The 54,897-nt window shown below is 49.4% G+C and carries 57 protein-coding genes; 16 read left to right on the top strand and 41 right to left on the bottom strand.

Features of this window, described 5'->3' with window-relative positions; translation table 11 throughout:
* On the top strand, nucleotides 1–229 hold a 229-nt coding region (locus GOM71_RS24065; RefSeq protein ID WP_216651721.1), incomplete at its 5' end, for a hypothetical protein.
* 139 nt (nucleotides 230–368) lie between these two features.
* On the opposite strand, the gene GOM71_RS07385 is transcribed toward GOM71_RS24065, so the two are convergent.
* From GOM71_RS07385 to GOM71_RS07375, 3 genes are read right to left on the bottom strand one after another with little or no spacing between them, the layout of a single operon-like run.
* Nucleotides 369–1,034 (bottom strand): DNA alkylation repair protein, encoded by a 666-nt coding sequence (locus tag GOM71_RS07385; RefSeq protein ID WP_156279338.1) that lies wholly within the window; start codon nucleotides 1,032–1,034, stop codon nucleotides 369–371.
* Between the two features lie 33 nt (nucleotides 1,035–1,067).
* A complete protein-coding gene (locus tag GOM71_RS07380) occupies nucleotides 1,068–1,664 on the bottom strand; it encodes a P-loop nucleotide/nucleoside kinase family protein (protein WP_156279336.1) in 597 nt (198 codons plus the stop codon).
* A gap of 30 nt (nucleotides 1,665–1,694) precedes the next feature.
* Nucleotides 1,695–2,192 carry a CYTH domain-containing protein gene (locus GOM71_RS07375; RefSeq protein WP_156279334.1) on the bottom strand — a complete coding sequence of 166 codons (498 nt, stop codon included), beginning with the start codon at nucleotides 2,190–2,192 and terminating at the stop codon, nucleotides 1,695–1,697.
* A 130-nt stretch (nucleotides 2,193–2,322) separates the two neighbouring features.
* On the opposite strand from GOM71_RS07375, the gene GOM71_RS07370 reads away from it, so the two are divergent.
* Together GOM71_RS07370 and GOM71_RS07365 are read left to right on the top strand one after the other, a co-directional pair.
* Nucleotides 2,323–3,183, top strand: coding sequence for an SDR family oxidoreductase (locus tag GOM71_RS07370; RefSeq protein ID WP_156279332.1), 861 nt, complete (start codon nucleotides 2,323–2,325; stop codon nucleotides 3,181–3,183).
* Between the two features lie 97 nt (nucleotides 3,184–3,280).
* Complete coding sequence (locus GOM71_RS07365; protein ID WP_156279330.1) at nucleotides 3,281–3,490, top strand: hypothetical protein; 210 nt, start codon at nucleotides 3,281–3,283, stop codon at nucleotides 3,488–3,490.
* A 70-nt stretch (nucleotides 3,491–3,560) separates the two neighbouring features.
* Here GOM71_RS07365 and GOM71_RS07360 read toward each other — a convergent pair whose 3' ends face one another.
* The 17 genes from GOM71_RS07360 to GOM71_RS07280 all read right to left on the bottom strand — a co-directional run bounded on the left by GOM71_RS07360 (nucleotide 3,561) and on the right by GOM71_RS07280 (nucleotide 19,966).
* The gene (locus GOM71_RS07360) at nucleotides 3,561–4,076 is read right to left on the bottom strand and encodes a hypothetical protein (protein WP_156279328.1); all 516 of its coding nucleotides are present in this window, start codon (nucleotides 4,074–4,076) and stop codon (nucleotides 3,561–3,563) included.
* Between the two features lie 54 nt (nucleotides 4,077–4,130).
* Nucleotides 4,131–6,554: an FtsX-like permease family protein gene (locus GOM71_RS07355; protein ID WP_156279326.1), complete on the bottom strand. Its 2,424-nt coding sequence runs from the start codon at nucleotides 6,552–6,554 to the stop codon at nucleotides 4,131–4,133.
* A gap of 1 nt (nucleotide 6,555) precedes the next feature.
* The gene (locus GOM71_RS07350; RefSeq protein WP_156279324.1) at nucleotides 6,556–7,314 is read right to left on the bottom strand and encodes an ABC transporter ATP-binding protein; all 759 of its coding nucleotides are present in this window, start codon (nucleotides 7,312–7,314) and stop codon (nucleotides 6,556–6,558) included.
* A 101-nt stretch (nucleotides 7,315–7,415) separates the two neighbouring features.
* Nucleotides 7,416–8,834: a sensor histidine kinase gene (locus GOM71_RS07345; RefSeq protein WP_216651720.1), complete on the bottom strand. Its 1,419-nt coding sequence runs from the start codon at nucleotides 8,832–8,834 to the stop codon at nucleotides 7,416–7,418.
* Between the two features lie 2 nt (nucleotides 8,835–8,836).
* On the bottom strand, nucleotides 8,837–9,553 hold the full coding sequence (locus tag GOM71_RS07340) for a response regulator transcription factor (protein ID WP_156279360.1): 717 nt from the start codon (nucleotides 9,551–9,553) through the stop codon (nucleotides 8,837–8,839).
* A 161-nt stretch (nucleotides 9,554–9,714) separates the two neighbouring features.
* A complete protein-coding gene (locus GOM71_RS07335) occupies nucleotides 9,715–10,665 on the bottom strand; it encodes a stalk domain-containing protein (protein WP_216651719.1) in 951 nt (316 codons plus the stop codon).
* A 169-nt stretch (nucleotides 10,666–10,834) separates the two neighbouring features.
* Complete coding sequence (gene thiD, locus GOM71_RS07330) at nucleotides 10,835–11,659, bottom strand: bifunctional hydroxymethylpyrimidine kinase/phosphomethylpyrimidine kinase (protein WP_156279318.1); 825 nt, start codon at nucleotides 11,657–11,659, stop codon at nucleotides 10,835–10,837.
* 113 nt (nucleotides 11,660–11,772) lie between these two features.
* Nucleotides 11,773–12,885 (bottom strand): glycine oxidase ThiO, encoded by a 1,113-nt coding sequence (gene thiO, locus GOM71_RS07325; protein WP_156279316.1) that lies wholly within the window; start codon nucleotides 12,883–12,885, stop codon nucleotides 11,773–11,775.
* 280 nt (nucleotides 12,886–13,165) lie between these two features.
* Nucleotides 13,166–13,945, bottom strand: coding sequence for a thiazole synthase (locus GOM71_RS07320; RefSeq protein ID WP_156279314.1), 780 nt, complete (start codon nucleotides 13,943–13,945; stop codon nucleotides 13,166–13,168).
* Between the two features lie 4 nt (nucleotides 13,946–13,949).
* A complete protein-coding gene (gene thiS, locus GOM71_RS07315) occupies nucleotides 13,950–14,147 on the bottom strand; it encodes a sulfur carrier protein ThiS (RefSeq protein ID WP_156279312.1) in 198 nt (65 codons plus the stop codon).
* 3 nt (nucleotides 14,148–14,150) lie between these two features.
* On the bottom strand, nucleotides 14,151–14,774 hold the full coding sequence (thiE, locus tag GOM71_RS07310) for a thiamine phosphate synthase (RefSeq protein ID WP_156279310.1): 624 nt from the start codon (nucleotides 14,772–14,774) through the stop codon (nucleotides 14,151–14,153).
* 27 nt (nucleotides 14,775–14,801) lie between these two features.
* On the bottom strand, nucleotides 14,802–15,824 hold the full coding sequence (locus GOM71_RS07305; protein ID WP_156279308.1) for a ThiF family adenylyltransferase: 1,023 nt from the start codon (nucleotides 15,822–15,824) through the stop codon (nucleotides 14,802–14,804).
* An 18-nt stretch (nucleotides 15,825–15,842) separates the two neighbouring features.
* Nucleotides 15,843–16,868 carry an ABC transporter substrate-binding protein gene (locus GOM71_RS07300; RefSeq protein WP_156279306.1) on the bottom strand — a complete coding sequence of 342 codons (1,026 nt, stop codon included), beginning with the start codon at nucleotides 16,866–16,868 and terminating at the stop codon, nucleotides 15,843–15,845.
* A gap of 20 nt (nucleotides 16,869–16,888) precedes the next feature.
* Complete coding sequence (locus GOM71_RS07295; protein ID WP_156279304.1) at nucleotides 16,889–17,668, bottom strand: ABC transporter permease; 780 nt, start codon at nucleotides 17,666–17,668, stop codon at nucleotides 16,889–16,891.
* Nucleotides 17,665–18,498, bottom strand: a complete 834-nt coding sequence (locus GOM71_RS07290; protein ID WP_156279302.1) for an ABC transporter ATP-binding protein — start codon at nucleotides 18,496–18,498, stop codon at nucleotides 17,665–17,667. Before GOM71_RS07290 ends, GOM71_RS07295 begins: the two co-directional genes overlap by 4 nt.
* A complete protein-coding gene (tenA, locus tag GOM71_RS07285) occupies nucleotides 18,486–19,178 on the bottom strand; it encodes a thiaminase II (RefSeq protein WP_156279300.1) in 693 nt (230 codons plus the stop codon). Before tenA ends, GOM71_RS07290 begins: the two co-directional genes overlap by 13 nt.
* Nucleotides 19,179–19,777: 599 nt before the next feature.
* Nucleotides 19,778–19,966: a DUF3934 family protein gene (locus tag GOM71_RS07280; protein ID WP_156279298.1), complete on the bottom strand. Its 189-nt coding sequence runs from the start codon at nucleotides 19,964–19,966 to the stop codon at nucleotides 19,778–19,780.
* A gap of 157 nt (nucleotides 19,967–20,123) precedes the next feature.
* On the opposite strand from GOM71_RS07280, the gene GOM71_RS07275 reads away from it, so the two are divergent.
* From GOM71_RS07275 to htpG, 3 genes are all read left to right on the top strand, one after another.
* The gene (locus tag GOM71_RS07275; RefSeq protein ID WP_367649506.1) at nucleotides 20,124–20,378 is read left to right on the top strand and encodes a hypothetical protein; all 255 of its coding nucleotides are present in this window, start codon (nucleotides 20,124–20,126) and stop codon (nucleotides 20,376–20,378) included.
* Nucleotides 20,375–21,010, top strand: coding sequence for a cyclodeaminase/cyclohydrolase family protein (locus GOM71_RS07270; protein ID WP_156279294.1), 636 nt, complete (start codon nucleotides 20,375–20,377; stop codon nucleotides 21,008–21,010). Before GOM71_RS07275 ends, GOM71_RS07270 begins: the two co-directional genes overlap by 4 nt.
* Before the next feature lie 110 nt (nucleotides 21,011–21,120).
* Nucleotides 21,121–23,001 (top strand): molecular chaperone HtpG, encoded by a 1,881-nt coding sequence (gene htpG / locus GOM71_RS07265; protein WP_156279292.1) that lies wholly within the window; start codon nucleotides 21,121–21,123, stop codon nucleotides 22,999–23,001.
* A 251-nt stretch (nucleotides 23,002–23,252) separates the two neighbouring features.
* Here htpG and GOM71_RS07260 read toward each other — a convergent pair whose 3' ends face one another.
* The 5 genes from GOM71_RS07260 to GOM71_RS07240 form a co-directional block, all read right to left on the bottom strand.
* Nucleotides 23,253–24,419 (bottom strand): purple acid phosphatase family protein, encoded by a 1,167-nt coding sequence (locus tag GOM71_RS07260; RefSeq protein WP_367649501.1) that lies wholly within the window; start codon nucleotides 24,417–24,419, stop codon nucleotides 23,253–23,255.
* 182 nt (nucleotides 24,420–24,601) lie between these two features.
* The gene (locus GOM71_RS07255; protein ID WP_156279290.1) at nucleotides 24,602–25,516 is read right to left on the bottom strand and encodes a cation diffusion facilitator family transporter; all 915 of its coding nucleotides are present in this window, start codon (nucleotides 25,514–25,516) and stop codon (nucleotides 24,602–24,604) included.
* A gap of 222 nt (nucleotides 25,517–25,738) precedes the next feature.
* The gene (locus GOM71_RS07250) at nucleotides 25,739–26,560 is read right to left on the bottom strand and encodes an SPL family radical SAM protein (RefSeq protein ID WP_156279289.1); all 822 of its coding nucleotides are present in this window, start codon (nucleotides 26,558–26,560) and stop codon (nucleotides 25,739–25,741) included.
* Nucleotides 26,547–27,119 (bottom strand): methylated-DNA--[protein]-cysteine S-methyltransferase, encoded by a 573-nt coding sequence (locus tag GOM71_RS07245; protein ID WP_156279287.1) that lies wholly within the window; start codon nucleotides 27,117–27,119, stop codon nucleotides 26,547–26,549. Before GOM71_RS07245 ends, GOM71_RS07250 begins: the two co-directional genes overlap by 14 nt.
* Nucleotides 27,116–27,718, bottom strand: a complete 603-nt coding sequence (locus tag GOM71_RS07240; RefSeq protein WP_156279285.1) for a bifunctional transcriptional activator/DNA repair enzyme AdaA — start codon at nucleotides 27,716–27,718, stop codon at nucleotides 27,116–27,118. The genes GOM71_RS07245 and GOM71_RS07240 overlap by 4 nt, the downstream gene beginning before the upstream one ends.
* A gap of 153 nt (nucleotides 27,719–27,871) precedes the next feature.
* On the opposite strand from GOM71_RS07240, the gene GOM71_RS07235 reads away from it, so the two are divergent.
* The gene (locus GOM71_RS07235; RefSeq protein ID WP_156279283.1) at nucleotides 27,872–28,816 is read left to right on the top strand and encodes a DNA-3-methyladenine glycosylase family protein; all 945 of its coding nucleotides are present in this window, start codon (nucleotides 27,872–27,874) and stop codon (nucleotides 28,814–28,816) included.
* 9 nt (nucleotides 28,817–28,825) lie between these two features.
* Here GOM71_RS07235 and mutT read toward each other — a convergent pair whose 3' ends face one another.
* From mutT to GOM71_RS07210, 5 genes are all read right to left on the bottom strand, one after another.
* Nucleotides 28,826–29,209 (bottom strand): 8-oxo-dGTP diphosphatase MutT, encoded by a 384-nt coding sequence (gene mutT / locus GOM71_RS07230; protein ID WP_156279281.1) that lies wholly within the window; start codon nucleotides 29,207–29,209, stop codon nucleotides 28,826–28,828.
* A gap of 13 nt (nucleotides 29,210–29,222) precedes the next feature.
* Nucleotides 29,223–32,378 (bottom strand): DEAD/DEAH box helicase, encoded by a 3,156-nt coding sequence (locus GOM71_RS07225; RefSeq protein WP_156279279.1) that lies wholly within the window; start codon nucleotides 32,376–32,378, stop codon nucleotides 29,223–29,225.
* Nucleotides 32,359–34,815, bottom strand: a complete 2,457-nt coding sequence (locus GOM71_RS07220) for a DEAD/DEAH box helicase family protein (RefSeq protein ID WP_156279277.1) — start codon at nucleotides 34,813–34,815, stop codon at nucleotides 32,359–32,361. The genes GOM71_RS07225 and GOM71_RS07220 overlap by 20 nt, the downstream gene beginning before the upstream one ends.
* Nucleotides 34,808–35,134 carry a nucleoside triphosphate pyrophosphohydrolase gene (locus GOM71_RS07215; RefSeq protein WP_156279275.1) on the bottom strand — a complete coding sequence of 109 codons (327 nt, stop codon included), beginning with the start codon at nucleotides 35,132–35,134 and terminating at the stop codon, nucleotides 34,808–34,810. The genes GOM71_RS07220 and GOM71_RS07215 overlap by 8 nt, the downstream gene beginning before the upstream one ends.
* A 425-nt stretch (nucleotides 35,135–35,559) precedes the next feature.
* Nucleotides 35,560–35,907 (bottom strand): hypothetical protein, encoded by a 348-nt coding sequence (locus GOM71_RS07210; protein ID WP_367649500.1) that lies wholly within the window; start codon nucleotides 35,905–35,907, stop codon nucleotides 35,560–35,562.
* Between the two features lie 207 nt (nucleotides 35,908–36,114).
* On the opposite strand from GOM71_RS07210, the gene GOM71_RS07205 reads away from it, so the two are divergent.
* The 3 genes from GOM71_RS07205 (at nucleotide 36,115) to GOM71_RS07195 (ending at nucleotide 39,310) form a co-directional block, all read left to right on the top strand.
* A complete protein-coding gene (locus GOM71_RS07205; protein WP_156279273.1) occupies nucleotides 36,115–36,639 on the top strand; it encodes a PadR family transcriptional regulator in 525 nt (174 codons plus the stop codon).
* Nucleotides 36,640–36,641: 2 nt separating this feature from the next.
* On the top strand, nucleotides 36,642–37,391 hold the full coding sequence (locus GOM71_RS07200; RefSeq protein ID WP_156279271.1) for a CPBP family intramembrane glutamic endopeptidase: 750 nt from the start codon (nucleotides 36,642–36,644) through the stop codon (nucleotides 37,389–37,391).
* Nucleotides 37,392–37,519: 128 nt separating this feature from the next.
* Nucleotides 37,520–39,310 carry an ABC transporter substrate-binding protein gene (locus GOM71_RS07195; RefSeq protein WP_156279269.1) on the top strand — a complete coding sequence of 597 codons (1,791 nt, stop codon included), beginning with the start codon at nucleotides 37,520–37,522 and terminating at the stop codon, nucleotides 39,308–39,310.
* Nucleotides 39,311–39,361: 51 nt separating this feature from the next.
* Here GOM71_RS07195 and GOM71_RS07190 read toward each other — a convergent pair whose 3' ends face one another.
* The 3 genes from GOM71_RS07190 to GOM71_RS07180 form a co-directional block, all read right to left on the bottom strand.
* On the bottom strand, nucleotides 39,362–39,592 hold the full coding sequence (locus GOM71_RS07190) for a hypothetical protein (protein ID WP_156279267.1): 231 nt from the start codon (nucleotides 39,590–39,592) through the stop codon (nucleotides 39,362–39,364).
* Nucleotides 39,593–39,742: 150 nt separating this feature from the next.
* Complete coding sequence (locus GOM71_RS07185) at nucleotides 39,743–41,200, bottom strand: methyl-accepting chemotaxis protein (protein ID WP_156279265.1); 1,458 nt, start codon at nucleotides 41,198–41,200, stop codon at nucleotides 39,743–39,745.
* Between the two features lie 281 nt (nucleotides 41,201–41,481).
* A complete protein-coding gene (locus tag GOM71_RS07180; protein WP_156279263.1) occupies nucleotides 41,482–42,477 on the bottom strand; it encodes a cell wall hydrolase in 996 nt (331 codons plus the stop codon).
* A 190-nt stretch (nucleotides 42,478–42,667) separates the two neighbouring features.
* Between GOM71_RS07180 and GOM71_RS07175 the strand changes: the two genes are divergently transcribed.
* Entirely contained in the window at nucleotides 42,668–43,312 is a 645-nt protein-coding gene (locus GOM71_RS07175) for a polysaccharide deacetylase family protein (RefSeq protein WP_156279261.1), read from the top strand.
* Between the two features lie 53 nt (nucleotides 43,313–43,365).
* Here the strand turns inward: GOM71_RS07175 and GOM71_RS07170 are convergent, their stop codons facing one another.
* From GOM71_RS07170 to GOM71_RS07160, 3 genes are all read right to left on the bottom strand, one after another.
* Nucleotides 43,366–43,581 carry a hypothetical protein gene (locus GOM71_RS07170; protein WP_216651718.1) on the bottom strand — a complete coding sequence of 72 codons (216 nt, stop codon included), beginning with the start codon at nucleotides 43,579–43,581 and terminating at the stop codon, nucleotides 43,366–43,368.
* Nucleotides 43,582–44,118: 537 nt separating this feature from the next.
* Nucleotides 44,119–45,453 carry an LLM class flavin-dependent oxidoreductase gene (locus GOM71_RS07165; RefSeq protein ID WP_156279257.1) on the bottom strand — a complete coding sequence of 445 codons (1,335 nt, stop codon included), beginning with the start codon at nucleotides 45,451–45,453 and terminating at the stop codon, nucleotides 44,119–44,121.
* A gap of 30 nt (nucleotides 45,454–45,483) precedes the next feature.
* Entirely contained in the window at nucleotides 45,484–46,749 is a 1,266-nt protein-coding gene (locus GOM71_RS07160) for an MFS transporter (RefSeq protein WP_156279255.1), read from the bottom strand.
* A gap of 274 nt (nucleotides 46,750–47,023) precedes the next feature.
* Between GOM71_RS07160 and GOM71_RS07155 the strand changes: the two genes are divergently transcribed.
* On the top strand, nucleotides 47,024–47,398 hold the full coding sequence (locus tag GOM71_RS07155; protein WP_156279253.1) for a PH domain-containing protein: 375 nt from the start codon (nucleotides 47,024–47,026) through the stop codon (nucleotides 47,396–47,398).
* Complete coding sequence (locus tag GOM71_RS07150; protein WP_156279251.1) at nucleotides 47,398–48,018, top strand: cyclase family protein; 621 nt, start codon at nucleotides 47,398–47,400, stop codon at nucleotides 48,016–48,018. The genes GOM71_RS07155 and GOM71_RS07150 overlap by 1 nt, the downstream gene beginning before the upstream one ends.
* A 120-nt stretch (nucleotides 48,019–48,138) precedes the next feature.
* On the opposite strand, the gene GOM71_RS07145 is transcribed toward GOM71_RS07150, so the two are convergent.
* From GOM71_RS07145 to cysD, 5 genes are all read right to left on the bottom strand, one after another.
* Complete coding sequence (locus GOM71_RS07145; protein WP_156279249.1) at nucleotides 48,139–48,699, bottom strand: type 1 periplasmic-binding domain-containing protein; 561 nt, start codon at nucleotides 48,697–48,699, stop codon at nucleotides 48,139–48,141.
* A gap of 163 nt (nucleotides 48,700–48,862) precedes the next feature.
* On the bottom strand, nucleotides 48,863–49,207 hold the full coding sequence (locus tag GOM71_RS07140; RefSeq protein WP_156279247.1) for a hypothetical protein: 345 nt from the start codon (nucleotides 49,205–49,207) through the stop codon (nucleotides 48,863–48,865).
* Between the two features lie 42 nt (nucleotides 49,208–49,249).
* Nucleotides 49,250–49,669, bottom strand: coding sequence for a hypothetical protein (locus GOM71_RS07135; protein ID WP_156279245.1), 420 nt, complete (start codon nucleotides 49,667–49,669; stop codon nucleotides 49,250–49,252).
* 218 nt (nucleotides 49,670–49,887) lie between these two features.
* Nucleotides 49,888–51,573, bottom strand: coding sequence for a GTP-binding protein (locus tag GOM71_RS07130; RefSeq protein WP_156279243.1), 1,686 nt, complete (start codon nucleotides 51,571–51,573; stop codon nucleotides 49,888–49,890).
* 1 nt (nucleotide 51,574) lies between these two features.
* Entirely contained in the window at nucleotides 51,575–52,498 is a 924-nt protein-coding gene (gene cysD / locus GOM71_RS07125; protein ID WP_156279241.1) for a sulfate adenylyltransferase subunit CysD, read from the bottom strand.
* Between the two features lie 265 nt (nucleotides 52,499–52,763).
* Here cysD and GOM71_RS07120 point away from each other — a divergent pair, with 265 nt between their 5' ends.
* From GOM71_RS07120 to GOM71_RS07110, 3 genes are all read left to right on the top strand, one after another.
* Complete coding sequence (locus GOM71_RS07120) at nucleotides 52,764–53,759, top strand: NAD-dependent epimerase/dehydratase family protein (protein ID WP_367649505.1); 996 nt, start codon at nucleotides 52,764–52,766, stop codon at nucleotides 53,757–53,759.
* A gap of 135 nt (nucleotides 53,760–53,894) precedes the next feature.
* Nucleotides 53,895–54,311, top strand: a complete 417-nt coding sequence (locus tag GOM71_RS07115; RefSeq protein ID WP_156279237.1) for a MerR family transcriptional regulator — start codon at nucleotides 53,895–53,897, stop codon at nucleotides 54,309–54,311.
* Nucleotides 54,311–54,811 carry a hypothetical protein gene (locus tag GOM71_RS07110; protein WP_156279235.1) on the top strand — a complete coding sequence of 167 codons (501 nt, stop codon included), beginning with the start codon at nucleotides 54,311–54,313 and terminating at the stop codon, nucleotides 54,809–54,811. Before GOM71_RS07115 ends, GOM71_RS07110 begins: the two co-directional genes overlap by 1 nt.
* Nucleotides 54,812–54,897: the final 86 nt, after the last annotated feature.

Genomic DNA, 54,897 nt, shown 5'->3' with positions numbered 1-54,897 from the left:
GATCAAACTCTCCATAGAAAGGGTTTTCCGATTGTCCAGCCGAAGGCTGATCGGAAAATCCCGGTCAGAATTTGACTTGCTCATTACTTTGTTTTATCGCTTTTCTCACGAATGGCGAGCCATTCGTAAGGGCAGTTTCGCTCGTTGTTCAGTTTTCAAAGAACAATTTCTTTTTCGACAACGCATGTTATCTTACCACAAGCGCCATCTCGATGCAAGCTTTTTTTAAAATTTGTTTTGAACTCTCGTTCGCAACAAGCTTGTCCTTCTTGCCTCGCCAACCGCATCTCTCTCGGCCGGAATTAGAATATATCATAGATCAGAAGCATAATGCAACCCTTTTTTTTCAAAAATAATTGATCTTTTTCTTAAACGTTCTTTAAAGCCTCTCTTACGCTTAATGGAGACAATTCGGTCGAAGCTACAAAACGCTTTACCGCTTCGGCATCCGTCTTCGCGTATTCCCGTAACGCCCACCCAATTGCCTTGCGGATAAAAAAGTCCTTCTCTTCTTTGCATCGTTCGATATAACCGAAAAGCCTTAACGTGTCGGTCCGCCCTTTATATTTCAACTGGAACAGAATGGCGGTGCGTCTAAGCCACATATGATCGGACTCAATCCAGCGATCAGGGTAATCTGTAATTAGCTCCGGATACTTTGAAAGATGCCGTCCAATTAAATGAGCGGCAATGTAATCGACAGTATCCCACCAAGATTTGCTCAGCACCAGCTGTTCCAACAAGTCGATATGCAACTTGTCCGCACGCTTGACATGCTTGTCCAGATGAGCCATCGCTACATTTTGAAACTCCCGTTCAGGCAGCAGCCAAAGCTCACGCACAGCTTGAAGCAGTTCCTCGCCTTGAGGCACGCCGTTTGTCTGCCAAAAATCGTGCAAAAGCTTCGTCCTCTCCGGCGTTTTAATGCCGAGGAAAGGAAACTGTCCCCGCATATACGCTTCCATCGCCTCGGCTTTATTCCGATCGGCATTCGCTCGAAAACACGCCGCTATCTTTTCAATATAATCAGACATATCCGGTCTCCCGTTCACAATCGATCTGTAGAGCTAGTCCATACTATCGCTATAAACAAATCGCTCCAAGCTCGCAAACGCTTGTTCATCCAACGGCTTTGAGTTGTCGAAATAAAGCACGGAATCGCCTTGCAGCTTCCATTTCAGCTCTCGCCTTGCGAGTGACCGGCTGAACTCGCTCCAGTGCTGGAGCTTGTACAGGTCAAGCTCGGAGCCCCTCTGCTTTATTCGATTATAGTAATGCTGCTCATCCTGCAAGTACACCATAACGACCTTTACACTTACATCTTCCAAAGAAGCGCCGATAGACGCAAGCTCTTGTCCGATCCAATCCGGCTCCTCCGTTTCTTTGCTGAACGGACCGATCACATAAGCATCATTGCCGATCTCGACATTCTCAAGCGCAGCATCCATTGTAATCCGGTAACCCAAATCCCGGCACAGCCTCTTATACTCGGCGGAGTCACGGTCGTTCGGATCAAGGCCGGCAACCGTCATAATCGAGACAGCAGCCGGACGCAGCAGCGTATCCATGTCGAGTACGGCCGCTCCTCTTTTACGCGCCAGCATTTTGGCCAAAGTCGTCTTCCCCGCTCCTGCCCCGCCTACAAAAAATACGAGCTTTCTCATCTGTCAGTCCACCTTTTTCCCCAAGCTTATCTAGCCTAATTGCCGTTCCTGCAGCTGCCGCCATACGGTCTTGTTGCTGTACTTCCGCTCGTCGCTAATGTCCGGTCCAAACCATTCCGGTGCGACGAAAGCATGCGCCTGCTCCTCCGATTCAAATTCGACCTCCACTACAGTCAGCTGAATTTGGTCGTAAATATCAATTTCGATCGTCGTCCCGTCCCACTGAGCAGTGATGCGGTCTTTCGTCAGCGGTATGGCTCCAAAGGCATCCATGACTTGCGTATAGATTCCTTCCGAAATCGAGTATTCAATTTCCTCGCGGGAAAGGCCGTTCCCTTTTTTAAACGTATGCGTATACTCCACTTCGCCCGTCGAAAGGTCGGTAATCCGCCTTACTCGCAGTTCCTGATTCGTATCCAGCGCTAAGTAGGTTTGTTCGATTCGCTGCTCCGACTTTTTTGTAAAATGTCCCGCAACCGTCTCCAGCGGCTGCGTGAGCAAAAACTTCCGTTCAATTTCGAGTGACATTAGGCATTCGATCTCCTTCGCGTCTAAACTTGCAACTATTGCTCCAATCATACCATATTCCAGCAATTGCAGTCGTACCTTGCGCCAGTATTCCATATAAATAGAGGAAAGCAAGGAAGGAGAGTGGACAATGGGGCCGTTCGCCGATGATTTATTGCATAACAAGGCAGTTCTCATAACCGGTGGAGCTACCGGTCTGGGCAGAGCGATGGGAGAAATGTTTCTGAAGCTGGGCGCTCGTCTCGCCATTGCAAGCCGCCGCGAGGAAGCGCTCAAGCAAGCTGCGCAACAAATGAGCTCTGAAAATAATGTCGTATTCTACAAAAGCTGCGATGTTCGCGACCCTGCTCAAGTTCTTGATCTTATTCAAGCGGTAGAGCAGCATTTTGGAAAAATCGACGTGCTGGTCAACAATGCCGCAGGCAATTTCATCAGCCCGACAGAAAAGCTGTCTCCGCGCGCAGTGGATGCCGTCTTGAATATTGTGCTGCACGGCACCTTTTACACAACGCTTGAAGTCGGGAAACGCTGGATCGATAACGGTCAACGCGGCGTTATGCTCAATATCGTGACGTCTTACGCCTCTTCCGGCTCTGGATCCGGCTTCGTCGTGCCCTCGGCTGCAGCAAAAGCGGGAGTGCTTGCTCTCACACGGTCGCTTGCTGTGGAATGGGCAAAATACGGCATACGTCAGGTGGCAATAGCGCCCGGCCCTTTCCCGACCGAAGGCGCGTGGTCCAGACTGTCTCCTACACCAGAACTGGAGCAGCGAATGATCGAGCGAATCCCGCTTCGCCGTACAGGCAATCAAGAAGAGTTAGCGCATCTGGCCGCCTATTTAATATCCGATTACGCTTCTTACATTAATGGTGAAGTTGTTACGATAGACGGAGGGGAATGGCTGCAAGGCGCCGGACAGTTCAACGATTTATTAGAAGTGACGCCGCAGCAGTGGGAGTCGCTGTCTGCCATGACGCGAAACGGCAAGTAATGTCCTCGCAACAAACTTTTCGGCAAACGGACGCCAGTCATCTCATATGGTATACTGTCGGAATAACCATTCAACAATGTGTGCAGGAGGGATTCCATTGAAAACGTATGTCATCCTCTCGTTTAATGAGGACGGACTCGAGAATGTATATGTGGGCCAAGACGAGGAAAAAGCGCTTGGCTTTAAGCCGGAGGATTTCGAAAATTGCGATGCGCTGTTCGTAGAAATCTGGGAGGACGGCGAGAAGATCGACGATTTCCGGCTCGAGCAGCCTTCCGAGGAAATAGCCGAGGACACTGCCGACTAGCCTTTCGACTGAAAAAAGAGACGAACGCCGAGCCTCAAGCTGGCATTCGTCTCTTTTTGCTTCGCTGCACCTACACCTTTACAAGCTCCGTTAGCGTCTTTACCGCATGCTCGAGCAGCTCCGACAGATCTCCCATTTGATCCTCGTTAATTTTCCGGTTAAAGGCCAATTCAATCGTATTTGAATATACTCGCGGCTCCTGACCGTACATAAAGGTCAAGGTTTGCGCTGGAGGATGCTCCGGCTGCCAGATGCTATTCAAAATCTGATTAATCTGCTTGCACTGCCGCTCGATGTCCGTAATCGGCATATCGAAAAATAGGCGCAGCGTACAGGCTGGGTTCTCGCCTTCAACGGCGAGCAGCTCCGACGCCAAATCCTTAAGCGAAGCCTCCAGCTGCAGCTCGGCGCTAATCTCGCTATAATCGGCCAATGTAAACCTGATCGCGAACAGCCTTGACATAACCGCCATTTCCAAACGGTCCATTCGATTTGTAATTCGGATCACGCCATCAATATTGTCCATGTCATAGGCGCAATTCTCAATGGCTACTTTTAAATTGTCGAAAACGGTGGGATCAAACAACGCACCTTCCTCCTTGCTTGCTGCTACTGCTCCTCTCTAGATTTTGCAAAACATTTACTCGATCGTCAACGTCCGAGGCGATTGTTTGGTCAACCATCTGGAAGAAAGCCATGCAGCAAGCGCGGTCGCAACGATGCTCACAATAGCCAATAGCGCTACGGCCGGACCATTCACAACAATCGGCAGCTTGACGAGGCCGTATTCGATAAGCAGCGACTTCAACACATTCGGCAAGCCGTAAACACCGGCAATCGCCCCCAATACAGCTCCAAGTATCGAAAGAACTGTAATTCCAAGCGTAATCGAGCCTCTTATGGTGCGGTTGGCCATTCCCAGCGATTTATAAATGCCGTACGTCCGATATTCCTTCCATACCGCAATTCGGCTGAGGCTGTAAATAATCATAAAAGTTACGCCTGTAAAAAGCAGCATCAGAAAGCCCATCGGCACAATCAAAATCGACACTGCCTCTTTATAAACAGCTTCCAGCAACGCCTTCTGGGTAACAGCGTCAATCGCTTTTCCGTATTTGGCGTTCAAATCGGATACGGTCTTATCCGCATCGTGAATATCCCATAGATTGATGAATAATATGTCATCGTCTTGCATTTGCACGCTGTCTTTGCCTGAGCTTTCGCTTCGAACGGCATCCGCTTTTATTCTTGCCGAATAGGACATATTCGCTATCGCTTGGTAGATTCCCGACACCGTCATCGTATGTTTTTGGCCTTCTAGAAATACGTCTAGCGTGTCGCCAACCTCTTTGCCCAACTTGCGAGACACATTGACTCCGATTGCAATTTCATGCTCATTGTCTGGATTTTTACCTTTTATCGTTTCAAACCCAAGTTCCTCGTAGCTTCCGTCCAGCGCGCTGACTGAAATGTTCATAGACTGGCTAGCCGATCTGTCTGCCGCGCCAGGCTCTGAAGGAAACACCCCATTCAGATCGCTTATCCGACCGAAATTTTTCACCCGTTTATCAGTGGATACCGCATTCTGAAAATCTTTGCTGGAAAAAGCGTCATTATTATAAACCGAAACGGCGATATGGGAGGAATCATATCCCCATAGCCCGGCCGTTTGCTGAATCTGCATGATGCTGTACAACAGTACGAAACCAAATACGATTACCGCCGTCGTGAGTGCCGCCATTGCAGCCGTGAGGACGGAGCTTTTCCGATTTTTAGCGACATACTTTAAAGCAATAACCGCAGCGATTGGCCAACGTCCGAATGTAACTATCCCGCTTCCGGCATTCGCAAGCTTGCCCGCCACTTTCCCGTTATCCGCTTCCGACATGCCGTAACGGATCGCTTGCGCAGGCTGAACCGAACGGATTTTGCCGGCAAACACCAATACACAAAGCAATACAAGCACAATGATGAATAGCCCTGCTGCCAGCGAAAAGCCGCTGCCGGTAAGCGCCATCTGCGACTGCGGCGTTTCCAAGTTGGTTGAAGACAGCTTAATTATAATTGCCGATAATAGTTTGCTGGCTGCAATCCCTGGCACGACGGCAATGAATGCAAGGAGCGCATATTGCAGCACATAAATGGACATGATGCGATTCGACCGCAGACCTACTGACTTAAACACGCCTATCGTTCGGTAGCTTGACAATATCGCATCCGAAATCGTGTACCCGATCGTAAACAGTGCGATAAAGAGCATCACGATTCCAAGAAACACCATTATAAATCCGATGATCCGACTCATAATGAGATAAAAAGCCGACATCTCCTCGAATTCGTCTTTCCCCTCTAAGAACGGAACGCCGAAATGCTGCTCAAAGCTGCTCCAATATGCGGCCTGGTCTCCGTAATTTTCAAATCGCAAGCCAATCAAATAACTGTCGCCGCCTATAAGAGCTTGCGTCCGTTCTGCATAGTCGGCGTGATTCAGCCATATACGGGCCGTTGTCGCAAACGGAGCTCCATAAGGAAGATCGACAATAACTCCGGAGACCGTCAGCTCAAACCGCTCCGATTCCGCTTTGAATTCGATCCTGTCTCCTACCGATATGTCGTGCGAACGGGCAAGCGATGTCGGAATCCATACCGTTCCCGGTGCCGGCGCAGCAGTGCTTTCGCCTTCCGCAAACAGCAATTTATCCACCTTCATCGGCTCGGCAGGCGTATCCATCAGCATGACATATACGTTTGTCAATTCTTTGCCGCCATAGCTTATGCCCGCGATATTCCGAAACGGCAATAGCTCCGACGCCATTACGCCGTCCTGCTCCTTCCACCACCCGGCCAACGCCTTCGGATCATGGAGTCCTTTCGTCAACATAAGCAGCTGGTGAGAGCCGTTCGTCTGTTTATGCATATCTGCAAAACGGCTGCCCGAGTTAGCCAGCACTGTAGCCGATGTCGCCAATAGCACCGTCGAGAGCAGTATTAGCACGGCGATCAGACCATTTTGCAGCTTCTTCTTAGTAATTCCCGACCAGCAAAGCATCCATAGCGTTCTCATCTTACTCCCTCCCTGTCACGTAGGAGAAAATAAGCGCTTCCCGCTGCTGCACGTTTTTCGCTTCATACTTATCGAATTCGAGAATGCCGCCGACTTTGCCGTCCCGGATATAGATAAGCCGATCGGCCCTGCACGCCGCTTTAATATCATGCGTTACCATTACAATCGATTGGCCGCCGCGATTCATTTCCGTCAATATATCAAGCACGGCCATGCCGTGGTCATGATTCAGGCTGCCGGTCGGTTCGTCTGCAAAAACAATATCAGGCGAATTAATTAGCGCCCTGGCGATGGCTGCCCGCTGCTGCTGGCCTCCCGAGGTTTGAGCGGGCAGACGGTTACGCTGTCCGTCAATGCCCATCGATTCCATCAGGGAGTGCGCCTTTTGCCTTACTTCCTTTCTGCGGCCGCCCGCTACATAGGCAGGCAGCGCGACGTTCTCAAACAACGTTAAATCCGCAACCAGATTGATGCTCTGATAAATATAGCCAAGCTTGCTCGCCCTAAACGCCGCCTTTTCCCGCTCCGACTGGCCGTCAATGCGAGTGCCTCGATAATATATTTCACCCGTCGTCACCGCATCCAACCCGCTGAGCATGTAGAGCAGCGTCGATTTGCCGGAACCGGAGTTGCCCATGATGACCGTAAAATCACCCTCGTAAATCTCCAGATCGACGTTGCGAATCGCGTGATATCGCTCATTTCCGGTCGAATAGGTTTTGCATGCGTTTCGAGCTTCAATAATCGTTTGCTTAGACATGTTTTGTAGCCCCCATTACGTTTGATACCTTTAGTGTAGCGGGCCATTCTATATAATCGCTTATCAAGTTATTAATAGAATATTACAGCGCTCGCTTAAGCTTAGGCCAGCGGAATCGTAAACGTAAACGAGGTGCTCTGTCCTTTTATGCTTTGAAAGCCGATCGTCCCTCCATGCGCTTCAACAATATACTTGCATATTGACAGCCCAAGCCCTGTTCCTTCACTTACCTGTTCGGTCTGCCCTTTATAATAGCGTTCAAAAATAAAAGGCATGTCCTCCGCCGAAATGCCGCCGCCGGTATCTTCAATCGTTAATTGAAGCTGTTCCCGGCCATGGGCTCGCAGTTGTTCAATGCGCATGCCTATAACGCCTCCCGGCGGCGTATGCTTAAGCGCATTGGCAATCAAATTGACAATCACTTGCTCAATTCGCGCGGCGTCCGCTTTAATTAACACATTTGGCACCGCTTCGGGCTCCTTGAACGTGCGGCCGGCCATCCGAACATAATGCGCATTCGGCTGAATGACAGCAGCCAGCAGCTCGCCGCTGTATTGCTCGGCTAATGAAATGGAGATTTGCCCTAATTGCTTCAGCTCATGAAGCAGCAGATCGTCTATAAGCCGCGCCATTGAATCGGCCTGGGTCTGCATGACCTCCATATAGCTCATAACAGAAGGCAAATCCGGGCAAACGCCGGAGCGTATCGCTTCAATATAAGCTTTGACAGTTGTCAACGGCGTTCGCAAATCATGGGATATGTTCGTGATCAGCTCTTTTTGCGCCCGATCCTGCTCGCTTCTTCGCTGATGCAAATACTGAAGCTCCAGCCTGACCTGATCGAACATCGCATACAGCTCGCTCCATTCGTCGTTCCCGGCGCGTTCAATCGGCTGACCGTAATGCCCTTTCAATATATCCCCCGCATGCCGCTTCATACCGGAGATCGGTTGTATGGCATCCCGATTGATTTTCCTGTACAGCAAGAACAAGAATAGAGCGGCGGCAAGCAGCAATGCTCCTGCCGCCAGCCAGATGATAGAGGACCGATGCTGTGTAGTTTTAACGACAAGCAAGCTCTTTGGGACTGTGAAAATCGCATTGGCAACTTGCCTGTTCGAGTCTTCCGCGATAACAGGAAACGCTACGCGATACGTTTCATTTGCGCTTTTCGCCGCGTACAAATCATAATGCAGCGCAGTTCGCAAATCGAGGATCGAAGATTCCGAGGCGCCGAACACAACCTTCCCGTCAAGCAGCACAACAGTCAGCTCCAGGCCGCTCTCCTCCGTCAAGTGCCGCAATTCATCTCGCGCCGTTTCTGAGGAATCAAGCTTTGCGATGTTGCGCTCCAAATAGAGCATAGGCGCGCTGCTTTTCACCCTCGCCGCATTGATTACATAAGGCGTCTGATTATCGCTATTCGAGTTTGCATACAAATAGGCGGCACAAACGGCGATACCGAAAAGGCAGGCCAATATGGCAAGCAATCTTTTTCTAATCCGTCTACTTAAATGCATGTTCATCCCCGTCCGAATTCATCTTGGCTGAATTTATAGCCTACGCCCCATACCGTTCGGATGAATGCCGGACTCGACGGATTGTTCTCAACCTTTTCGCGCAATCTGCGGATGTACACTGTAATCGTGTTCTCATCCCCATATGCGTCAAAGCCCCAAATCGCATCGAGCAGCTGGCTTTTCGTAAACACTTGATTCGGATGCTCCGCCAAATAAGCAAGCAGCTCAAATTCTTTGGCGGTAAGCGAAACATCGCGTCCGTCCACCGTTGCTTTATAGCCTTTCTTATCAATGGAAAGGGGACCGAATCGCAACAGATCCGACTGCGGCAGATTGACAGACATGCCGTCGATTCTGCGCAAATGGGCTTGAATACGGGCCAGCAGCTCGCTAAGCGAGAAAGGCTTCGTCATATAATCGTCCGCGCCGAACCCTAAGCCAAGCACTTTATCGGTATCGCCGCTGCGGGCGCTTAAGATCAAAATCGGCGTCGAATGCCGCTCCCGGATTTGTCTACAAAGCGAAATGCCGTCATCGCCGGGCAGCATAATGTCCAGAACAATAAAATCAGGCCGCAGCCGCTCGATCGCGTCCAACCCTGAGCGCCCGTCGCCAGCTATTTCGACCTCGTATTGATTAACAGTCAAGTAATCTTTAATAATGCGAGCGATCGGTTCTTCGTCTTCTATGACCAGCACGCGTTTTTTCGCATTTTCCATCTTCATTCTCTGCTCCCGTCTGTCTATATGCTTCGTTCATTACATTCGCCAACTGGATGATTATCCCTTTTCACTGTGAGCGACTAAAATCAAAAAATAGCGGTGCAGGGATAGTCCTCTGCACCGCTATTTATGAAAGTACATTCTTTATTGACTTAGTATTATTCTTTATAAGCAGCCGATGTGTCGATGCCTACCGTATTGAGCGCGCTGTCCCAAGTTACGGCAAAGTCAAAAACTTTCGCAATGTCTCTCAGCTTGAAGTAATTGTTGCCGCCGATGTTGTAAGCCGTAAACGAAACCTCTTTGCCGTCTACCAAAATTTTCGAGGAAGTCGGCAAAGCCTTTTTATTCGTCGGATTTGGCGATACTTTAAGCTCTTTGCCGTCAGGCGTATAAGCGGCGCCCTTCGTCAGATTAATCGCATTGCTTGCGCTGTCCCAGCCAACTTGGAATTGCTTCGCAGAACCGTTCACAACCATCGCCAGGTCGCGCAGTTTGAAGTAGTTGCTGCCGTCGATTTGATAGGCTTCAAAGGCGATCTCTTTGCCGTCTACTACAACTTTGGAAGCGGTAGGCTTCGCAGTTTTGTCAACGAACTGAACGTACAATTCTGCACTGAAAATCTCTTCGTCAGCCTTGTCAGCAGATATGAAATAAAATCCGTAAGTCTCGCCTGCTACTAATTCGCTCGCTTTTTCATCCTTTGTAATCTTCGGCTGAACGACTACGCTGCCGTTTTTAAATTGAGCTTCGAAATCGCCAGACTGCTCGTTATCCATATTCATAGACATGGCCATCGCATACAGCATATACGCCGCTTTATCGGTCGTTTTAATTTCGAAAAGCGAGTACGTGCCGTCGCTGTTCTTCTTCGGCATATCAACAACGAGAACGTCAGCGTAGTAAGGATCCTCATCTTCGTAATCCGCTGCAAGGTTAACCTCTTTCGATTGTTTATAGCCTGGAACAACAATGGTATAGCCCGAATCCTGTTCGCCTAAATGGAACTCGGTGCCTTGCAGCCCTGCAGCCGAAGCAGGAGCAACCAGTGCGGTAGTCAACAGCATCGTCAGCAGCAAAACAAAGGAAATAACTTTACTCTTTCTCATGATGAACCCTCCAGTAATGATAGTATTAGAATAATTGAGTAATTCTACCATACTATTTTACTAGATTATTCAACAAAATTCATTACTTCCAACGTATAAACAGACATTTTTTTCATTAGTTTATTATTTATTTTTGTCGAAAACAGATAAAAACACGAAAAAAGTCCTATTAAAAAACAGATGTAAATTTTCGACGGTAGGCCCAGTGATTGGTCGGGCCGTGCCCGCTTCCGATTACGATACCGTCTTCGATCGCTGCTTGAATGAACGCTTTTGCCCGACGAGCGGCCTCCTCCATTCCCATCCCTTGGGCAAGGCCGGCAGTTAAAGCTGCCGAGTAGGTGCAGCCGGTGCCATGCGTACGCGCCGTTTCAATCCGCTTGCCGGACATTTCCGTCACGCTGCTGCCGTCGAATAGCAGATCGACCGCTTCGCCGCCGTCCTCGTGCCCGCCTTTAATAATAACGTTGCGTGCGCCGAAGCCCGCCAGCCGCTTGGCTGCCTCGATCTTATCAGCCCGGCTGCGAATCGATACGCCCGTCAAACGTTCCGCTTCCGGAATGTTCGGCGTCACTACTGCCGTAAGCGGCAGCAGCTTTTCCGTCATCGCTCTAACCGCTTCATCTTGCAGCAGCGATGCCCCGCCTTTTGCGATCATGACAGGATCGACGACAACCTTCGTCCAGCCGAAAAAGGCGATTGCTTCCGCAACCGTCTCGATAATGTCGGCGCTGAACAGCATCCCCGTCTTCAACGCATCGACGCCGATATCGCTGCCGACGGAATGAATTTGCGCGGCAACAGCCTCTTTGGCAAGCGGATACACGCCCTGCACGCCCAGCGTGTTTTGCGCAGTCGCCGCCGTAAGCGCGGACATGCCGTAAGCGCCTAGCTCCTGGAACGTTTTCAGATCGGCTTGAATCCCGGCGCCCCCGCCGCTGTCGGAACCGGCAATCGTTAAAGCCCGACCTGTGAAGCCTGTACTATGATTCATGTTGATCCCTCCTAAAAAGTTTTGCGAAGCAAAACTTACTTCGAAAGCGTAGACTTAGTTTTGCGAAGCAAAACTTACTTCGAAAGCGCAGGCTTAGTTTTGCGAAGCAAAACTTAAATGCTAAACCGCTCAGGGTCAAAGGCTTCCATCGCTTCAGGAAGCTTCTTCCGCTCGATGTAATCGGCAGCTACTTTCGCCGTAACCGGACTAAGCAAAATGCCGTTGCGATAATGGCCCGCAGCCATAACGACACGATCCGAGGCGCTTAGCCGTCCAAGCAGCGGAAATCCGTCCTGCGTGGACGGGCGCAATCCGGCCCAGCGATGGAACGGCGTCTGCTCGGCGAGGAACGGGAACGCTTGCTTGTTCCATTTGCGCAGCCGCTCGATGCCTTTATCGGTTACGGTCGTATCGAAGCCCGCCACATCCTCGGAGGCGCCGCATACGAGCGTGCGGTTCTCCTTGGCGACAAGGTAGCCTTGGTTGCTGAATACCATATGCTGAACCGGCTTGACCTCCGCTTCATAGGCGCATATTTGTCCGCGAATCGGATAGATCGGAATGCGAATGCCGAAGACGTCCGCCAGCTCCTGTGCCCATGCGCCCGAGCAGACAAGAAGACGGTCTCCGTTGAAGCTTCGGCCGTCCTGCGCCTTCACGACGACATCGTTCCGCCATTCCTCGACGGTCAGCTGAACTAATTGCTCTTCGATTTGCACGCCCGTCAGCCGGCAGGCCTGTTCCAACGCCATAACATAATCTGGTGCATACAGATGACTTTCCTCCGGCGTATAGAGCGCCGCCTTCACTTCTCGCGAAAGCAGCGGCTCCCTAGCAAACAACTCCTCGCCCTCCAGCAATGCGCCCGTTGAGCCGTGCTCGCGTTGCCAGAGCAGCCTGCCCTCCAGCGCCAGCCGGTCCGCTTCGTGGTACGCGATATACAAGCTTCCCGATTCGGTATATTCAAATTCCCGGCCGGACACCCGCTTGATTTCCTTCACCCATTCAGGATAGAGGCGCAAGCTTTCGTTGCATAAATGAAAAAAGGCATCCGGTCCTTCGACGTTCTCCGAGTAAGGCGCCAGCATGCCTGCCGCCGCCCCCGACGCTTGCCCGCCGCAGCGGTTTATTTCCAGAACGACGGCTTGATGACCGCGCTTCTGCAATTCATAGGCGCAGGACAGGCCAATAACGCCGCCGCCCATTACAATTACTTTCTCCCCCATCACACAAACCAGCTTTCCGAAGAGGTAGTTCAAAAAATCCGCTTTTGATCACGAAGCATACCACGAAGCAGATTCGACATCGAATCTTGAATTCAGCCGAGACAGCGTATGCCTTCGAAGTATGTTTCCTTCGGAAACATTTCAAGTTCTCACGTAGTAACCCACTACGCTCCGATCCTCATTCTCTAGCTTCATCCAACCTTCTACAGCGTTTTGAAAAAACGCAGCTTCGTAAGCACTACTTATGTGCTGAAAACCGAACTTTTTGAACTTTCTATATTTATTTCAAAATAAACTGTTCATGGCCGCTGCTTGCCGTCGCATAGCGCTTCTTCGAGATGCGGCCGGCAAGGTAAGACAGCCTGCCCGCTTCAATCGCCAGCTTCATCGCCTGCGCCATAACAACCGGGTCCTTCGCCTTCGCAACCGGCGTATTCATCAGCACGCCGGATACGCCAAGCTCCATCGCCTGGGTGACATCCGCCGCCGAGCCGAGACCGGCGTCGACGATAATCGGCACCTTCGCCTCCTCGACAATGAGGCCGATATTATACGGATTCAGAATGCCAAGGCCTGTGCCGATTGGCGCCGCGCCCGGCATAACCGCTGCCGCTCCGGCTTCCTCCAGCCTTTTGCAAAGAATCGGATCGTCGGAAATGTACGGAAGCACGGTAAAGCCTTCCTTTACCAAAATTTCCGTCGCCCGCAGCGTTTCGATCGGATCAGGCAGCAGCGTTTTTTCGCTCGCGCTGATCTCGACCTTGATCCAATCGCTTAAGCCCGATGCCCTCGCCAATCTTGCGATGCGCACCGCTTCATCCGCCGTGCTTGCTCCCGATGTGTTCGGCAAGTAACGAAACGCGCCCTCCTCCACATGCTGAAGAATCGAATCGTCTTCCGTCGATGCCAGGTTAATACGGCGAATAGCGAACGTCAGCACCTCAGCTCCGGACGCCTTTATCGCTTCTTTCTGTACATAAGGATTCGGGAACAATCCCGTACCGATAAAAAAGCGCGAAGTGAGCTCGTGCTCCCCAATGCGCCATGTATCCTTCTTCATGACTTCAGCCTCCTCCGACAAAATGAACCAGCTCAATTCGCATATTTGGACGGACGTCAGCGCTCGCCCATTGTTCCTTCGTCAGCACCTCGCCGTCCGCTTCCACGACAACAGGCCTGCCTTCCAACCCAAAATGAATGACAACGTCCAGAATCGTCTGCGCTTCCAGTTCCTTGCGCTCTCCGTTAATGACCAGTTCCATGTTTCAGTCCCGTCCCTCCAGCTTGCTAAGGAAAGCCCGGCAAGTGCCCGGAACGTCCGCGCTGCCGACAATTTCGCTTACCGCGCAAATACGGGTTGCGCCTGCCGCAATTACCTCATCGACATTGCTCAGCTTGATGCCGCCGATAGCAACGAACGGGATGCGAATCCGGCTTGCAACCTGCTGCACATAAGCGACCGTCACCGGATTGACGACATCGACCTTCGTCTTCGTCGGAAATACCGGACCGACGCCGATATAATCCGCCCCTTGCTCTTCCGCAAGCAGCGCTTCCTCGATTGCATGCGTGGAAATGCCGATAATTTTATCTCCTACCAGCCTTCTCGCTTCCGAGAGCGGCACATCGTTCTGACCAAGATGAATACCGTCCGCATCTACTTCCAGCGCAATATCGATATAATCGTTCACGATAAACGTCACGCCGTGCTTGCGCGTCAATTCGCGGAGGGCCTTTGCCTTGCGGAGCACCTCTTCGCGACTGCTGTCCTTATCGCGAAGCTGAATAATATCTACGCCGCCAATAATAGCCTCCTCCATCACGTGAATCATGTCGCGACCCGGATGGAACTGTTCGCCGGTGATGGCGTACAATCGAAAATCTTTCATTTGCTCAAAGTCACTCCTTATTTGAAATTATGAACCGATATACCTCGCGTAGATCGTTTTGGCGCGGATGATATCGTCCGTCCCTTGCACGAGTACGCGCCCATCGGGAAATAATACAAGCTTTTCGCCTTCCGGCAGCTCGACTCGGAGCAAGTACGCGTTCATCTCCGTCCGAACCGCTGCCGGAGCCAGTCGTTTATGCCATTGCTCCAGCTGAATCGGCCCGTTGCCGGCAATTTGCACCGTGCTTCTGCCGCACAGCGAGATTGTGGAATCCCGTTCCGTCACTTGCAGCGCCGGATATTCCTTCAGCTGGCAGCAAGGGCATTGCTTCGCCGGCTCGCCAAGCTTCATCTCAAAATAATGGTTGTTCCACAGATCGAACGTTACGAGGCTGTTCCGCCGCGCCGTATCCGCGCCGACGAGAAACTTCAAAGCTTCGGTCGCCTGATAGGAGGCAACGATATCCACAACAGGCGCGATAACGCCGATCGTATCGCAGGTTTGGCCGCTGCCGTCAGCGGACGGCAGGAAACAGCGCAAGCACGGCGTTTTGCCGGGAACGAGTATAGCGCTCATCCCCCGCGAGCTGACTGCGCCGCCGTAGGTGAACGGAATGCCGTTGCGGAAGCAAGCGTCGTTGAGCAAAAATCGCGTCTCGAAATTGTCCGTCCCGTCCAGCACCAGATCGACGCCGTCCAGCAATTGATCAATATTGTGGACGGTGACATCTGCGACAAGCGCCTCAATCCGGACGTCGGAGTTAATGCGGCGAAGCTTGCGCTCTGCCGCGATAGCCTTTGGCAAACCTTCGCGCACATCTTCCTCGTCGTACAGCATTTGCCGCTGCAGATTGCTTTTCTCCACATAATCGCGATCAACGAAACGAACATGCCCAACGCCCGCCCGCACCATATGATTAGCCAGCACTGCGCCAAGCGCGCCCATGCCGATAATGCATACCGCACTTTCCTCCAGCTTCTTCTGTCCCGCTTCGCCTATTGGCGCAAACAGCCTCTGTCTTGAATACCGCTCCTGACGTTCGTCCATCTGTCTTACCCCAATTCGTTATAGATTGCGGAACACATCTTCCGCCTTCACTTCTTTGCTAAGTTGGCCATGCTCCTTCAGCCAAGCGATAACTTGGTTCCACGATTCCGCCGATTGCGCGCCAAACTTCTCCGCCCCTGCGTCCATCAATGGAAGCAGAATAGCCAGGCTTTGCTTCTCGATTTCCGCGTCCAGAGGGAAATCAGCGTTTTGCTTATCAAGCAGAAGCTTCAACGCTTCATTCGGATGCTTAGCCGTATACTCCTGCCCTTTGGCAGCCGCCTCCATAAACCTGCGGAAAGCTTCGCTCTTGCTCTCCAGCCCTTTCTCGCTTGCCGTCAGCACCAGCTCGTAATAATCCGGCACGCCGTAATCCGCCGGGTTGAACGCGAGCAGCTTAACGCCTTCTTTCTCAAGCAGCAGCTTCTCGTGATTGACATAGCCGCCGATAATGCCGTCCACTTTGTTTGTCGTAATAGACGGGATCAAATCCCAGCCGATATCGACATATTTGAGTTTCGACGCATCGCCGCCGTCCGATTCCACCATCGTGTTGACCATTGCTTCATCCAGCGGCAAGGAAGGATAGCCGATTTTAAGTCCTGCAAGGTCTTTAGGCGATTTTACGCCCGAAGATGCCGGGACGAACAGCTGATTCAACGGATGGCGGACAATTGCTCCGACCGATACGACCGGAATGTCCTCCGCTCGCGATACCGCCACCTGCATCTGATAGCTTAATGCCAAATCGGCTTTTCCCGTCGCCACCAGCTTCAGCGCATCGTTGGTGTCTGCAGGCGTCTGCAGTTTCACATCAAGACCCGCCTCTTTGAAATAACCTTGCTCTTCCGCAGCGTACAGGAACGTATGCACCGCATTCGGATACCAGTCGAGCAGCACCGTCAGCTGCTCCAGTTCTTTTTCGCCAGACACTTTGTCATGTTCGGTGTGATCGGCGTTATTCGAGCAAGCCGCCGAAGTCAAAAGCGTCACCGCAAATGCGAGCGCCAGCGGCGTTTTCATCCATCGTTTCCAAGTAAACATATTATAATTACCTCTCCCTATTATGATTTCGCTGCTCTGCGATGAGCAAGCATCATTCTCTCTAACGCCTGTGATGCAACAAACAAGACAATTCCCATCAACGACAGCAGCAGCACACCCGCGAAAACATCGTCTCCGCGCAGCATGTTCGCCGCCCGTTTCGTATACATGCCAAGCCCTCTCTCGCCCCCAAGCCATTCGCCTAGCGTTGCGCCTCCGACGCTGATCGCTGCGGCCATTTTGAGCCCGGTGAAAAAGGCCGGAAGCGCCGACGGGATTTTCCACTTGAGAAATAGATCCCATTTTCTCGCTCCCATCGACTGCATGAGCTCTCCGATTTCGCGATCCGCCGAGCGGAAGCCATCCGCCGTATTCATCGCAATCGGGAAAAACGTAAACAACACAACGACGGCGATTTTGCTGCCGATTTCATAGCCGAACCACATGACCATAATCGGCGACAGCGCAATAATCGGAATCGTCTGCGAAGCGACGATCAGCGGATAGACCGTTTTGCGGGCAAGACCGGAAACATCAATCCATATAGCAGAGAGCGTGCCGAACAAAACCGAAACTGCCAGCCCGAGCAGCGCCTCTCCAAGCGTTACGGCGAAGTGCTTGCCCAGTACGGCAGCGTTATCGCAGACCGAACGCAGGACGGCGGAAAGCTTCGGAATAATATAATGCGGAATGTTGAAAAAAGTCGTTGCCGCCTCCCAGCAGACCGCTAGCAGCAAAATAAAACTGATGACCGGCAAATAGGACGTCCATCGGCGGGTTTTACGCGTTGCAGGCTTCAATTCATGACGCCCCCTTCCGCCCCGGCTGCTGCGATGCGGCCGAATCGGCCGAGCAGCTCGCGCTTCAGGTCGACGAACCGGCTGCCCAGCGCCGTTTCTTCGTTGCGAGGACGCGGCAGGTCGACCGGCAGCGATTCGAATGCCGTTATCGGCTTTTCTTTCGCCGACGCTACCAGCACCCGGTCAGACAACAGCAGCGCTTCGTCGATATCGTGCGTAATGAACAAAATCGTCTTCTTGTGCTGCTCCCACACCTGCAGCAGCCATTGCTGCATGCCGACGCGCGTCATGGCGTCAAGCGCGCTGAACGGCTCGTCGAGCAGCAGCAGCTCGCCGCCGCCAAGCAGCGAACGAAGAAACGATACGCGCTGGCGCATCCCGCCGGACAGCTCATGCGGGAATTTGCGCTCGGTCCCTTCAAGCCCGAACTTCGCGAGCAATTCCATAACCCGCTGGCGCGCCTCCCGCTTCGAAACGCCTTGCATCTCCAGGCCGAGCGCGGCATTGTCCAGCACGTTGCGCCATGGCATCAGACAATCGCGCTGCGGCATATAGCCGACAACGTTGCCGCGGCCCCCTCCGCTGGCGTTCCCGCCGCCGATGGCGATCGTGCCGGCGTTTGGAGCAAGGAGGCCGGCGAGCAGCCGGAACAGCGTCGTTTTGCCCATGCCGCTTGCGGCCACGATGCTAACGAACTCGCCTTTATGAATATCGAAGCTGACTCCGTCGAATAAGGCCCGTTCCCCTTCGAAAGAGTAAGTCAAGCCGTGAACCGACAGTCCGAGCGGCTCCGCTTCCCGTTGCTGCATCTGCCCGTTCACACCGGCCATCCTTCCTGCCGATATGCCATGTCCCAGAACAAATATTCCAGCTTGGAGGCCATCAGAAAATGATGCTCCAGCTTCACAAGCTCCGCTTCCGCCATCCCTTCTGCCAGCCGGTTCATCAAGCCGATGCACCATTCGGTCAGCTCATTGAACTCTTCCGAGCTGTACATGAGAATCCAGTCGCGGTACAGCGGATGATCCAGCGCTCCCGGCACTTCCGCGAAAGCCGCGCCGATATCCCGATAGCTCCACATGCACGGGAGAACGGCAGCTACAACTTCAGGGAGCGAGCCTTGCGCGGCAACATCCAGCAAATATTTCGTGTAAGCAACGGTCGTCGGAGACGGCTTCGTCGCCTCCAGCTCCTCGCGGGATACGCCGAACCGCTCGGCATATTGCCGATGCAGCCCCATCTCCACATTCAGCGTGGAGTCGCAAAGCGCCGAAAACTTGCCCATCGTTTCCAGATCGCTCGCTTTAATGCTGCCGTAGGCGAACATTTTGGCATAATCGATTAAGTAGATATAGTCCTGCTTCAAATAATAGATAAACCGTTCGGGATCAAGCTTGCCCTCTCTTAATTCCGTCAAAAACGGATGGCGGTGGCTCTGCTCCCAAATCGCCTTTGATGCGCCGAACAGCCTGTCGCTGAAACGGCTTGATGTTGCCAGCGTTTTTTCCATTTTGCAGTATGCACTCCTGACATCGGAATCTTTGAGCCGAGCTCAAAGTCACTCCATATTCGTAATCTTCGGTAACCAAGGCAAAGCGCTCAAGCATTCACGGCTAGCATCCGCTACGCGTTTCGAGACAATAGAAAAAGCCATTCGAGAATACACGAATGGCTACAATTCGATAGGTTCTCTACGCCAGCATTACCTGGTTCAGATTATCGGTCAGACAAACAAGTTGCCTATCTCAGCCGGACTTAATCCAGCACCCGCACTCATATGCAATTAATTTCACTATAACTGATCCTTATTTGTTAGGCAATAACCGTGTAACATCATAAGTTAAAAAAAGAGCGAATCCGCACATACACCCACATCGGCAACCAAAACAGCATCCCCCACAAAAGAGCAGCAGAGAGAATACCGCGCTTTCCTATTAATCGCTCCAAGTTATGAAGTTCGTCGTACAGCCGATCTTTCGCCTGCTCTAACTCGACACCACATTGTTTGTACAGCAGCATCCGTACACGAAAGTCAGATCCGTCATGCAAGATGATGCGAAACAAGCAATAAAAAAAGCTGCGTTTGGCCCTCCATACGCAGCTTTCTCCCTATTCCTGCTTAGCGTCGGCTCCACCCTTGCCGCCGTCAGCTTCCTTTGCGCCTGCGCTTGCTCCCGGCTTGGCTTTCTTGCTGAATACACGTTTAGCGCCTTTCGCTTTTGCTGCTTTATCCCAGCGGCTCCAGCCTTTTTTGCCCGTTCCTTGGCCGATGCCGCTTTTCTTTTTCGGTTTGGTCAATCGTTACAGCTCCTCTTTTGACAATCTACTATCGTGTATTGTACCAATAGCGGCTTAGCAATAGCAATCATTCCCTGTCGCAAGCCGCGTGCCCCCCTTACTCCTCCTTATTAATCTGGTGAAATAACCCTAATTTTAGCGGCATGCGACTGGCGATATTCTAATGGAGTTAATTACGAGGAAGCATGTCATCTCCAAAGAAATGGTACATGATGGTTTGACCGTCATCGATGCGGGAATAAATGAAACTGCAGACGGTAAGATCGTCGGCGATGCGGCTGCCGATACAAACGGCACCGCTTACGCTGTATCGCCTATACCCGGCGGAGTCGGCACACCGACAACCGCTATTCTATATGAAAACGTAATAAAAGCGATCTCCATTCCATATAAGGAGGCCTGCCCACGATGAGCCAAATCAATTGGGACCAATCGATTCGCCATTTTATACAGCAATCCGCAAGCGCCAGCCCGACTCCGGGAGGCGGCAGCACAGCCGCTCTTGCCGCGGCGCTCGGTTCAGCTATGACTTCCATGGTATGCAATTTGACGCAAGGCGAGAAGTACGCCGAAGCACAGCCGCATATGATCGAAACCGCAAAGCAAATGGAGCTGACCATCCGAAAATGCGAGGAGCTGCTTGCCGCCGACATCGCTTCTTTCGACACTTATATGAGCGTGCTCAAAATGCCTTCGCTCACGGAAGAAGGAAAGCTGCTTCGCAAGCAAGCGATTCAACTCGCCGCTATTCGCGCGATCGACGTTCCGCTTGAGCTCATGGAAGTGTGCAAGAGCGGAATAGAGCATGCGAGCGGAATCGCCGAATCATCCAACAAAAATGTCATTTCCGATCTGGGTATCGGTGCGATCTTATTCCACTCCGCCGCCGAATCCGCCCTGTTGACCATTCGAATCAATCTTGGTTCGCTCAAGGATGCGGAGCTTAAGCAGCAATACGCCGATAAAGCCGAGCTTCTAATGAAGCAAATTACGGCAATCAAAACCAAGACGATGGCTGCGGTTAATGATCGCCTAGTGAATTAAGGAGAGCAATTGACAGTCTATTTTCCGATATGGTATATAAAAGTAAGGATTAGCACTCAAAACACCTGAGTGCTAAAATTGTTTATGAACCGATTGAGAGGAGTGCCACCATGGCCAAGAAACAGTTCCAAGCGGAATCCAAAAGACTGCTGGAGATGATGATCAATTCCATCTATACGCAGCGCGAAATTTTTCTTAGAGAGCTCATCTCCAACGCAAGCGACGCTATCGATAAAATATATTACAGAGCGCTCACAGACGACGCCCTGACGTTCGACCGCGACAGCTATTTTATTAAAATTACTGCTGACAAAGAAAGCCGCACGCTGACGATCTCCGATACGGGCATCGGCATGACGGAAGAGGATTTGGAAAACAACCTCGGCATCATTGCGAAGAGCGGATCGCTCGCGTTCAAAAAAGAGAACGAAGCCAAAGAAGGCCATAACATTATCGGCCAATTCGGCGTCGGTTTCTACTCCGCTTTTATGGTTGCGGATGAAGTTACCGTTGTGAGTAAGGCTCTCGGCAGCGAGCAAGCCTATAAATGGGAATCGACAGGCGCGGACGGCTACACAATCGTTCCTTGCGAGAAGGATTCGATCGGCACCGACATTACGCTCAAAATTAAACCGAATACCGAAGATGACAACTATGACGAGTACCTGGAGCAATATCGCCTCCGCTCGATCATAAAAAAATATTCGGACTTCATTCGTTATCCAATCAAAATGGACGTCACCGGCAGCAGACCGAAAGAGGGCGCCGACAACGAGTTCGAAGAATATGCCGAGGAGCAAACGCTCAACAGCATGGTGCCGATCTGGCGCAAAAACAAGTCCGAGCTGACGCAAGAGGACTACAATAACTTCTATTTCGAGAAGCGCTACGGCTTCGACAAGCCGGTTAAGCATATTCATATTAGCGCTGACGGCGCTGTTGTATACAACGCGATTCTGTACATTCCTGAAAATACGCCTTTCGATTATTACACAAAGGAATATGAAAAAGGGCTTGAGCTCTATTCGGGCGGCGTGCTCATTATGGACAAATGCTCCGACTTGCTGCCGGACTATTTTGGCTTCGTTAAAGGGATGGTCGATTCGGAAAATCTGTCGCTCAACATTTCCCGCGAGCTGCTTCAGCATGACCGCCAGCTGCAGCTCATTGCCAAAAACATTAAAAACAAAATCAAATCCGCGCTGCAAAGCCTGCTGAAAGACGAGCGCGACAACTACGAGAAGTTCTACCAGTCGTTCGGCCGCCAGCTCAAGTTTGGCGTTTACAACGATTACGGCGCTAACAAGGATACGCTGCAGGATTTGCTGCTGTTCTACTCCTCGAAGGAGAAAAAGCTCGTTACGCTGGATGAATACATTTCGCGCATGCCGGAAGATCAAAAATACATCTACTATGCTGCAGGCGAATCAATCGCGAGAATTGAGAAGCTGCCGCAAACGGAAATCGTCTCCGACAAAGGCTACGAAATTTTGTACTTCACCGACGATATCGATGAGTTCGCTGTGAAGATGCTGACCAGCTACAAAGAAAAAGAATTCAAATCGGTTTCGAGCGGCGATCTCGGCATCGAGCCGGATGCGGAAGACGAGGACCACAGCGCGGAAGAGACTGCAAATGGCGATTTGTTCGCGCATATGGGCACCCTCTTGTCCGGCAAAGTGACGAAGGTCAAAGCGTCGAAGCGGTTGAAATCGCATCCGGTTTGCCTTTCGACGGAAGGCGAAGTGACGATCGAGATGGAGAAAATTTTGAAGGCGATGCCGAATAGCGGCGACGTTAAGGCCGACAAGGTGCTGGAAATCAACGTTAACCATCCGGTCTACGCTTCGTTGAAGGCTGCTTTCGAGCAGGATAAAACGAAGTTGGATCTGTACACGAACCTGCTGTTCAACCAGGCGCTTCTGATCGAAGGCTTGCCGGTGCAGGATCCGGTGGAGTTTACAAATGATATCTGTAAAATAATGGTTTAAAACCTGCGGGGGGAGCTCGGACTCGCTGCGCGTTTCGGTTCATGGAGCAGAACTGGAGCTCAGACTCGCTGCGCGTTTCGGTTCATGCTGCCGTTCTTGATTCCATTCCCCGGCTCGCTAAAGCTCGCCAAATGAACAGAATCTGCGAAAAGTCATCCTGAACTCGAAACGCTCCGCTCCCCCTCCTCCAACACCTTTTGGAGAAAAGAAGAACACCCCGCCCTGACATTGCGCAGGACGGGGTGTTTCTATTAGGAGTATGTTCGATTCCCTGCGGAATCCTTAAAAATGTGAAACTTATCGAATAGCTTCCTATGTTCGTCGATCGCTTGCAGCTCCAATGAGCTGCTAGTCATCACAATGTGAAGAAAATGCGGCTCAGCTAAAGATTGTGCTGTATGCCAGCTTCTTTTCGGCAGAAACCATTCTGGCATTGCCCCCGCCCCTCCAGCAACCATATACACAATCCCATTATCAAAGTCTACTTTGCCGTTACAAATCGGGTGGCTTCGCTCATAAACGATCGTATGGGAGTTAAGCACTACATCTACCCCATACTGTTCCATTACAGGGCACAGCTTTCGCAAATCTTCGACCTCGTACCCGCCTGACACATAAGGAGGATAGTGAAAATATACAATTTTCCATTTAGCAGAAGTGGACCGCAATTGATGAACGAGAAAATCATACTGTTCATTTCCGATCTCCATCTTGCCGGAACAGTTAGGATAGGTATCGCTGTCAATAAAATCAGTACTGTCCAGACAGATAAAACAGGCGTCTCCGTACTCGAAAGAGTAGTAGCTTTTAGGTGGAGCGTACGCGAAGAAGTCATAATACCATGAAGCATGATCCTCGTGGTTGCCTAAGCAGCTGTAGAAAGGCGTGCTTGTCAAAAAGGACTTGCCGGGACCAAAAAAATACTTCTCCCAATCGTCGTAATGATGTCCATCGTCTACGATATCGCCAATAAACAGCGCAAAATCGGGGCGGTATTTTTGCATTTGACTGAATATATTCCGATTGATTTGACCATTGGATTGATCAAAACTGCTATATCCGCCTGTCTCGCTTGTTACGGTGAATGAAAATGGCTCTCCGCTTCGAGCTGCTGTCTTAAAGGGATGCGGACCTGATTCGATCTCGTATTGGTCATTTGTCGAGCGTATGTTGTAAAAATACAATGTACCGGGTTCCAAATCCGACACGGTGATTTGATGAATGAGCGATAGTGCTTGTTCATTGACTGATTTCACTACCCGTTCCGGCTTTTTAAAGTTTCCGTGATAGCCGCTATGAATTCTTTCGGCCATTAAGATATCCACGGCGGATGATGCAGGCTCCGATGTTTCCCACATAATCGTGATCGTTTGCTCGGTAGGCCATTGCAAATAGGGCCCCTTAATAATAGTCAACACATTACATCCCCTCTCCTTTGATCACTTCGAATGCCTCAATCTTGGATTATCCTTACTGAATTCTCGATCTGCACCTCATTTCCTTTCGTATCCATTTGTCCGGCAATTTCAAATAAATAAAAAAAGCAGACTGCCGCGGCCGTCTGCTCGTTTGATGCTGTGAATCGATCTGTCCAGGATCATTATTTGACAAAAGATTCGTCTTCGTCCTCGTACCACGGGTTAAGATGGACGAGTACTTCTTCGACGTCGTCATGGCGATCCATAATCGTCGCTTTTATTTTTTTCGATACGTCGTGTCCTTCTTGGATGTTAAGCTCCGCAGGCACTCCGACGCGCACATCTATAATGATGTAGTGGCCATGCTCCCTTGCCCGGATACGGTCGATCCGCTTCACTTCCGGCACCGAGAATACCAGCTGCTCGTAAACGTCGAGCTTCTCCGGCGCCACCATTTTGTCCATAAGCACATCCACCGCTTCGCGTCCCATCTCATACGACAATTTCAGAATGAGATAGGCGACGACAAGTCCGGCAATCGGGTCGCCATAGCTCAGGAAGCCGATGCCGAAATGATCGCCGATCAGCCCCGCGCCGACACCAATTACGGCAGCTCCGGACGCGTACACATCCGCAAGATGGTCATACGCGGTTGCGATTAAGCTTTTATTGTTCAGGCGCTTGCCTTGTTTCATGCAATATACATACAGCCACTGCTTCCATACAAGCGAGATGACAGCTGCGATGAGCGCTAAGTAACTCGCTTCGGCTGCCGGATGCGATAAAGATTCAATGGAATGATAGCCGATGAAAATAGCTGCGGCGGCCATAATGAGCGCAACTGCCGCCGATCCGATTACTTCCGCTTTGCCGTGCCCGTAAGGATGATCGAAATCGCGCGGCTTTCTCGCTATAATGGTCGCGCTGAGCGCTGCTGCCGACGCAACGACATCACCGGCATTATGAATGCCATCGGCCAGCAAAACCTGGCTTCCTACTAATAAACCTACCGTAATTTTCAGGACCGTGAGCAGCAAATTGCTGACCAGACTGATGGCTATGGCAAACGTCCCCGCCGGCCTGCTTGAATAATTCATCGTGCATTAACCCCTTTAACCCGTACACGAACGACAGCGTTGATGCCTGCTCAAGTTCGTCATTTTTTGACACTTGAACATTATACAAACAAGTTTCCGTGTGGGTCTAGAGAAACAGTGTTGCCAAGCACAAGCATTTTTTAGATCGGGAAATAGACTTTAGGCGGACTAACTCTTTTGCGCAGGGGCAACTCCATGCTGACCGTCAGCACGATGCGGCAGTCACGGCTCAAAACCTTTTTGGCTAATATAAAGCTCATTCTCGGAAAACAACGTTCTAAACCGATCATATACCGTGCGATAGGCCTCGGGACTGTACCACTCCTCCAGCTTATGCTGCTCGTATAACCGTTCGACTTGCAATCGGCGGGTCCGTTTGCCGCCGCTGCCGTCACCCATCGTATAATCGTCGATACAAACACGGTTCACGAACGGTCGAAGCAGCTCCGGAAACCGTTCGCTGCTGGGCAGCACCGGGGCAATGGCCGCTTGCGCAGGTACGCCGGCATCGACAAGCTCGCGCAGCGCCTTGATTCTAGCGGCAATGGGGGGCGCGCTTGGCGTAAATATTTTGCGGATATCGTCCTGATCCGTCTCGACCGTCATACTGACACGGACTTTATCTTTCAATTGCACGAGAAGATCCATGTCCCGGGTCACAAGCGGACTGCGCGTCTGTACGAGCAGAAAGTCGGGCTGCACCTCCGCCATAACTTCAAGCAGCGATCGCGTCACCCGCTCCTTGTATTCGACCGGCTGGTAAGGGTCCGTGCTTGACGACATAAAGATCGTCACGCGCCCTTTCGCTTTCGCCCGGTTGATTTCCTTACGCAGCACCGTTGCGGCGTTGCCCTTCACATCCACCCACTCGCCCCATTCTCCTTCGCGAAACAACGCCACCGGCATTTGCCGCACATAGCAATAGGAGCAGCCGAACGCACAGCCTGTGTAAGGGTTGAGCGTATGGCTGTACCCTTCTAGAAACCCGGTGCCTTTGTTGAGCAGCGTCTTCGGCTGCTTATATAAAATTTCACTTTCTGCCATACAGCATAACTCCTGCTCCTGCTTGATCGCCAGCCGCTAATCCATCACGTTCCAAATTCAGCAGTTCCATCTTCATCTCCAACCCGCCGCGATATCCGGTCAGCGTACCATTCTTGCCGATGACGCGATGGCAAGGCACGGCAATCAAAACCGGATTCGCGCCAATCGCCGTTCCGACTGCCCGCACAGCTGCCGGTCTCCCAATCGCTTCCGCTATATCCGAATAGGTACGCGTCTCGCCGTATGGGATCTCCCGCAATGCCTGCCATACGTCGTTTTGGAACGGAGTTCCGGCAGCCTCGAACGGAATGATGAATTGCTGAAGCTTGCCTTCATAGTAATGCTTCAGCTGCTCTGCATATGGCTCCATTAAGCGATCATCCTGCTTAAGAATGCGCTGCGGATGGCGGCGGCTTGCCCATTCGCTTAATTCCTCGAAAGCTCTGTTACGGGAACCGACATAGCATAGTCCTTTCTCTGTTGCAGCTATATACAGGCTTCCTTCTTCGTATTTAAATAAAGTCCAATATAGGACTTCGTTGATCGTTTGGCTTTTCATTGACAGTCGCTCCCCTCGGCATCAACGTTTGTCATACCTGCGCGCCCTCGCTGACGGTAGTCGGAGGGCGTGCTGCCGGTCATTTTTTTGAACAGGGTAATAAAATAAGCCGTATTCGGCATCCCAACCGCCACCCCGATTTCCGCGATGGATCGATTCGTGCCGTTCATCAATTGCTGCGCTTTGGCGATTCTCGTTCGCTGCACATATTCCGTCGGCGTGATCCCCTTGATGCGCTTGAACGTCCGCTGCAAATGAAACGCGCTGCCGTGACAAGCATCGGCTATATCGCGCAGGCGAATCGGCTCGCTGTAATGCTTCTCTATAAACCGGGAAATCAATTCCACCCATTCCTGATCAGGCAGCCGTTCGCCGGTCGGCTTGCATCGTTTGCAAGGACGGAATTGAGCGGCTTGCGCTCCATCGGCATCTTGGAAAATGCGGACATTTTCCCGGTTAGGCAATCGCGATTTGCAAGACGGTTTGCAAAAAATGCCCGTCGTCTTGATCGCATACATAAATTTAGCGTTATAGGATGCGTCGTTGTTCTTGATCGCTTGCCATTGCTCATCGGTCGGCATTTGGCTTGCTTGACTCATTCGCCTCACCTCTGCCTTTAGTATAGCCGCGCCGCACGGCTTTTGTACGGTTTTCGGAATAGAATAGCAAGATTTCGAAATGGTTTTGCTGCGGTAGTATGTTATGGTTAATGGGAGAAAGAGCTTGCGCGGCAGGCTCCCATGGAGGAAACCATGACGGACAATAACACTGAATATGCCATTATTGATCACGGAAGAGGGCTGCGAATAACACCCCCGGAGCCGTTCAGCTTTGAACAAAATATGAACTATCTTTCCCGCTCATTGGGAGAATGCATGCATCGAATCGTAGGCAGCCGTATCCGCAAAGCGATTGCTTGCAAGGACGGGACGACAGTCGTCGTTGAAGTCAGCGACGGTCGGAACGATGGGCTGATCGTACAAGTGCTGGAGCCGCGCGGATCGCTTCCGCTTCCCGACGAGACCCTTGACGCTGTTGCCGAGTACGTTATGGACTGGTTCGATCTGCAAACCGCTCTGCATCCGTTCCTTCGCATGGCGGAGCGCGACCCGCTTCTTGCTGGCGCTGCGCGCGAATTCGAAGGGTTGCGCATCATGGGCATTCCTGATTTTTTCGAGGCAATATGCTGGGGCATTATTGGACAACAGATCAATCTGAGCTATGCGTATACGTTAAAACGAAGGTTCGTAGAAAAATACGGAAAATCGATTGTATGCGAGGGAGAGCTTTATTGGCTATTTCCAAAGCCTGAGGATATTGCGGCATTAACGGTTCACGAGCTGGATGCGCTGCGGATGACAACGAGAAAAAGCGAATACTTGATTGGGGTTGCGAACCTCATTGCGGAAGGAAGCTTAACGAAGGAAAAGCTGCTGGCACTGGGCGATTTGAAAAAGGCCGAACGGACGCTTGTCGACATCCGCGGCATAGGGCCATGGACGGCAAACTATGTGCTCATGCGGTGTCTGCGTATGCCGTCCGCTTTCCCGATCGACGACGTCGGCTTGCATAACGCGATCAAGCACGTGCTAGGATCGGACAGCAAGCCGACGAAGGAAGAGATTATGAAGCTGTCGGCCGGTTGGGCCGGCTGGGAGGCATATGCCACGTTCTATTTGTGGCGATGGTTGTATTAGCAAGGGGAGCTATTCGCTCCCCAGCTTCTCTACAAACGGAATATCCGCGGGGGCGAAAACAAAACCGCCCAGCTCGTCCTTGCTGACCCAGCGGTACGCGTCATGATCCACTAGAACGATCTCGCCGCTCACATAAGTCGCTTTATACGCGATCAATCGAATTTTTACACTTCCGTAGTCGTGCTCATTCACGCCGAACCGCTCGCAGGGCTCGATTGTGATGCCCATCTCCTCCAGCAGCTCGCGCTTCAGGCACATCTCCGGCGATTCGCCAGCCTCCAGCTTGCCGCCCGGAAACTCCCACAAGCCCGCTTGCGACTTCCCCTCCGCCCGCCGGGCAATAAGAATGCGCCGAGACGCGTCCTCTATAATAGCAGCAGCTACTTCAATCATTACAAGTCACATCCTAAACAATTACTTTATTGGCTGCTGGCACTAAAGATGGAGGCATGTCCTCCTTCAAACGCCAAATGAAGCTCATCGGTTTATTTCCCTCGTGACGAACATACTCCACTTCTCCAAGAAACATAAATGGAGACGTATAGCCATTGTCCTCTTTATATTCTCTCACAAACAAAGCAATCCGTTGACCATTTTTCTTATGATGGATATATCGTTGCGCCGTATTCGTCTGCTCGGACACCCGGCTTTGTGTCTGCCAATGAAACAACCGCTCATTGATCGCATAATCCTCATATAGAGTCGATGGTGAGAAATCCTTATCTGATTTATTCAATGTAATAAAGAATATATCCGTTTGCTTGTCCTCGAAGTATTTAACACCTTCACGGAAGCTAGGGGCTTTCTCCTCATTCCAATAGCCGAATGCTGCCAAAATTTGATCCATGGAATATCGACAATGAACATCGAGCGGGCAAGCGAACGGAAATTCATTTATTTTATCGACGAAATCAATATGTGTGCTGTTATATTTCAATATCTCCAATAGCTCTTCTTTAAATGTCGGACAAGAAAGAGTAGAGCGAATTCCGTCTTCGATATCCGCAAAGCCCTGCTTACTAGGCTCAGAGCGATAAAACGTATAGTAGAACAAATTGAGCATCAACCGTTCTTCCTCAGACTGCGCAGTCCTTCCATCCTCTATATAGCTGATCAAAAAACGAAGCAGCCTGCGCGAGTTCAAACTGAGCAAAGCTGGAATACGCTTGGTCAAATACTCTCCATTTTCGAACGGGTATGCATCAATCAGTCCCGCCTCAGCCTTTAATTCATAAAAGCTTCGTTTGCCGTTCCGGCCCCCGTAAAATTCGTATAAGGACACGCCGTGATAGCGAACAAAGTTTTCAAGCGTTAAAGGCAGCCCCGTGTCTTCCTCAAAGTATTTCATTTTGCCTACTAACCGTTTACGGTTGGTGGCAGCCTGCTTCAAATTATTTAGAATGTACTCTTTCGTTTGCTTTTCCAGCTGAATGAAGCTGCCGCGCGGCAGACTGGAGAAGCCATTCTCGACATAATGCAGCACGGAATGCTTCGTCTTGCCAAGCAGGGCACGAAACTTATCCTGGAAATTATAGTCCTTATGAGCCTGTCCGATAAAATCCAGTACAGTCAAGCATTCTTTGTTTTCTGCCAGCCGAAGTCCCCTTCCAAGCTGCTGCAGAAATACCGTAACACTTTCTGTTGGACGTAAGAACAAGATTGTATTGACCTCCGGTATATCAACGCCCTCATTGTAGAGATCTACGACAAAAATCATTCTAATCTCACCGCTCACGAGCTTTCGCTTAGCCAATTGACGATCCTCATCGCTTGATCCGCCGTGCAGGGCGATAGCAGAAATGCCTGCCTCGTTAAACACTTTCGCCATGTACAGCGCATGTTCGATGCTCACGCAAAAGCCAAGCCCTTTCACGTCGTGGATATCAGTCACATATTTCCGCATACTGTTCATTATCTGATTAGCGCGGATTTTATTATGCGTATACAGGTTTTCGAGCTCCTGCAGATCGTAGCCCTTTCGGGACCATTTGACCTGTGACAAATCGACGCTGTCCGTTATGCCGAAATACTGAAAAGGAGCCAGCAGCTTGCGGTCTATCGCATCCGTCAGCCGGATTTCCGCCGCAATCGCATCGTCGAAATACGATAAAATGTCCTTGCCGTCCATCCGCTCCGGCGTAGCGGTCAATCCTAGCAATATTTTAGGCTCATAATGGGCTAACAGCTTTTGATAGGAAGGTGCGGCCGCATGATGAAACTCGTCAACGACGATATAATCGTAAAAATCCGGGGTTGTTTTTTCCGCCAGCCTCATCGAGTTAAAGCTTTGAATGCTAACAAACAGATGCTCAATCGACTCCGCTTGATTGCTGCCCACATGCAGCTCGCCGAAATTAAGATCCTTCAGAATAAAGCGGAACGTATCCATGCTTTGTTTCAAAATTTCTTCGCGATGGGCAACGAACAGCAGCCTGGCTCGGCCGTGATTTTGCGCAAAACGTTTATAGTCAAAAGCGGAAATGACCGTTTTACCTACACCGGTTGCTGCAACTAGTAAATTTTTGGTTTTATCGTAGAGAGTCCTCTGTGCTTCCAGTTTCTCGAGTATATCCTTCTGATAGTCATAGGGCGCGATATCAAAATGAAAATGCAGTCTGTTCTCGTCCTTATCTCGTTTTTTCCGTAGAGCGAGTTGGAGAAGCGCTTCATGCTCCGAGTCGTTTGTATCAAAGCTTTTAAACTCGCGATCATTCCAATAGCTTTCGAAAGTGGCTTCGATTTTCTTGAGTACATCGTAAGAATCTTTTTCCGTGACCTTAAGATTCCACTCCAGTCCACTCGTAAGCGCCGGATTTGATAGATTAGATGAGCCGACATATGCTGTCGTAAAGCCCGTTTCCCTGCGGAACATATAGGCTTTCGCATGGAGTCTGGTACGTTCAGTGTCATAAGAGACCTTAATCTCCGTATTTGAAAGCTTGCTTAATTCCATAATGGCCTTATAGTCCGTCGCTTCCATATACGTCGTTGTAATGACACGCAGTTGCCCGCCATTCGCTGTAAACTGTTCCAATTGCTCTATGAGAACGCGCAGCCCGCTCCATTTGATAAAAGAAACCAGCATATCGATCCGATCAGACGTCACAATTTCCTGCTTCAATTCGCTCATCATATTGGGCTCGGAATGCGAACCGGTGAACAGCGAGCTTTGCGATAAAGGCGTTGTCGGACGCTGCACCTTATCTGCACGCACGCCGCGAATATGATTAAGCTTGGAATAGACATAGGTGAGCACCTCTCCTTGCTCGTCGAGCTTTAGCTCCTCGTACTCGTTATACCCTAAGCTGTCCTTTAAGGTTGCTATGATCTCGTTGCATGTCCGTACCTGTGCAAAAATAGCCTCTTCATCATCGTTGCTGTTTTGCTCCCGAACCGCCTTCAGCGCTCTTCTCGTCACCATTGCGAGATAGTTCGAAAGCAGCTTCCTCGCCTCTTCTGCATCAAGCACTTCTTTCCCGATCTCGTAAAGCTCCGGGTCCAACTCAGCAAGCTGTTTTTTCGTCAGATTATTAATGATTTGCTCATATAGACCTAGATTCATAGTTCACCTCGGTTCTGGCTTTCCTCTCAAAATGCCAATGCAAACGATATTCGCATATTTCTTTCGTCCATGAATAGACTAGCTCTGCATGCTCTGATTGAATGACTATCTGGGGTGAGAATTGACCGTCAGTAAAAGTCAATTGCCCCTTCGAGCTTCCGCTCCATTTCGACATCGGCATATCGGCAATGAGCTTAGCCACTTTTTTCTCATCATACTCCTTTAGCCGCTGAGTCTCCTTATCGGAAAAATCAATTTTTCTCCGATATTCCTTCTCGGTCAAATAACGATGGAAGAATGGAGCGGCTGCTTCCGGCGTAGTCGGAGCGGTCCATCCGCTCGCCCCTCTTTCGAGCATCGCAAGCAGCACAACCATCTTATAGCTCTTGGCCATAAGCGTACTTTCAACTTCTTTGAACCATCGCTCATAGCTCAAATAGACCGTTTCCTCTTCCTCGTTCAATTCCCCGCACCAGTGTAGAAAACCAATATATGAACCGAATTCCTGCCGATATTCCGAACTATTGGCTTTACCGAACAAATGGAGCTCCAAATAGGACGGACGATGCCCTATTTCCTCTTTCAGCTCCATATAAATACTGCGTAGCTTATCTTTTCGCGGCTGCTTCTTTCGGGTAAGTTCTTCAAGCATATCAATGACTGCCAGCTCCAATTCAATCGCACAGCCTGCCGGAGCGATCGGCTTGATGCTTCCCTTTTTGTCAGTTTTGTCTTCCCCGGTGCCCGTATCGAATAAGCTCAGTTTAATATCCGCGTTCCGATAGTTTCCGATCAGGTCGATAATGGCACACGTCTGCTTGCCTTCGTGCAGTCGAAGTCCCCTGCCGATCTGCTGCGTGAAGATAGTCAGTGACTGCGTTGGTCTGACAAACAATAACGTATCCACCGAGGGAATATCGACGCCTTCATTAAACAAATCCACTGTAAATATGATGGTGAGCTCGCCGCTCTCCAAACGCCGAACCGCTTCTTCCCTTGTCATAGCGCGAGTGTCCGAGTGCAAGGCCAAACTTGCAGCCCCTTGATTGTTGAAATAATCCGACAGGAAGTTCGCCTGCATAATAGAAGAACAAAATGCGATCGTTCGGGTCTGCCGATGGCGAGCCCATCCCTCATAAATGTTGGCGGCGACCTCTTCGCGCAGCTGCACCTCCAGCAGCTCGCCCTCATCATATTTCGTTCCGAGCCAAGTTAACTGCGAATAATCCGTTGCATCATAAATGCCATAGTAATGGAAAGGAGAGAGCCAGCCTTTTTGAATTGCCTCGATAAAATGCAACTGATAGGCAACATTCCCATCGCATATCGCATACACATCTTTTCCGTCCATCCGGTCCGGGGTAGCGGTAATTCCGAGCAAGAAGCGAGGTTTAAAATAGGATAACACCGTTTGGTACGATTTTGCCGCAGCGTGATGAAACTCATCGACGACAATCAGGTCAAAAGCATTCCGCTCGAACCGTTCCCGATGCATTTTAGAGCTAAGCGTATAGATAGAGGCGAAGACGAAATCGGTTCCCGTTTCCTTTTCCGAACCGTTGTAAAGCCCAGCTGTTTTATCCGGCATTATATGCAAAAAAGAACGTCTAGCTTGGTGTAGAATTTCCTCACGATGCGCAATAAACAATACTCTTTGAAAGCGATGTTGGGCAAAAAAACCGGCGAGATACGTTTTGCCCAGCCCTGTTGCCATGACAACCATTGCTTTATCGTAGCCTTCTTCAACAGTATCTGCCAAAGCTTCTAATGCACCTAGCTGCGAAGCTCTTGGGGTGAGAGCATTAGGTTGCTCCTGCACAGCAGAAGGCTCGGCTTGCTTGCTTTCCTTTTGCGGGAGCATCAGTTCCGATTCTTCCCATTCCGTAATTGAGCGCACGAGCTCCGGAAATTTCTGATGATAAGCTTTATACGCTTTTTCATAATTGGCGATCGTTGCTTCGTTTAACGTCTGCGTAAATTCATGATAGAAATTGCGATTGAAATTGATGAGCGCATGTTGAAAAGTAAACGGTTCCGCTTGAGCGTTCATCGCCAAATTCCATTCTACGCCCATTCGAAATGCCGATAAGGACAGATTAGATGAGCCGACAATAAAAAGCCCCTCGCCGCTTCCATAGTCGAACAAGTAGGCTTTTGGATGAAAAGAAGTCCCTCGGCTTCTCCATAGCCGTGCTTCGATATATGGATGTATATTTAGCAGAGCGCGTAACGCTTCAGGTTGAGATACAAATAAGTAGTCTCCAGCCAGCAGCTTCACTTCCGCGCCTCTATTCATAGCTTCCTTCAAATGAGGTGCCAAAAGCCTAACGCCCGATTCCATAACGAAGGAAGTTAAAATGTAAATACCCGATGCTTTTTGAATGCCAGGTATCAATTCGTCCACAAGATTTTCTGTGATGAGCTTAATCTCAGGCATCCTTCACCTCGATAAGGTATATCCGCTCCTTAAATCCGCCGCGCTTTTCTGCTTTTTCTGCTCGTACCCGCTCCAGTTCCTGAACAGATGCCCCATGCGCTTCAGCAAGCGCTTGAATGATCTCGAGCACGTCAGCCAGCTCTTCGACGGCATCTTTATTCGTTTGAGCAGAGAGATATTCGCCAGTTTCTTCAAGCACCTTTTTCCGCAGCTCAGCGACATACTCTTCTGAATCCAAAATACGGCTGGAAAACTCCAAACCTTGCTTCTCTATGATTTCCGGAATCCGGTCGCGGACTAATTTATTGTAGATTGGCATGAGTGAAAGCCTCCAATTCAATTCCAACGTTCATAGTACAATTACTCCCACTGTTTTCCTACTATTATATCATTGCTTTTTACTTTATTCCGCATTTTTTGACGATTTTTGGGATGCAGCGACAGACAAGCACGTACAGCACCTTCTCAAATTAACGAACCCGCTTCGCCTAATAGCGAAGCAAATTTCGCTAAATGGCCTGCCTCTGCCACTCCCCATAGCAACTGCGAATCTAGCTTCGCTATTAGCGAACCTCGGTTAGCGGATTGCGAAGCCAGCTTCGCAAAATGCCGCACTACACCGCAATCCCCTAAAAACAGCACAAAATAGCGAAGCTCAATTCGCTATTTTGCGAATGTGCTTCGCTATCTCGCCGCATGATCGGATGAACATGAATTTCAGTCTAGCGCTCCCGCTAGCTCCCCCTACTTCTTATCCACAATAAGCACCGACACGCTTCGGGTCGAGAACGTGTCTTTAATCGTCTCCTCCGTAATAACGTTCAGCTTAATTAATCCAGCAATCTTGCCCGCGTCGGCTTTCGAAGCAAGCCGCCATACTCTCGGGTCGGGCAATGCTTCATACAGCTTGCCTTCATCGAACTCCTTCCGCTCCTGGGCAACGATCTTCACCCTATAGCTTCCCGATTCCAGCTCGCTTACCCCTTGCTCCGAGCAATGCTGAATGATCTCGCTGCGCAGCCCTCCCAGCTCCTCCTCCAGCTCCTTTTGCTTTTGCTTCAACTGATAATATCGCCTGATCTTCTTGTCCACACGTCTCACTCTCCCTTTTTCACACGGCTTACCTAGCCCTATATGTATGCGCAAATCGAAAAAGTAGGACAGGGACAAGGCCCACAAAGCCCCTCATCCGATGTCCAAAAAACTTTTTCCGAGTACCCCTTGACACCCAAACCAATAACTGTTAATTTTAATGTATCAAAACGATATATCAAATTGATATATGCAAGGAGCGCTACAATGGTCGAATACGTCAGCTTGGGCATTTTAATGCAAGGCAAAATGAGCGGTTATGACATCAAGAAAATATCGGAGCAATCCGTCAGCCTATTTTTCAAAATGAGCTATGGCAGTCTCTACCCCGCGCTTAAGCGGCTGGTCGAAGCCGGTCATCTGATCGAAGAGGAAACGAATGACAGCAAGAACAAGAAGCTGTACGCCATTACCGATCAGGGTCGCAACTCCTTCCTCGGATGGCTGCGCGAGCCGCTGCAGAGCAACCGCAGGGAGCATTTGCTCAAAATCTTTTTCTACGATTATTTGGAGGAAGAAACGCGGATGAGAAACCTGAAAGCCTTTCAGCTTCAGCTTCAAAGCGGCATTGCGCAAATGGAAGCCGTGCAGGCGATGGTCTCGAAGGAACTCGAGCAGCTGCCGAACAAAGAAGAATTTTATTACCGGGTTTCGGTCATGCATTACGGCCTGCAGTTTTTCAAAATGGAGCATGAATTTTTCAGTAAAATTATCGAAAAAGGGGATCTGTAACCATGAAAACAAACAATGAACAATTAGTAAAACGCCCGTACCTCATTCTGTTGCTTATCGAGCTTGCGCTAATCGTATTTATCGCCGGAGGCAGCGCATATGTCCAAATCGCCGGATTGGAACATCCGGCAGCGCCGTTTATCGGCTTCATCCCGATCGCCTTATTTCTCGCTTTCTTTTTCGCTTCCAAAAAGCGCGGTCAGCAGTTCTTCCTCCCCGGCAGCTTGAAGCTGACGCCGAGGCAATGGCTGGATTTCTCTCCGCTGTTGATCATCCTTGTCCTCTTGCTGATCGCCAACCACGGATTTGACAGCGAGCTTTCGGCCTCCTCTATCGTTTACTTGCTGGTCACACAGCTCTTTCTCGTCGGCTTTGTAGAAGAATCGCTGTTCCGCGGCATTATGCTGCGTATCTTTCTTCACAAGGGAGCAGGCTTCGCCATCCTGATCTCAAGCTTTTTCTTCGGCGTTACCCATGCCCTGCAAGCGCTTGGCGGCCAATCGGCCGAAGATACCATTCTGCAAATCGTTTATGCCTTCTTGATTGGCTTGCTGCTGGCGACACTGACCGTAAAACATCGCACTATTCTGCCCGGCATCATTTTCCACGGTCTCCACAACTTCTTGAACTTCACCGGAAATGCGCCTTCCACTCACCTTTACGACTACCTTATTCTTGCATTGCTTGCCATCACGGTCATACTTCTTCAGCTCTCCGGACGCAACAAAACAGCAGCAGCCGTTGGCGTATAAACAAGCAAAGAAAACCTGCGTTTCGCAAATTGAATGAAAAACATGCCAATGGCGGTGCAGAGGGTTACTTCTGTACCGCCGTTTCTTTATAATAAGAGCAACATTAGCGATTGAACGGAGGTGCTGGCATGCTGGCTTTCGAGCATTACATCATGTTGGCGGACAAATTGAACGATGCGGAGCGCATCGGTACGCCGGTTGAAGTTACGCTGGAGCAAATCGCCGACGCGCTGCACTGTACACCTCGAAACGCAAAGCTCGTCCTTCGGCGGCTCAAGGAAGACGGATTGATCGAATGGCAGGCAGGGCGAGGAAGAGGCAACCGCTCTCGGCTTTCTTTCATGGCGAGCAAAGAAAATGTGCTGCTGGAAATGACCCGGCAGTACGCAGATAAAGAAGATTATAAGCAGGCGTTCGATCTGCTGCAGCGGTACGGATCGGGCACGCAAGCCGCTGATAAGTTTACCGATTGGCTATCCGGAAGCTTCGGCTTCGCCAAAGAGCAGGGAGAAGATAATGTAGTAAAGGATACGCTGCGCCTTCCGCTCTCCAAGGCGATCTTAACATTAGACCCGGCTGAATGCCTCTACAGTCTGGATGGGCATATGACGCAGCAGTTTTTCGACAAGCTGGTCCGTTATGACGATGAAGCAGACCGTATTTTGCCGCAATTATCACATGCCTGGGAAAGCAATGCCGAAGCGACAGAGTGGACGTTCCATTTGCGAAAAGGAATTTTGTTCCATAACGGCAAGGAGCTTAAGGCCGAAGATGTCATTTTTACTTTTAATCGTATACGTTCCGGCAAACGCAACAGCTGGCTTCTTCGATCGCTTATTGCCGCTGAAGCCGTTACCGAGCGTGCGGTCCGATTCCGGCTCATAAAGCCGAATCGTATCTTTCCCCGATTCCTGTGCTCAATCTCCTTATCTATACTGCCGGCTAACTTCGCAGGCCAAGACGAAGCAGCTTTCTGGAAGCACCCTGTCGGAACGGGGCCTTTTCAAATGGAAGAATGGACGGACGAGCGCTTCGTCATGAACGCTAACACCCGTTATTATCAAGGACGGCCCCATTTGGACAGCGTTATTCTCGTCTTTATGCCGAGTTCGGCTCCTTCCCAGGCGCTCTGGCAACAGCAGTTCCTTGGCCCCGGCGGCGAATTGGAGGAGGTTCCTCAGGAAGAATGGCAGCGTACCGATTCCGGACATTGCTGCACCAGCCTGCTAACCTGGAATATGAACAAAGAGGGCGTGCATCAATCGGAGCCATTTCGTAGGGCGGTTGACCTTCTGATCGATCGGCGGCGCATGATTGATGAGCTTGGCGAGCGTCGTTTTCAAGGCGCGAAAGGGTATTTCCGGGAGGAACAAGACCAACCGAAAGAGGGAGAAGGCGAATTAAACCAGGAAGCAGCCAAGCTGTTGCTGCTGCAAGACAACTATGGGGGAACGCCGATTACGATCGGCACCTATGGCCACCACAGTCGAGATGCCGAATGGATTCAGCAGCAATGCGCGTCTGCGGGCATAGCCGTACAGATTCGGTACGAGCACCACGAGAACATACAGCATGCTTCCGTAAGGAAGGACATGGATGCCATCCTGCATGCGCTCGTATTTCCCGAGAAGGAAGTATGCATGATTGAAAATTACGAGCAGGACGGCAGCTTTGTAAAAGAATATCAAACAGCGGATTGGCAGGCGTGGATTTCGGAACAAATTGATTCCGCGCTGGCGTGCGAGCATCGCGAAGACAGGCTCAGCCTATTGTCCGTCATTGAAAATCGTCTGAAGCAGGCTTCCCATCTGTCCTTTTTGCTCCATTCCACTTTCCAGAGATTTTCTTCCCCTTCTTACAAAGGTATTGGTACTAATTCGCACGGCTGGATCGACTTCAAAGACATTTGGATGCCTTAATAGCTTGCGGGAGCAAAAAAAACAGCAAGCCGTTTTTCCGGCCTGCCGTTGTCACAGCCTATGAGAAATGTCTGCTCCCAGCTTTCGGAACAAGCGCAACACTACTGTCAAAAATCCTGTGCTGCGCCCGCCGTTGACCCCGCTGCGGGAAGCGGCCGTGCAGCCGGGGCAATCGCAGCCGTCTCCGTCATAGCGGATGAAATCTCCCCTTTTCACCTGCGTCTCCCATTCCCGCTGCTTATACTCCGACAGCTTCTCTGACATATAGTAGTGATCCATCATCCTTCTCGTCCTCCTTATTTGGCATTCTGCAACAGAATGCTTTCGCATAATGAACAGCCTCTTCCTTTATGCGTTCATTATGCGGCAGGGGGAGGATTGGAAAAAGGGTAAACCTATTTGACCCTTTTTCCCCTTTTAACTTGTTCCTTATCATATTTCCAGCCATTCCGTAGCGGAATCCATCGCCCGCTTAAATCCGATTCTTCCTGTCGTCGCCAAGCCTTGTTTCGCTTTCTCATATTCGGCGCCAAGCATCCATCTGGCATTTTGATTTTTCGCCTCATGGAATACTTGCCAAACTTCCTTTAACGACTTCAGACGCTGCTGATGCTTCGGCTCCGTCGCAAGCTTCTCCAGATCCTGAAAGCATCTTTCGAGCTTCGCTTCCATCGCCTCTTTCTCTGTATTCCAATAAACGATTTTCTCGCGATCTCTCGTTTCAATGAGCGACACCATCACCGCTCGAATGCTCAACGCGCATTCCATCCACCGCTCCAGCTCCTTCTGCAGCGGAGTAAGCTCGCTCCTGACAGGAAGAATAAATTGCGAGACTATCGATCGGAGCGTCAAGCTGTCCAGTCCCGTTTCACGAATATATTCATTCATCAGCCTGATGCTTTGCTGCTGCAGCTCTGCGGAAGCAAGCATCTCTTCGCAGCCTGCAGCCGTTTGCTGCATGACAGCCGAGCTTTCGCTAAGCGATAATGTAACGGCGGCGCTGTTATCTGTGACCGCAGTTAGCCGCTCATCCATCGTCTCAATCTGCTCCGTCAGATCCGACAGAAATTGCCCCATCGCCGTATAATGTCCAGCCGAAGTATCCATCGCCTGTACGCTTGCTTTGGCCGTCTGCCGCATCTCGTGCACGCTCGCCTGAAGCTCGCTTGCGTCAGATTCCAGAAGCTTGATCCGTTCTTCGATTTGCTGCGTTGCCAGCTTCGTTTGCTGCGCCAGCTTGGACACCTCGCCGGCAACGACCGCGAAGCCTCGCCCGTCCTCGCCCGATCTCGCGGCTTCGATATTCGCATTTAACGCGAGCAGCGCCGACTGGCTCGAAATTTCCTGAATCATTTGGGCGATTCTTCCAATCTGATCCAATGATTGTTGGAACTGCTCCATTTCGCCCTGTACCCTTTTGCTTTCCTTGCCCATGCCGTGAACAAGCCTCCGCGTCTCTTCTACATCCAGCTTCCCCGCATTCACAACCTCGGAAAAATCTCGAGCGGAACGGACCAACGCCTTGTTGCCTTCCCCGACAAACCGGATCGCATCATTCATGCTTGTCATATTGTCCGACATGCTGAGCGAGTACTCGGATGTGCTCTGCATGCCTATCGCGATCTCACGAACGGTTTCAGTTACCGCGTCCACCTGGCTGGCAATTTGCGACGATCTGTCGTTCATATCCTCCATCCGCAAATGAAGCTGTCTGGACGATCGGTCCACCATCCGCAATAACGATTTCAAACTGCGGAACGCTTTCTTAAATGAGGCTTGCAATTCCGTATCTCCGGTATTCGGTGCATGATCTGTGCTGAAATCCCCCTGGGCCACTTGTGACAGCTGTTCCTTCATCCAATTCCGCGCAAACAATCGAAAGCCTTTCATACCGCTCTCCCCCGTTATACCTCCAAATTAAAAAGCCTTACAGAGAGCGAGCAAAAAGACCTAGTTTACTAGGCGCTTGTGCTCATTCATCCGCAAGGCTGCATTGCCTTCATTTTTGACCTCGTTGTCAAAAAAACACGAAATTACAGTTACTTTACATTATATATCCAATTGCATACAAGTCAATGAAACACCAAGAAATCTGTCGAAACCTGCAGCTTTTACAGCTTATTAATTAATAAAGACGCAACACCGTGAAGTGTTGCGCCTTGTATGATGCATTATTTTGCAAAGCTATGATGTCCGATCGTTGCAACAACGTCAAGGCTCGACCAGAATGCTCCTTTGGATACATCCGGGTTGAAGAAGTAGACGGCGCCTTCTACGTTGTTTTTGCCGTTCAACGCATCCTTTGCAGCTCGCAGAGAGCTTGCATTGGGCTTGCTTTTATCCAGCAGGCCGTTATGAGCAGGCGGGAATTGCTTGCCGGAATAGATAACGTCGCGGATTGTATCCGGGAAGCGCTCATCCTTCACTCGGTTCAAAATGACGTTGGCGATTGCGAGTTGCCCTTCATAAGGCTCGTATCCGGCTTCGACCATCGTAATTTTGGCTAGCAGCATAAACTCCGCTTGCGTGTACGGCTTAGCCGGGCTGTCGTATACCGAGGGGATAACGACCTTCAGCTTCGTTCCCGCTTTAATGGTGTCCTTGCCAGTCAGTCCGTTCCGTTTCAACAGCTCCGACTTGCTGACGCCATACTCTTTGCTAATTTCGTCCAATCCGTATTGCTCAGCAGTTACGGCAGGCTTCACAGTCTCCAGCTCAACGACCTCTGCTTCCGGATCAAGATATACCGTTGCATGCAGCAACTCCGCTATTTGACGCAAAGGCACGTAGATTCTGCCGTCCGTGAAAAATGGAACCGCATCCATTTTGTAACGGACCTCGTTGAAATAAACGACCGGCACTCCCATTCCGATTACGATCGTATCATTAAGATTAGTATGTATAGTTGCTTCTTCATTATCTTGGTCCCAGCTTACGTCCGCACCGAACATCTTCGTTAGACTTGCGAGCGGAACATACAGCCTGCCATCCAGCGTACGAGCCGAATCGGTCATTTTCACATTGTCGCCATCAAGCTTTATCTTCATGCCAGTCGCAGCCCCTGCTTCCGCAGCGGACACAATGGACATCGGCACGGTACATAGCAGCAGCATCGCCATAACAATGACGAGTGTCAGCCTGCTTACCGGCTTGCCTAGTCTGATCATGAGAACCTCCCTGACTAACAGTTTATGGTATTCCCGACCTATCTACTTGCCAAAGTATAACACAGCTTTCCGTGCCAAAAGCATTAACATTTTCACAGAATTAATAAAAACACACGATTGCAGGAGCTCATTGACTCGTATATGCTTTATAATGTAACCGATTCCAATGATCGCAGGAGGTGTGCTGCAGTTGCCGCAAACGAATCTCATTACTCAAATCCATACGCCGCATAAAGCAGTTGCATTCACATTTGACGACGGACCCCATCCGACCTATACGCCGATGCTGCTCGATATTTTTCGGGAAGCGCAGGGGAAAGCAACGTTTTATATGATTGGCGAGCAAATCGAACAATTCCCGGAATTAGCGACAGCCGTCTATGAACAAGGGCATGAGATTGGCAACCATACCTATTCGCATCCCTTCTTGACGGAATTGTCAGATGAAGCTTGCAGAGAGGAACTAATACGCGCCGAAAAGCTGATCGAGGCCATAACGGGAACCATACCGGCGACGTTCCGGCCGCCCTACTTCAACATCGACGAGCGGGTAACAGCAATAGCCGCTGAGCTCGGTTATGTGAAAATCGCGGGAGCAGCAAACGGAGAGGCGCGGGACTGGGAGCAGCCCGGCGTTCAGCATATTGTCGATGCTACGCGCGAATCGCTCTCCTCAGGATCTTTATTGATCTTCCATGACGGCTACGGCGACCGTTCGCAGACAATTGAAGCGGTTCGCATCCTTGTCTCCGAGCTTACGGCCGAGGGCTACAAGCTCGTTACGGTAAGCGAGCTGATAGCGTTAGCCGACGAGGCTGAGACGAGCGGGCGATAACAGGTCGTAATAAACGGGACGGCCGCAGATGGCCGTCCCGTTTGTGTTCGCTATTATTCTTTTCTGGCTGAAAGCATAATTTCGATCTCGTCTAAATGAATGCTCTGGCGCTTCCAGTTGCCCGCTGTGCCGCCCCAGATTTGCCCAACTGCCATTCCTGCCCGAGCAAACATCTGCTTTAACTCAATCGGGTAGTAGCGGCGTTCTTTGACTTCCATCTGAAGCTTGCTCCCAGGCACATCCAACTCATCCCAATAATGCTCGATCATCGTCACAGGATCAAACCTTCCGGATTCGATATTCTCCTGCGTCAGGCTGCGGATTTAGGCATAGGCGTAGGCGTATTCGGCCCTCACTTGATCGTTCAACACACGGTTTACTGTTTCTGCGTTAGAAGGAAGGCGTACCCGATTACGTACGGATAGCGCTGTATAACAGCGTTATTCCACCAACAAACCGCTCTCTCGATCGGATAACGCTTTACGACAGTGTTATTTCCGCAAAACCGTCCGTTTTCGAACGGATTCCGAAATTTAACACTTTGACACAGCGCTATTTCGCCAACTAAACCGCCTATCGACCGAATAGCACTGTGTCACAGCGTTATTCGAATTCATATGTACCGTTCCCGCCAGTTCGCGCATGAGATACCAATTAAGTATCAGAAGGAAAGTTATTGATTTGATATTGATCATGGTTAGACAATGCCCATATGATAAGTTCTACTATTTCAAAATTCCATCGGCAAACGAAAAACCCATCCTCTGAGAGGAAGGGTTAAATCGTTTCTTACCGTCTTTCTACCGCTAAGACTTTACTTCCGTCTTCGCATTCGGATTCACCGGCGTCTGCAGCCCTAAGTGGCTGCGCAGTGTGCTCCCCTCATACTCTTCTCTAAATAAGCCGCGTCTTTGCAGCTCCGGAATAACCTCGTCCACAATGAGATTCAAATCTTCCGGGAACGTTGGCGGTATGACGTTGAAGCCGTCCGCTCCCCCTTCAAGGAACCACTTCTCTAATTGGTCGGCAATTTGTTCCGGCGTACCAATGACCTCGTAATGGCCGCGCGCTGAGGAAATGCGTTCGTAAATTTCACGGAGCGTGGTAAGACCTTCACGTTTCGCCAGATCGCAAATGATTTTATAACGAATGCGCGGGTTTGTCGGATCTGCATACGTATCATACTCCGGGAACGGATCGTCCGGGTTAAAGCCTCTAAAATCAATTTGGGTGAATTCAGATAAAAATAGAAGTCCTGCGCCAGGCATAATTAATTTGTTCAATTCCTCGCGTTTGCGGCGCGCTTCTTCCTCCGTCTTGGCTACTGTGATATATACGCCTGGCATAATTTTAACGTCTTCACGGCTGCGATTGTATTTAGCTAAGCGGCCTTTGAGGTCTTCATAAAAAGCTTGAGCATGCTGCAGCGATTGGCATGCGGTGAATACGACTTCAGCTGTTCTCGCAGCGAGCTCTTTGCCAGCCTCGGATGATCCCGCTTGGACGATGACCGGATGTCCTTGCGGCGGTGCCGGTGCGTCCAGCAAACCGCTTGCTTGAAACCATTTGCCTTTATGCTCGATCGGATGAACCTTCGATATATCGAGAAATTGTCCGGTTTCTTTGTTGGCAACGACCGCGTCGCCTTCAATCGAGAACCAGAATTTTTTGACCAAATCAATAAACTCTTCTGCGCGTTCGTAGCGGTCTGCATGCGACAAATGCTCTTCCTTCCCATAGACCGTCGCTTCGAGATCGTTGGCGGATGTCACGACATTCCAGCCCGCTCTTCCCTTGGACAAATGATCGAGAGAACCAAATTTCCTTGCGATATGAAACGGCTCGTTGTAGGTTGTGGAGGAAGTGACGGTAAGCCCGATTTTTCTCGTAGAGCTGGCGATCGCCGCCAAAATCATTAATGGATCCAGCTTCAATTCGGAATACGAATGCTCTTGAATGGGACGAGCGACCGAATCGGCGATAAACAGCATATCAAATTTGCCGCGTTCAGCGGTTTGGGCAATTTCAATTAAGTAGTCGAGATCATAATTGCGATGGGACTGCGAAGACGGATGTCTCCAGCTTGCCAAATGCTGCCCCGGCAGTTGAATAAATAACCCTAAGCTCATTTTTTTACTCATGTTCGTTTGCTCCTTCGATGTGGTGTGGGATTAGATGTTTTTCGTTACAGCCTGATGATCAGGAGACTTATCAATCCCGATTCGTTTCCGGCCCGTCTCCGGCAGGAAAATCAGGATGAGAAAGAGTGAAATTAGCGGCAAGCTGACAGCCAATGCAGCGGCGTTGCCTAATCCCAGCGTTAATGCAAGTGTTGTTACTACAAGCGGAACGACAATTTGTCCGATCCGGCCGACAATGTTATTCGTCCACGCCATTGCGTTCGCGCGGATTTCCGTCGGAAACAGCTCATTAGTCAGCGTCGAACCGACGATAAGGAACGAATTGACGAAGCCGGCGGCGATAATGCTGCAGAAGAGTACTGCATAAAAGCTGTGCAGCGTAAACATTAGAACACTGCTCACGCATCCGATCGAAATAATGATTGCTGCTGCGCGCTTGCGGCCAATTCGGTCCATTAGCTTGCCATTCAAAGCGATGACCAGTATTCCCGTCAGCGTTTGCGTCAACAGCCCGATGCTTACCATCGTCGGCGTCCAGTTCAACTCATTTACAGCCCGAAGGGAGAAGAAGTTCAACGTGCCTTTGATTCCAAAATAGAGAAACGCCCATACAACCGACATGGCTACGGTATAAAGGACAAACGGCTTTTTCCAAGGCCCGAAAAAATCCTCCTTCGGAGGGCGGTTTCCGAGCCTCTTTTCCGCTTGCAATTGAACAAAAGCTTCGGACTCAGGCAGTCTCCGTCTAAGCAGAAACACAGGGATAAGCGGGAACGCGCCAATGATATACAGCACCCGCCAATTCAAGCCCAGCTTTGTGATGATCGGAAGCAGAATGCCAATTAACAAAGCGCCAAACACGGCTGTCAGCTGAAAACGTCCGACTGCGCTTCCCCGATGTTCAGGCGAAAACTCCTCGCAGAGAATGATATAGCCGACAGACCAGCTGCTGATTAGAAAAATCCGCGCGATAAACTGCAAGCCAATAAACACCTCAAAGTATGGCGCGAACGCTGTGAGCAAGCTGCTTATGGAGTACATATACACGCTTGTCAGAAAAACATGGCGGCGCCCGACCGTGTCGGCCATCCGCGATACGAAAAAGGCTGCCATTGTGCCAAGAGCAACGATGGAGAGAGCGTAACCGGACATCTGGGTCGTTACGCCATAATCTTTCATGATGTACGGCAGCGCGATGCTCATGACAGTGTCGTCGAACCCTTCAAAAAAAGCGCCGAGCACAATGATCGGCCACATTGCTTTTTGACGCGAATTCATAATAAACTTTGTGCTCATAGAAACACCCTCCAAACGCCTTCGACACAATAAAAAATAGGCCTCATTCCCTTAATAAGATAAGAGAATGAGACCTCCATTCGAATGGCCGGTCTGCCAAAATCACCTACAAAAATAATAACATAGTCATTTTTAAATAAGCAATGATTATTTCATTGTTTTCCTATTAAATTAATAAGAATTACTCTTATTCATTCATTGCGCTCCCTGTTTATCTCGTATATGCTTAAAAATGGAATGAAATTCCGTATCCTACAGAGGCGGGTGTATATCCATGAACAACGGGCAAGTGCTAAGCTGGACTTTTGTGAGCGAGTGTGCCATCCCTAATGACGTGAATGCGATGCTCGTGCAAGGCGAACACGCGATAGCGGCTTATCAGACGATTAGAGATTCGGCAATTTTTACGAATAAGCGCCTTATCGTAAGGGACGTGCAGGGCTTAACGGGTAAAAAGGTCGAGATCTATTCGCTGCCCTATAAATCCATTCATATGTGGTCGACCGAAAATGCCGGCACGTTCGATTTCAACTCCGAGGTTGAATTATGGACAAAAGCAGGCCACATCAAGGTTCATCTGAAAAAGGGGATCGATATTCGAAGATTCGACCGGATCATCGCGAACGCGCTGCTTGGAGGCCATGATTAATGCTCATTGACCTTACGCAGCTCATTCAAGACAGGCTCCCCGTGTTTCCCGGAGACGAAGAAACTTCGCTTACGCAAACGAGACAAATCAAAAAGGACTTCTACACCAATCATCAGCTGAATATTAATATGCACGCCGGCACGCATATCGACGGACCGATGCATCTCGTAGACTGCAGCACATACCTGAATGAGGTACCGCTGGATCAATTTATCGGCGAAGGGTGCCTGCTCGATGTGTCGGGCCAATCTGTCATTGATTATAAAGAAGAATATGAAGCGCTTATCCAGTTGAAGCAAATCGTAATTTTGCATACCGGCCATAGCAAAACCTTCGGAGAGCCTTCATACTTTACCGACTATCCGGTTCTGACGGTTGCCTTCGCCGAGCTGCTGGTGCGCAAACAGGTGAAAATGATCGGCCTCGATATGCCTTCGCCGGACAAATATCCGTTCGAAGTGCATCAATGCCTGTTTAACAACAACATTCTAATCGCCGAGAATTTGACGAATGTGGAAAAGCTGCTGGACGCGCAGTCGTTTGAGATTATCGCGCTGCCGCTGCATATTCGCGCAGACTCCTCGATCGCCCGGGTCGTAGCTCGCGTGCGGGAAGCATAAGCGAATAGCAGAACTTTCTTCCGCAATTGCTGCTCGAGCTTATACTCGCTCAGGCCTAATAAATAAAAGCGGCAAACCCTGGATGGTATGCCGCCTTTTGTGACGTTCGAGTATTACGAATTAATTCTGATTCAGCGCATCTACATCTGCCGAAAAAGCGTCGCTGTATTGCTGGAACAATCCAGTATCAAACTCATAATCGTTGTCATCAGCCTTCGGAGGGTTTTCCTTAAGCTTATTATACAAGGTGTCGATCTCGCTTGAGAGCTTCGTCCACACTTGTTTTACATCATCATAGTTGGACTCTAAACCTTGGATATACGTATCATATTCCGCTTTCTTCTCCATCGCCTTGCCGAGCTGTTCAATCGTGAAGTCAATATCCATTGTTTCTCCCAAGGCGTTAGTTCCGCTGCCAGCGTAGTCGCCGATGTTAACAAACCCATCGTTCCAAATGTCTCCAATGACGAAGTTGTTAATATCAAACAAGGTCGATTCGACAGTGGGCTTTTCATCAGACGTAGATGAAGCATCTACTTTAATCCCCGAATCCTTGAATGCTTCCTCTACAAGCTCTTGCATTTTCTCCTCGTCAGACTTCTCTTTAGCGCAGCCTGCAAATACGAGCGCTGTTACTAGCGACAGTACGATCAGTAAACTCTTTTTCCCCCATTTGGACATCCTTAACCTCTCCTCTATTTACAAATTTTTACTACCTTTATGTTTATCGGTTGTAATGGGTAAATTGTGAAGATGTTAAAAAAACTATGCACAAAAATAGCCCCAGAGCAGAAATGCTCTGGGACCGTTTTCATGTTTCTATCGAACATAACATTCAATATTTCTACCAATTGGTGCGCGACCGTTGAATGTTATCGGTTTCTCTATCGATCTCGTTCATCATTTCTTTAATCCGATCCAAAGCTTGTTGAAGCTGCTTTTGATGGGCGTCCAGACGATGCGCGATCGACCTGATTTGCACTTGAGTAGGAGGCTCCGGCGCATGCGAGAATTCAATAAGCTCCTTCTCGATTGCATCAATACCGATCAAACCTGTGGACAGCATCTCAATACCGAACTTTGCTTTGTCAGCAATGTGGTCAATTTTGTGAGCCGTTTCTCTGTTATGATTGTTTCCCCACCCGGACATATAGCTGTTCTGACCGACCGGCGGTGTGTAATCGCTCATAGTTACAGCCTCCTCATTGCATATTGATTAAGTATAAATGTATTATTTCTGATATTTATCCGTAATTTCGTCAATCTTATTCGTCAGCTTGTCAATTTCGTCCGTCAAGCTGTCGATTTCGTTCGTCAACTTGTCAACGTCCTTAATATTTCTTTGCACTTCATCAATGTTTGCATTTGTCGAAGTTACTTTGGACATAACCTCTTGCGCAATAGAAGTGACAAGCACTTGCACATGGTCTGGAGCGTTTTGTCCGACTTGTGCAACAAGACGATCAAGCAGCGGCTTGATTTGCGAAATCGTATTCGATGCACTCGCCAGCTCGCGGCCGCACGAATTAAGCTCGGAATCGATTTTATCGGATACACGGTCAATTTTGGATTGCGTAAGCTGGTCGATTTCTCTTACTACTTTATCAATTTCATTCGCCATATCGCGAACCGCGCTTTTTCCTACGAACATTTACTTTTCCTCCAATTTTTAATGAATTTTATATTCATATTGATTATATAGGGGAAAGCAGGTGCTATTCAATCAAAATCGTGGAAATTTTCTATTTTTTTGCCAGGGTCGACAAAAATCGTAGATAGATTTGTTTTCCATAGAAGCTTATTTGTCATCAAGCGAAAAAAAATATCCCTACATCATTATTCGCAATGATGCAGGGATATGACCTATTACTACTGATTGATTAAATATGTCACAACTTGTTTCACAATGTAATTCGCGGCTTCTTCGATCGAGTTCTTGCTTGCATCGATCTCAATTGCCACGTTTTCAGCTTTGGAGCTGCCAGCGGATCCATTAAGATTAACTTCAATAAAGGATTTGCCAATGATGCTTTGCGTCGTCTCACGGTCGTTTTGCGCGCCATTTGACACCAATGCAATAAGTCCGGCATCGTTTAACACTTTGGCAACCTCAGCCACGCGCGATGCCGCTTCTCCCGCACTGTTTTCGAGCAGCATGGTATGATAGCCTGTCGATACCAAACGCTTCTCGACTTCCTTCGCGATGGAGGCATTATCCGAACCGGTGAACCATACGGTTACCGGATTTTGTCCTTTTTGCTGAGCACGTACCTCTCTAGTGATTTCCGTATCGAGCGTTCCAAATTTGTCTGAGCTTTGAAGAGCTTGGTCAATTACCCCGCAAGCGGATGTCATATTGGATACGCGATCAATCAGAATAAATCCGCCAATGCTTTTATATTGTTCAAAGGAATCAAAAACTATGTTGTCGGATAACGAAAATTCACATTTTGCTACTTCATTTTTGACAACGTGATCGGCTGGAACCGTATTGCCCGTATTGATATCGATTTTATTTGTAATAGCCGTAACCGTAGCGGGCAGTACTTTTGTTCCTACTTTCACCAGATAGTTCTTGCCAGGCGTAAGTACGGAATCATCCATCCAAAGAATCGTCGCGCTAAAGCTGTCCGCCTCTTTGATCTGATCATTTTTCGTGAATACACAGCCCCGCGAAACATCGACTTCACGGTCTAATTGAATCGTTACGGGTTGACCGGCATAAGCGGTTTCCCTATCTTGGTCTGTCACCAGGATACGTTTGACTTTCGCCTTCTCATGGCTAGGCAAAGTCGTCAGCTCATCGCCTACAGAAATGCTGCCCGCTTCAATCTGGCCTTGGAAGCCGCGAAACGTATGATCCGGACGGCATACGCGCTGAATCGGCATCATAAATTGCTTCGTGTCCTCGCTTTGATGAACATCCACATTTTCAAGATAGGACAACAAAGGAAGCCCTTCATACCAAGGCGTATTGGCCGATTTCTTCGTAATGTTATCCCCTTCCGTTGCGGAAACAGGAATCACTTGAATGCTTTGAAAATTAAATTCAGCGGACGTCTTGGCGAAATCGTCCTTGATCGCCTCAAATTTGTTCGAATCAAAACCGACCAAATCCATTTTGTTCACTGCTAATACAAGATGCTTAATTCCCATCAGCGCGCAAATCCGCGTATGGCGTTTCGTTTGGGTAATGATCCCTTTCGTCGCGTCCACAAGAATGACGGCAAGATCCGCAAACGATGCGCCTACTGCCATGTTGCGCGTATATTCTTCATGTCCCGGCGTATCGGCTACGATAAAGGAACGGTTATCCGTCGTAAAATAACGATAGGCTACGTCAATCGTAATCCCCTGCTCGCGCTCGGCAAGCAAACCGTCAAGAAGCAGCGAATAGTCGATTTTACCGCCGCGGCTGCCGAGCCTGCTGTCCATCTCTAACGCTTTCTCTTGGTCGGCGAACAGCAGCTTTGCTTCATAAAGCATATGTCCAATTAATGTGGATTTTCCATCGTCTACACTACCGCAAGTAATAAATTTAAGCAGACTTTTCATCTTAGAAGTAGCCCTCCCGTTTACGTCTTTCCATACTTCCTGCCGCTTCTTGGTCAATAACACGGCTAGTACGTTCGGATGAAACCGCGCCAAGCGTCTCTTCAATAATCGTATCCAGCGTATTCGCATCCGACTCGATGCCGCCGGTAAGCGGATAGCAGCCTAATGTGCGGAAGCGCATCTTCTTCATTTCAATTTTCTCATTCGGCTCAAGCTTCAAGCGCTCATCATCCACCATGATGAGATGTCCGTCGCGTTCGAGGACAGGTCTTTCCTTAGCAAAATAAAGCGGTACAATCTCAATGTTTTCTCTGCGAATGTATTGCCAAATATCTTTTTCCGTCCAGTTGGAAATCGGGAAGACGCGCATGCTCTCGCCTTTATTGATTCTTGTGTTGAACAGCTTCCACATTTCCGGACGTTGGTTTTTCGGATCCCATGCATGGTTCTTATTGCGGAACGAGAAAATGCGCTCTTTCGCGCGCGACTTCTCCTCGTCACGACGTCCGCCGCCAAACGCAGCTGTAAATCCGTATTTGTCCAATCCCTGCTTCAGCGCTTGGGTTTTCATAATATCGGTATAGGAGGAGCCATGCTCAAACGGATTGATCCCTTGCTCAATACCCTCTTGATTCGAATGAACAATCATCTCGATCCCGAATTCTTTCGCCTTGCGGTCGCGGAATTCGATCATCTCTTTGAACTTCCACGTTGTGTCGATGTGCATGAATGGAAACGGCGGCTTCTCTGGATAAAAAGCTTTCAGCGCCAAATGCAGCATGACGGAACTATCCTTGCCGATCGAGTACAGCATGACGGGATTTTCACATTCCGCTGCCACTTCTCTTATAATATAAATGGCTTCCGCTTCGAGTTGATCCAAATGCGTCATTTCATGTATGGAATCAAGCGTCGGTTTTTGCATAGAAAGGTGCCTCCTTTAATTTCTCACTAAATCTATCGTATTTCTTCATATCCTATCAGATTCTGACTTTTTTGCAAAGTGGGGGAAAGTGAATTTCACTGTATTTCTAACATTTTCATTATATAATGCATGCTTTGTTGAAAAAGCGACACATTTGAAAATCGCAAAGAAATGAAAAGAAACCTAACGATTGTAAATCAATCGTTAGGTTTCTTTTCTTAAGGGCAACTCATTCATTCAAATTCAATATGCGCATAAATAAAGAATCAGTTTCCAGTTAATAAGGGTTCATTGCAACAAAGCGAAAAATCATGAGATAACTCTATTCCACAGGGGACAGACCCAATGTGAGTTACCGCCAAATGTTAAACACATCTACGGTGAAAAGATGCAATTGGAGAAGTTTAAGGACGACTTCAAGAAACTATCGCCCGACGTTGTAGTCGATATGATTGCGTCTACGGAAGAAGATGCTCAAATCGCAGTCAACACTTTGAAGGGGATATCCGACAGATTAGTTACAGTTAGCAGCCAAGATGTTTATCGTGCATACGGAATCGTGAGGAAGGCAGACAACGGGTCATTGGAGCCTACCCCCATTACAGAAAACTCAGCCTTGCGATTAAACCGATATCCGTATCAAGACCCCTCTAAAGATCCGAATGATTGGTGCAATAAGTATGACAAAATACTGGTTGAAGATATTGTAATGAATAATCCGTACGTAAATGGTACCATTCTGCGGCTGCCAGCGGTTTACGGCCCCCATGATTCGCAGCATCGACTATTTAAATATCTCTATTTAAAGCATTTCAGCGATAATCGTCCATTCATCTTGATGGATGAACCGTTTTCGAAATGGCGCTGGACTCATAGTTATGTAGAAAATGTTGCCCATGCCATTGCCTTAGCCATTACAAATGAAAAATCGATGGGACGGATTTATAACGTTGGTGAATCCCAATCCCCGTCCATGCTAGACTTCGTTACACAAATCGGAAAAGTGCTTAAATGGGACGGAGAAATAATCCTTGCCCCTCAAGGATATCTCCCAGAAGAAATGACAGTACCCTTCAATCTGGAGCAACAACTCATTGTTGACTCTAATCTCATTCGCGAAGAACTAGGCTTCGTTGAACCTGTTTCATTTACCGATGGCTTACAAGCAACCGTGGAATGGGAGCTGACTAATCAACCGAATGAGACGTTAAATTACGCCCAAGAGGATAAGCTTTTGCGTGAACTAGGACGAACGATATAATGCCAGTCTAATGCAATTTTACAGTTCACCTTTGGGGTGGACTTTTTTATTTTGACAAAGAAATTACGTTACAGTAAACTGTAACAAACACAGAATAGTGTAACTCATACAGTTGAATGTCATCGGAGGTGTGCCATGAATAGCTATACCGCTAAACAAATAGCTGAAATTCTCCAGCAAGCTGACCCGCGCATGAATCTGCGAACGGTAAGGTACTACACTCAAATTGGTATGATACCGCCCCTTGAATTAGTGGGTAACAAAAGGGTTTACACAGATAACCACATCCATTACTTCCGCGCGATTATTACCTTATCAAGAACAGGAGAAACATTGGCTTCCATTCAGGAAACATTGAAAAAACTTTCCTTGGAGGACATCGAAAAAATAAGTCAGCAATTGACATTGTATGAACCTAGCCGAATTATTGAAAACGAAACTCTAAAGATAACAGATGATGTCATTATAACGATTAGCCCTCGAATTTCTGCGGAGCTAAAACAAAGAGTTATCGATTCAATATCTCAAGCACTCAGGGGTGAAAATCAATAATGCTTGACATTAAGTTAGCCAAGTCAAAGATGGAGAACGAAGAAGGAATGAATCATTTATGGATTCAGTTATTTCGAGATGAAAAATCCCCAAAATCGGAAATCCAAATACGACTGCCAAACGGTATCTACCGCTCGAATAACCTAAATGGTTTTGTTGAAAATGAACGCGGACACATTGTAGTTGATGCCTTCGACCGAGATGTTATCATAGAAATCTTTACCCAAGATGCGATTCAATGTGGTGAAATGACAATCGCAGTAAGCTTATTGACAGCCGATACCTCGGTAAGCAAAGAAATTTCGATTCAAGTCGTCGAAGAAGATGAAATGGATAGCGTTGAGATTGACGAACAAGTTGTCGAACGAATCAAAGAGTTAAGCAATGCCGCTCCAACTTACGATTCGGAAACAAATATTGTATCCATTCAACCAAGGATACTGGAGAAAAGGGACAATGCATATTCGCACTTAGAGAAAAACTATCGCATTGACTACTGATGATGAAGGGGGGGATAGCTATGAATCTGATTCCATATGTTGTCGAGCAATGGTCTGTCAATAATTTTGTGTAAACTCTCATATAA

It is taken from the genome of Paenibacillus sp. NEAU-GSW1 (assembly GCF_009737085.1).
Taxonomy (GTDB): Bacteria; Bacillota; Bacilli; order Paenibacillales; family Paenibacillaceae; genus Pristimantibacillus.
Note: the sequence above shows the minus strand (reverse complement) of the source record. Positions and strands in the feature narration are given on the sequence as shown.

Excerpts from the sequence above, each read along its gene's own strand:
- GOM71_RS07385 (WP_156279338.1), bottom strand. The coding sequence starts at position 1,034 with ATGTCTGATTATATTGAAAAGATAGCGGCGTGTTTTCGAGCGAATGCC.
- GOM71_RS07380 (WP_156279336.1), bottom strand. The coding sequence starts at position 1,664 with ATGAGAAAGCTCGTATTTTTTGTAGGCGGGGCAGGAGCGGGGAAGACG.
- GOM71_RS07375 (WP_156279334.1), bottom strand. The coding sequence starts at position 2,192 with ATGTCACTCGAAATTGAACGGAAGTTTTTGCTCACGCAGCCGCTGGAG.
- GOM71_RS07370 (WP_156279332.1), top strand. The coding sequence starts at position 2,323 with ATGGGGCCGTTCGCCGATGATTTATTGCATAACAAGGCAGTTCTCATA.
- GOM71_RS07355 (WP_156279326.1), bottom strand. The coding sequence starts at position 6,554 with ATGAGAACGCTATGGATGCTTTGCTGGTCGGGAATTACTAAGAAGAAG.
- GOM71_RS07350 (WP_156279324.1), bottom strand. The coding sequence starts at position 7,314 with ATGTCTAAGCAAACGATTATTGAAGCTCGAAACGCATGCAAAACCTAT.
- GOM71_RS07345 (WP_216651720.1), bottom strand. The coding sequence starts at position 8,834 with ATGCATTTAAGTAGACGGATTAGAAAAAGATTGCTTGCCATATTGGCC.
- GOM71_RS07340 (WP_156279360.1), bottom strand. The coding sequence starts at position 9,553 with ATGGAAAATGCGAAAAAACGCGTGCTGGTCATAGAAGACGAAGAACCG.
- GOM71_RS07335 (WP_216651719.1), bottom strand. The coding sequence starts at position 10,665 with ATGAGAAAGAGTAAAGTTATTTCCTTTGTTTTGCTGCTGACGATGCTG.
- thiD (WP_156279318.1), bottom strand. The coding sequence starts at position 11,659 with ATGAATCATAGTACAGGCTTCACAGGTCGGGCTTTAACGATTGCCGGT.
- thiO (WP_156279316.1), bottom strand. The coding sequence starts at position 12,885 with ATGGGGGAGAAAGTAATTGTAATGGGCGGCGGCGTTATTGGCCTGTCC.
- GOM71_RS07320 (WP_156279314.1), bottom strand. The coding sequence starts at position 13,945 with ATGAAGAAGGATACATGGCGCATTGGGGAGCACGAGCTCACTTCGCGC.
- thiS (WP_156279312.1), bottom strand. The coding sequence starts at position 14,147 with ATGGAACTGGTCATTAACGGAGAGCGCAAGGAACTGGAAGCGCAGACG.
- thiE (WP_156279310.1), bottom strand. The coding sequence starts at position 14,774 with ATGAAAGATTTTCGATTGTACGCCATCACCGGCGAACAGTTCCATCCG.
- GOM71_RS07305 (WP_156279308.1), bottom strand. The coding sequence starts at position 15,824 with ATGGACGAACGTCAGGAGCGGTATTCAAGACAGAGGCTGTTTGCGCCA.
- GOM71_RS07300 (WP_156279306.1), bottom strand. The coding sequence starts at position 16,868 with ATGTTTACTTGGAAACGATGGATGAAAACGCCGCTGGCGCTCGCATTT.
- GOM71_RS07290 (WP_156279302.1), bottom strand. The coding sequence starts at position 18,498 with ATGGCCGGTGTGAACGGGCAGATGCAGCAACGGGAAGCGGAGCCGCTC.
- tenA (WP_156279300.1), bottom strand. The coding sequence starts at position 19,178 with ATGGAAAAAACGCTGGCAACATCAAGCCGTTTCAGCGACAGGCTGTTC.
- GOM71_RS07270 (WP_156279294.1), top strand. The coding sequence starts at position 20,375 with ATGAGCCAAATCAATTGGGACCAATCGATTCGCCATTTTATACAGCAA.
- htpG (WP_156279292.1), top strand. The coding sequence starts at position 21,121 with ATGGCCAAGAAACAGTTCCAAGCGGAATCCAAAAGACTGCTGGAGATG.
- GOM71_RS07255 (WP_156279290.1), bottom strand. The coding sequence starts at position 25,516 with ATGAATTATTCAAGCAGGCCGGCGGGGACGTTTGCCATAGCCATCAGT.
- GOM71_RS07250 (WP_156279289.1), bottom strand. The coding sequence starts at position 26,560 with ATGGCAGAAAGTGAAATTTTATATAAGCAGCCGAAGACGCTGCTCAAC.
- GOM71_RS07245 (WP_156279287.1), bottom strand. The coding sequence starts at position 27,119 with ATGAAAAGCCAAACGATCAACGAAGTCCTATATTGGACTTTATTTAAA.
- GOM71_RS07240 (WP_156279285.1), bottom strand. The coding sequence starts at position 27,718 with ATGAGTCAAGCAAGCCAAATGCCGACCGATGAGCAATGGCAAGCGATC.
- GOM71_RS07235 (WP_156279283.1), top strand. The coding sequence starts at position 27,872 with ATGACGGACAATAACACTGAATATGCCATTATTGATCACGGAAGAGGG.
- mutT (WP_156279281.1), bottom strand. The coding sequence starts at position 29,209 with ATGATTGAAGTAGCTGCTGCTATTATAGAGGACGCGTCTCGGCGCATT.
- GOM71_RS07225 (WP_156279279.1), bottom strand. The coding sequence starts at position 32,378 with ATGAATCTAGGTCTATATGAGCAAATCATTAATAATCTGACGAAAAAA.
- GOM71_RS07220 (WP_156279277.1), bottom strand. The coding sequence starts at position 34,815 with ATGCCTGAGATTAAGCTCATCACAGAAAATCTTGTGGACGAATTGATA.
- GOM71_RS07215 (WP_156279275.1), bottom strand. The coding sequence starts at position 35,134 with ATGCCAATCTACAATAAATTAGTCCGCGACCGGATTCCGGAAATCATA.
- GOM71_RS07205 (WP_156279273.1), top strand. The coding sequence starts at position 36,115 with ATGGTCGAATACGTCAGCTTGGGCATTTTAATGCAAGGCAAAATGAGC.
- GOM71_RS07200 (WP_156279271.1), top strand. The coding sequence starts at position 36,642 with ATGAAAACAAACAATGAACAATTAGTAAAACGCCCGTACCTCATTCTG.
- GOM71_RS07195 (WP_156279269.1), top strand. The coding sequence starts at position 37,520 with ATGCTGGCTTTCGAGCATTACATCATGTTGGCGGACAAATTGAACGAT.
- GOM71_RS07190 (WP_156279267.1), bottom strand. The coding sequence starts at position 39,592 with ATGATGGATCACTACTATATGTCAGAGAAGCTGTCGGAGTATAAGCAG.
- GOM71_RS07185 (WP_156279265.1), bottom strand. The coding sequence starts at position 41,200 with ATGAAAGGCTTTCGATTGTTTGCGCGGAATTGGATGAAGGAACAGCTG.
- GOM71_RS07180 (WP_156279263.1), bottom strand. The coding sequence starts at position 42,477 with ATGATCAGACTAGGCAAGCCGGTAAGCAGGCTGACACTCGTCATTGTT.
- GOM71_RS07170 (WP_216651718.1), bottom strand. The coding sequence starts at position 43,581 with ATGATCGAGCATTATTGGGATGAGTTGGATGTGCCTGGGAGCAAGCTT.
- GOM71_RS07165 (WP_156279257.1), bottom strand. The coding sequence starts at position 45,453 with ATGAGTAAAAAAATGAGCTTAGGGTTATTTATTCAACTGCCGGGGCAG.
- GOM71_RS07160 (WP_156279255.1), bottom strand. The coding sequence starts at position 46,749 with ATGAGCACAAAGTTTATTATGAATTCGCGTCAAAAAGCAATGTGGCCG.
- GOM71_RS07155 (WP_156279253.1), top strand. The coding sequence starts at position 47,024 with ATGAACAACGGGCAAGTGCTAAGCTGGACTTTTGTGAGCGAGTGTGCC.
- GOM71_RS07150 (WP_156279251.1), top strand. The coding sequence starts at position 47,398 with ATGCTCATTGACCTTACGCAGCTCATTCAAGACAGGCTCCCCGTGTTT.
- GOM71_RS07145 (WP_156279249.1), bottom strand. The coding sequence starts at position 48,699 with ATGTCCAAATGGGGGAAAAAGAGTTTACTGATCGTACTGTCGCTAGTA.
- GOM71_RS07140 (WP_156279247.1), bottom strand. The coding sequence starts at position 49,207 with ATGAGCGATTACACACCGCCGGTCGGTCAGAACAGCTATATGTCCGGG.
- GOM71_RS07135 (WP_156279245.1), bottom strand. The coding sequence starts at position 49,669 with ATGTTCGTAGGAAAAAGCGCGGTTCGCGATATGGCGAATGAAATTGAT.
- GOM71_RS07130 (WP_156279243.1), bottom strand. The coding sequence starts at position 51,573 with ATGAAAAGTCTGCTTAAATTTATTACTTGCGGTAGTGTAGACGATGGA.
- cysD (WP_156279241.1), bottom strand. The coding sequence starts at position 52,498 with ATGCAAAAACCGACGCTTGATTCCATACATGAAATGACGCATTTGGAT.
- GOM71_RS07115 (WP_156279237.1), top strand. The coding sequence starts at position 53,895 with ATGAATAGCTATACCGCTAAACAAATAGCTGAAATTCTCCAGCAAGCT.
- GOM71_RS07110 (WP_156279235.1), top strand. The coding sequence starts at position 54,311 with ATGCTTGACATTAAGTTAGCCAAGTCAAAGATGGAGAACGAAGAAGGA.